The 55,934-nt window shown below is 58.3% G+C and carries 57 protein-coding genes and 1 pseudogene (2 of these 58 running past the window's edge); 31 read left to right on the forward strand and 27 right to left on the reverse strand.

Annotated features, from left to right (window positions below; all coding sequences use genetic code 11):
- The 7 genes from KQ940_RS00305 to ccoN all read right to left on the reverse strand — a co-directional run.
- Positions 1-222 carry the 5' portion of a heavy metal translocating P-type ATPase gene (locus KQ940_RS00305; RefSeq protein WP_217410675.1) on the reverse strand. It extends 2,229 nt beyond the left edge of the window, so 222 of the gene's 2,451 nt are visible here — the first part of the coding sequence; the start codon lies at positions 220-222; the stop codon falls past the left edge of the window.
- A 13-nt stretch (positions 223-235) separates the two neighbouring features.
- The gene (locus KQ940_RS00310; protein ID WP_217410676.1) at positions 236-742 is read right to left on the reverse strand and encodes a FixH family protein; all 507 of its coding nucleotides are present in this window, start codon (positions 740-742) and stop codon (positions 236-238) included.
- 76 nt (positions 743-818) lie between these two features.
- The gene (gene ccoG, locus KQ940_RS00315) at positions 819-2,240 is read right to left on the reverse strand and encodes a cytochrome c oxidase accessory protein CcoG (RefSeq protein ID WP_217410678.1); all 1,422 of its coding nucleotides are present in this window, start codon (positions 2,238-2,240) and stop codon (positions 819-821) included.
- Positions 2,241-2,505: 265 nt separating this feature from the next.
- A complete protein-coding gene (gene ccoP, locus KQ940_RS00320) occupies positions 2,506-3,399 on the reverse strand; it encodes a cytochrome-c oxidase, cbb3-type subunit III (protein ID WP_217410680.1) in 894 nt (297 codons plus the stop codon).
- Positions 3,396-3,590, reverse strand: coding sequence for a cbb3-type cytochrome oxidase subunit 3 (locus tag KQ940_RS00325; RefSeq protein WP_217410681.1), 195 nt, complete (start codon positions 3,588-3,590; stop codon positions 3,396-3,398). The genes ccoP and KQ940_RS00325 overlap by 4 nt, the downstream gene beginning before the upstream one ends.
- A 7-nt stretch (positions 3,591-3,597) precedes the next feature.
- Positions 3,598-4,218, reverse strand: coding sequence for a cytochrome-c oxidase, cbb3-type subunit II (gene ccoO, locus KQ940_RS00330; protein WP_217410682.1), 621 nt, complete (start codon positions 4,216-4,218; stop codon positions 3,598-3,600).
- A 22-nt stretch (positions 4,219-4,240) separates the two neighbouring features.
- On the reverse strand, positions 4,241-5,671 hold the full coding sequence (gene ccoN, locus KQ940_RS00335) for a cytochrome-c oxidase, cbb3-type subunit I (RefSeq protein ID WP_217410683.1): 1,431 nt from the start codon (positions 5,669-5,671) through the stop codon (positions 4,241-4,243).
- Positions 5,672-6,109: 438 nt separating this feature from the next.
- Here ccoN and rlmM point away from each other — a divergent pair, with 438 nt between their 5' ends.
- Entirely contained in the window at positions 6,110-7,183 is a 1,074-nt protein-coding gene (rlmM, locus tag KQ940_RS00340; RefSeq protein WP_217410684.1) for a 23S rRNA (cytidine(2498)-2'-O)-methyltransferase RlmM, read from the forward strand.
- A gap of 9 nt (positions 7,184-7,192) precedes the next feature.
- Here rlmM and KQ940_RS00345 read toward each other — a convergent pair whose 3' ends face one another.
- On the reverse strand, positions 7,193-7,474 hold the full coding sequence (locus KQ940_RS00345) for an antibiotic biosynthesis monooxygenase family protein (RefSeq protein ID WP_217410685.1): 282 nt from the start codon (positions 7,472-7,474) through the stop codon (positions 7,193-7,195).
- Positions 7,475-7,611: 137 nt separating this feature from the next.
- Between KQ940_RS00345 and tusA the strand changes: the two genes are divergently transcribed.
- The 3 genes from tusA to trxC all read left to right on the forward strand — a co-directional run bounded on the left by tusA (position 7,612) and on the right by trxC (position 8,981).
- Entirely contained in the window at positions 7,612-7,854 is a 243-nt protein-coding gene (tusA, locus tag KQ940_RS00350; RefSeq protein ID WP_217410686.1) for a sulfurtransferase TusA, read from the forward strand.
- Between the two features lie 2 nt (positions 7,855-7,856).
- Positions 7,857-8,459, forward strand: a complete 603-nt coding sequence (locus KQ940_RS00355; RefSeq protein ID WP_217410687.1) for a ProQ/FINO family protein — start codon at positions 7,857-7,859, stop codon at positions 8,457-8,459.
- A gap of 87 nt (positions 8,460-8,546) precedes the next feature.
- Positions 8,547-8,981 (forward strand): thioredoxin TrxC, encoded by a 435-nt coding sequence (gene trxC, locus KQ940_RS00360; protein WP_217410689.1) that lies wholly within the window; start codon positions 8,547-8,549, stop codon positions 8,979-8,981.
- Between the two features lie 11 nt (positions 8,982-8,992).
- On the opposite strand, the gene KQ940_RS00365 is transcribed toward trxC, so the two are convergent.
- From KQ940_RS00365 to KQ940_RS00395, 7 genes are all read right to left on the reverse strand, one after another.
- On the reverse strand, positions 8,993-10,939 hold the full coding sequence (locus KQ940_RS00365) for a bifunctional diguanylate cyclase/phosphodiesterase (RefSeq protein ID WP_217410690.1): 1,947 nt from the start codon (positions 10,937-10,939) through the stop codon (positions 8,993-8,995).
- Positions 10,940-10,956: 17 nt separating this feature from the next.
- Positions 10,957-11,640, reverse strand: a complete 684-nt coding sequence (locus KQ940_RS00370) for a transglutaminase-like cysteine peptidase (protein WP_246589571.1) — start codon at positions 11,638-11,640, stop codon at positions 10,957-10,959.
- A gap of 100 nt (positions 11,641-11,740) precedes the next feature.
- Positions 11,741-12,733, reverse strand: coding sequence for a DUF3080 family protein (locus KQ940_RS00375; RefSeq protein WP_217410692.1), 993 nt, complete (start codon positions 12,731-12,733; stop codon positions 11,741-11,743).
- Positions 12,734-12,749: 16 nt separating this feature from the next.
- Positions 12,750-14,102, reverse strand: coding sequence for an MATE family efflux transporter (locus tag KQ940_RS00380; protein WP_217410693.1), 1,353 nt, complete (start codon positions 14,100-14,102; stop codon positions 12,750-12,752).
- Between the two features lie 135 nt (positions 14,103-14,237).
- A complete protein-coding gene (locus KQ940_RS00385) occupies positions 14,238-15,989 on the reverse strand; it encodes a PHA/PHB synthase family protein (RefSeq protein WP_217410694.1) in 1,752 nt (583 codons plus the stop codon).
- Positions 15,990-16,114: 125 nt separating this feature from the next.
- Positions 16,115-17,626 carry a methyl-accepting chemotaxis protein gene (locus KQ940_RS00390; protein ID WP_343222589.1) on the reverse strand — a complete coding sequence of 504 codons (1,512 nt, stop codon included), beginning with the start codon at positions 17,624-17,626 and terminating at the stop codon, positions 16,115-16,117.
- Between the two features lie 36 nt (positions 17,627-17,662).
- Positions 17,663-18,220, reverse strand: a complete 558-nt coding sequence (locus tag KQ940_RS00395) for a PAS domain-containing protein (RefSeq protein WP_343222590.1) — start codon at positions 18,218-18,220, stop codon at positions 17,663-17,665.
- Between the two features lie 125 nt (positions 18,221-18,345).
- Between KQ940_RS00395 and KQ940_RS00400 the strand changes: the two genes are divergently transcribed.
- Positions 18,346-18,579 (forward strand): glutaredoxin family protein, encoded by a 234-nt coding sequence (locus KQ940_RS00400; RefSeq protein WP_246589572.1) that lies wholly within the window; start codon positions 18,346-18,348, stop codon positions 18,577-18,579.
- A 12-nt stretch (positions 18,580-18,591) separates the two neighbouring features.
- Here the strand turns inward: KQ940_RS00400 and KQ940_RS00405 are convergent, their stop codons facing one another.
- Complete coding sequence (locus KQ940_RS00405; protein ID WP_217410698.1) at positions 18,592-20,412, reverse strand: transglycosylase SLT domain-containing protein; 1,821 nt, start codon at positions 20,410-20,412, stop codon at positions 18,592-18,594.
- Positions 20,413-20,706: 294 nt separating this feature from the next.
- Between KQ940_RS00405 and KQ940_RS00410 the strand changes: the two genes are divergently transcribed.
- Entirely contained in the window at positions 20,707-22,596 is a 1,890-nt protein-coding gene (locus KQ940_RS00410) for an ATP-binding cassette domain-containing protein (protein WP_217410701.1), read from the forward strand.
- Positions 22,597-22,615: 19 nt separating this feature from the next.
- Here the strand turns inward: KQ940_RS00410 and KQ940_RS00415 are convergent, their stop codons facing one another.
- On the reverse strand, positions 22,616-23,059 hold the full coding sequence (locus KQ940_RS00415) for a universal stress protein (protein WP_217410703.1): 444 nt from the start codon (positions 23,057-23,059) through the stop codon (positions 22,616-22,618).
- Between the two features lie 77 nt (positions 23,060-23,136).
- Here KQ940_RS00415 and KQ940_RS00420 point away from each other — a divergent pair, with 77 nt between their 5' ends.
- Both KQ940_RS00420 and KQ940_RS00425 read left to right on the forward strand, forming a co-directional pair.
- A complete protein-coding gene (locus KQ940_RS00420) occupies positions 23,137-23,640 on the forward strand; it encodes a hypothetical protein (RefSeq protein WP_217410704.1) in 504 nt (167 codons plus the stop codon).
- Between the two features lie 9 nt (positions 23,641-23,649).
- Entirely contained in the window at positions 23,650-23,871 is a 222-nt protein-coding gene (locus KQ940_RS00425) for a DUF1653 domain-containing protein (protein ID WP_217410705.1), read from the forward strand.
- A gap of 10 nt (positions 23,872-23,881) precedes the next feature.
- Here KQ940_RS00425 and KQ940_RS00430 read toward each other — a convergent pair whose 3' ends face one another.
- Positions 23,882-24,592: a DNA topoisomerase I gene (locus KQ940_RS00430; RefSeq protein WP_217410706.1), complete on the reverse strand. Its 711-nt coding sequence runs from the start codon at positions 24,590-24,592 to the stop codon at positions 23,882-23,884.
- 200 nt (positions 24,593-24,792) lie between these two features.
- On the opposite strand from KQ940_RS00430, the gene topA reads away from it, so the two are divergent.
- Entirely contained in the window at positions 24,793-27,429 is a 2,637-nt protein-coding gene (gene topA / locus KQ940_RS00435) for a type I DNA topoisomerase (protein WP_217410707.1), read from the forward strand.
- Between the two features lie 18 nt (positions 27,430-27,447).
- Positions 27,448-27,975 carry a DUF6586 family protein gene (locus tag KQ940_RS00440; RefSeq protein ID WP_217410708.1) on the forward strand — a complete coding sequence of 176 codons (528 nt, stop codon included), beginning with the start codon at positions 27,448-27,450 and terminating at the stop codon, positions 27,973-27,975.
- An 8-nt stretch (positions 27,976-27,983) separates the two neighbouring features.
- Here the strand turns inward: KQ940_RS00440 and KQ940_RS00445 are convergent, their stop codons facing one another.
- The gene (locus KQ940_RS00445; protein ID WP_217410709.1) at positions 27,984-28,388 is read right to left on the reverse strand and encodes a SulA-like leucine-rich domain-containing protein; all 405 of its coding nucleotides are present in this window, start codon (positions 28,386-28,388) and stop codon (positions 27,984-27,986) included.
- Positions 28,389-28,403: 15 nt separating this feature from the next.
- Positions 28,404-29,021, reverse strand: a complete 618-nt coding sequence (lexA, locus tag KQ940_RS00450) for a transcriptional repressor LexA (protein WP_425515608.1) — start codon at positions 29,019-29,021, stop codon at positions 28,404-28,406.
- Positions 29,022-29,142: 121 nt separating this feature from the next.
- Here lexA and dinG point away from each other — a divergent pair, with 121 nt between their 5' ends.
- From dinG to KQ940_RS00475, 5 genes and pseudogenes are all read left to right on the forward strand, one after another.
- Positions 29,143-31,260, forward strand: coding sequence for an ATP-dependent DNA helicase DinG (gene dinG, locus KQ940_RS00455; protein ID WP_217410711.1), 2,118 nt, complete (start codon positions 29,143-29,145; stop codon positions 31,258-31,260).
- Between the two features lie 25 nt (positions 31,261-31,285).
- Positions 31,286-32,596: pseudogene (gene rhlB, locus KQ940_RS00460) on the forward strand (ATP-dependent RNA helicase RhlB); the annotation flags it as partial.
- A 359-nt stretch (positions 32,597-32,955) separates the two neighbouring features.
- Positions 32,956-33,165, forward strand: a complete 210-nt coding sequence (locus tag KQ940_RS00465; protein ID WP_217410712.1) for a hypothetical protein — start codon at positions 32,956-32,958, stop codon at positions 33,163-33,165.
- Positions 33,166-33,188: 23 nt separating this feature from the next.
- The gene (locus tag KQ940_RS00470; RefSeq protein WP_217410713.1) at positions 33,189-34,211 is read left to right on the forward strand and encodes an NAD(P)H-dependent glycerol-3-phosphate dehydrogenase; all 1,023 of its coding nucleotides are present in this window, start codon (positions 33,189-33,191) and stop codon (positions 34,209-34,211) included.
- 3 nt (positions 34,212-34,214) lie between these two features.
- Positions 34,215-34,694, forward strand: a complete 480-nt coding sequence (locus KQ940_RS00475; protein ID WP_217410714.1) for a SixA phosphatase family protein — start codon at positions 34,215-34,217, stop codon at positions 34,692-34,694.
- Here KQ940_RS00475 and KQ940_RS00480 read toward each other — a convergent pair.
- Positions 34,633-36,435 (reverse strand): PglL family O-oligosaccharyltransferase, encoded by a 1,803-nt coding sequence (locus KQ940_RS00480; RefSeq protein WP_217410715.1) that lies wholly within the window; start codon positions 36,433-36,435, stop codon positions 34,633-34,635. The two genes, KQ940_RS00475 and KQ940_RS00480, sit on opposite strands and share 62 nt — an antisense overlap.
- A 79-nt stretch (positions 36,436-36,514) precedes the next feature.
- On the opposite strand from KQ940_RS00480, the gene KQ940_RS00485 reads away from it, so the two are divergent.
- The 3 genes from KQ940_RS00485 to KQ940_RS00495 are packed head-to-tail and all read left to right on the forward strand — an operon-like array spanning position 36,515 to position 39,146.
- Complete coding sequence (locus KQ940_RS00485; RefSeq protein ID WP_217410716.1) at positions 36,515-37,402, forward strand: alpha/beta fold hydrolase; 888 nt, start codon at positions 36,515-36,517, stop codon at positions 37,400-37,402.
- The gene (locus tag KQ940_RS00490) at positions 37,399-38,250 is read left to right on the forward strand and encodes a DUF4892 domain-containing protein (RefSeq protein WP_217410717.1); all 852 of its coding nucleotides are present in this window, start codon (positions 37,399-37,401) and stop codon (positions 38,248-38,250) included. The genes KQ940_RS00485 and KQ940_RS00490 overlap by 4 nt, the downstream gene beginning before the upstream one ends.
- A gap of 2 nt (positions 38,251-38,252) precedes the next feature.
- The gene (locus KQ940_RS00495; protein WP_217410718.1) at positions 38,253-39,146 is read left to right on the forward strand and encodes a patatin-like phospholipase family protein; all 894 of its coding nucleotides are present in this window, start codon (positions 38,253-38,255) and stop codon (positions 39,144-39,146) included.
- On the opposite strand, the gene folE is transcribed toward KQ940_RS00495, so the two are convergent.
- On the reverse strand, positions 39,132-39,671 hold the full coding sequence (gene folE, locus KQ940_RS00500) for a GTP cyclohydrolase I FolE (protein ID WP_217410719.1): 540 nt from the start codon (positions 39,669-39,671) through the stop codon (positions 39,132-39,134). The genes KQ940_RS00495 and folE overlap by 15 nt on opposite strands.
- Positions 39,672-39,756: 85 nt before the next feature.
- Positions 39,757-40,314 carry a Smr/MutS family protein gene (locus KQ940_RS00505; RefSeq protein WP_217410720.1) on the reverse strand — a complete coding sequence of 186 codons (558 nt, stop codon included), beginning with the start codon at positions 40,312-40,314 and terminating at the stop codon, positions 39,757-39,759.
- A gap of 63 nt (positions 40,315-40,377) precedes the next feature.
- Here KQ940_RS00505 and prmB point away from each other — a divergent pair, with 63 nt between their 5' ends.
- The 7 genes from prmB to phaR all read left to right on the forward strand — a co-directional run bounded on the left by prmB (position 40,378) and on the right by phaR (position 45,862).
- Entirely contained in the window at positions 40,378-41,298 is a 921-nt protein-coding gene (prmB, locus tag KQ940_RS00510) for a 50S ribosomal protein L3 N(5)-glutamine methyltransferase (protein WP_217410721.1), read from the forward strand.
- Positions 41,299-41,337: 39 nt separating this feature from the next.
- A complete protein-coding gene (aroC, locus tag KQ940_RS00515) occupies positions 41,338-42,429 on the forward strand; it encodes a chorismate synthase (protein WP_217410722.1) in 1,092 nt (363 codons plus the stop codon).
- A gap of 39 nt (positions 42,430-42,468) precedes the next feature.
- The gene (speD, locus tag KQ940_RS00520; RefSeq protein WP_217410723.1) at positions 42,469-42,954 is read left to right on the forward strand and encodes an adenosylmethionine decarboxylase; all 486 of its coding nucleotides are present in this window, start codon (positions 42,469-42,471) and stop codon (positions 42,952-42,954) included.
- Positions 42,932-43,789, forward strand: coding sequence for a polyamine aminopropyltransferase (gene speE / locus KQ940_RS00525; RefSeq protein WP_217410725.1), 858 nt, complete (start codon positions 42,932-42,934; stop codon positions 43,787-43,789). Before speD ends, speE begins: the two co-directional genes overlap by 23 nt.
- Positions 43,790-43,804: 15 nt before the next feature.
- Positions 43,805-44,983: an MFS transporter gene (locus tag KQ940_RS00530; protein ID WP_217410726.1), complete on the forward strand. Its 1,179-nt coding sequence runs from the start codon at positions 43,805-43,807 to the stop codon at positions 44,981-44,983.
- Positions 44,984-45,069: 86 nt separating this feature from the next.
- On the forward strand, positions 45,070-45,324 hold the full coding sequence (locus tag KQ940_RS00535; protein ID WP_217410727.1) for a DUF6489 family protein: 255 nt from the start codon (positions 45,070-45,072) through the stop codon (positions 45,322-45,324).
- Positions 45,325-45,364: 40 nt separating this feature from the next.
- On the forward strand, positions 45,365-45,862 hold the full coding sequence (gene phaR, locus KQ940_RS00540; protein ID WP_343222591.1) for a polyhydroxyalkanoate synthesis repressor PhaR: 498 nt from the start codon (positions 45,365-45,367) through the stop codon (positions 45,860-45,862).
- Between the two features lie 3 nt (positions 45,863-45,865).
- Here the strand turns inward: phaR and phaC are convergent, their stop codons facing one another.
- The 3 genes from phaC to KQ940_RS00555 form a co-directional block, all read right to left on the reverse strand.
- On the reverse strand, positions 45,866-46,930 hold the full coding sequence (phaC, locus tag KQ940_RS00545; protein ID WP_217410728.1) for a class III poly(R)-hydroxyalkanoic acid synthase subunit PhaC: 1,065 nt from the start codon (positions 46,928-46,930) through the stop codon (positions 45,866-45,868).
- The gene (locus KQ940_RS00550) at positions 46,927-47,886 is read right to left on the reverse strand and encodes a poly(R)-hydroxyalkanoic acid synthase subunit PhaE (RefSeq protein WP_217410729.1); all 960 of its coding nucleotides are present in this window, start codon (positions 47,884-47,886) and stop codon (positions 46,927-46,929) included. Before KQ940_RS00550 ends, phaC begins: the two co-directional genes overlap by 4 nt.
- Positions 47,887-47,977: 91 nt before the next feature.
- Entirely contained in the window at positions 47,978-48,838 is an 861-nt protein-coding gene (locus KQ940_RS00555) for a LysR family transcriptional regulator (protein WP_217410731.1), read from the reverse strand.
- 145 nt (positions 48,839-48,983) lie between these two features.
- Here KQ940_RS00555 and KQ940_RS00560 point away from each other — a divergent pair, with 145 nt between their 5' ends.
- The gene (locus KQ940_RS00560) at positions 48,984-49,586 is read left to right on the forward strand and encodes a glutathione S-transferase family protein (RefSeq protein WP_217410733.1); all 603 of its coding nucleotides are present in this window, start codon (positions 48,984-48,986) and stop codon (positions 49,584-49,586) included.
- Here KQ940_RS00560 and KQ940_RS00565 read toward each other — a convergent pair.
- Entirely contained in the window at positions 49,573-50,481 is a 909-nt protein-coding gene (locus tag KQ940_RS00565) for a LysR family transcriptional regulator (RefSeq protein ID WP_343222592.1), read from the reverse strand. The genes KQ940_RS00560 and KQ940_RS00565 overlap by 14 nt on opposite strands.
- Positions 50,482-50,613: 132 nt before the next feature.
- Here KQ940_RS00565 and leuC point away from each other — a divergent pair, with 132 nt between their 5' ends.
- The 5 genes from leuC to KQ940_RS23035 all read left to right on the forward strand — a co-directional run.
- On the forward strand, positions 50,614-52,035 hold the full coding sequence (gene leuC / locus KQ940_RS00570; protein ID WP_217410734.1) for a 3-isopropylmalate dehydratase large subunit: 1,422 nt from the start codon (positions 50,614-50,616) through the stop codon (positions 52,033-52,035).
- A gap of 13 nt (positions 52,036-52,048) precedes the next feature.
- Positions 52,049-52,699 (forward strand): 3-isopropylmalate dehydratase small subunit, encoded by a 651-nt coding sequence (leuD, locus tag KQ940_RS00575; protein ID WP_217410736.1) that lies wholly within the window; start codon positions 52,049-52,051, stop codon positions 52,697-52,699.
- 25 nt (positions 52,700-52,724) lie between these two features.
- Positions 52,725-53,807, forward strand: a complete 1,083-nt coding sequence (gene leuB, locus KQ940_RS00580) for a 3-isopropylmalate dehydrogenase (RefSeq protein WP_217410737.1) — start codon at positions 52,725-52,727, stop codon at positions 53,805-53,807.
- Between the two features lie 133 nt (positions 53,808-53,940).
- Positions 53,941-55,056 (forward strand): aspartate-semialdehyde dehydrogenase, encoded by a 1,116-nt coding sequence (asd, locus tag KQ940_RS00585; protein ID WP_217410738.1) that lies wholly within the window; start codon positions 53,941-53,943, stop codon positions 55,054-55,056.
- Between the two features lie 90 nt (positions 55,057-55,146).
- A protein-coding gene (locus KQ940_RS23035) for an Asd/ArgC dimerization domain-containing protein (protein ID WP_217410739.1) crosses the window boundary here: on the forward strand, positions 55,147-55,934 show its 5' portion. It continues 214 nt past the right edge of the window; the window shows 788 of its 1,002 coding nt (coding positions 1-788); its start codon is at positions 55,147-55,149; its stop codon lies off the right edge, out of view.

A 55,934-nucleotide genomic window follows, 5' to 3' on the forward strand; every position in this document is an offset into this window, starting at 1 on the left:
GTCGTTCCGCACGCGCTCGTTTTTCGCATTCTGGTTATCCCGGTGCCGGTAGAAGTTATCGAGGCCGCCATCGACAATCGTCTGCGCCACCGCCAGACAGCCGGGGCAGCACATCTGGCGCTCCTTGCCATCTATCCGGGTGACGAAATGGCTACCGGCCGGCACCACCAGGCCACAGTGATAACACAGTGCTTGCGAGTCTGTTTCGACACGGGAGTTCATTCAGCCAAGGCTCTCAGGAGGCGTTGCCAAGATCGAAGCTGTTCTGTTCGTATGGAGGATCGATCTCGGCGCGCAGTTGCCACTCCTTGTTTATTGGTTCGAGGATGACATAGCGCTTGCCGACAAGCTCAGACTGAAGGTTGCTGCCATAGAGCCCTTGGCCATCGACGGAGCGCAAATGCAGAATCTGATCATATTTCTGGTGTGAGGGGTGGATCAGACTCAACTGCAGCTGTTGCGGCAATGTACCCGAGCCTTGGAGCTGTAGACGGATGTCGCCGGTTACCGAGTCGATCATCAGTCGACCATGTATACCGAGTTGAGCGGCCATCTCTTCACGGGTGTGGTCGATGTTAAAGCCACGCGCCACCTTGTAGTAGTCCTCCTTGACCACCCCATCACTGGTAGTGACCGCGAGATATATGAAGACCGGGGCGTAGATCATCACTGCGATGATCGGCGCGAGTACAAACCAGAGCCAAGTCTGCTTGTACCAGGGGGATTGGCTTTGTTCGCTCATGGGATACCTCGAAATAAAGCGGCCGGGACTGACCCGGCCGCCATTCTAAACTAATTCGTTCTGGACTTGGACAGTACTATCGTGCCGGAGTGGGCCCGATAAAGCGGTTGTCCTCGGTAATGCGGATAGAGGGGTTCTCCAGCGCTTCGACGGTGAAACTGATGTCGTAGTTCGGCAGTTCGATCTCCGCCGGATCCATATGTACTCGGACCGGATAATCAAGCAGCTCTCCCGCCGCAATGCTGACTACACTCTCGCTCTCAAGGGTCAGCCCTTCCGGACCGGAAAGCGTAATCCGGTACTGGTGCCCCACCTGTTCCTTGTTCGCCAGCTTGAGGGTGTATACGTTCTCGATCATGCCGTTTGCGGTCGTCGTGTACAGCTGGCCGCGGTCGCGGATGATGTCGACCTCTAACGGGATACGGCTGTACAGCGTATAGGCGAACGCCACGAACATCGCGATAAGGGCTATGAAGTAGCCGATCAGGCGTGGGCGGAACAGGTGGGTTTTCTTACCGCTTAGCGAGTGTTCGGTGGTATAGCGAATCAAACCGTGAGGGTAGTTCATGCGATCCATGATGTCGTCGCAAGCGTCGACGCAGGCGCCGCACGCGACGCATTCATACTGAAGCCCGTCGCGGATATCGATCCCGACGGGACAGACGTGCACGCAGTTGCCGCAGTCGATGCAGTCGCCCAGCCCTTCTGCCTTGTAGTCTGCCCCCTTTTTGCGACTGCCGCGCTGCTCACCGCGCTTCTCGTCATAGGAGATGACCAGCGTATCCTGATCGAACATGACGCTCTGGAAACGGGCGTAGGGGCACATGTAGATGCACACCTGCTCGCGAAGCCAGCCCGCATTGCCGTAGGTGGCGACTGTGAAGAATGCCAGCCACCAGGTTTCCCACGGACCGAGATCGAAGCTCAGAACGCTCGGAACCAGTTCGCGGATTGGCGAGAAATAGCCGACAAAGGCGATGGCGCTGGCCGCAGCGATCACCAGCCAGAGCAGATGCTTGGCGCCCTTGCGCAGCGCTTTGTCGCCGCTCATCGGGCCTTTGTCCAGCTTCATCCGCTTGTTGCGATCGCCTTCAGTCACGCGCTCGGCCCAGATGAACAGCCAGGTCCAGACGAACTGTGGGCAGGCGTAGCCGCACCAGAGGCGGCCGGCAAAAACGGTGACGAAGAATAGCGTGAAGGCGAGAATGATCAGCAGCCAGGAGAGCAGCATGAAGTCCTGGGGCCAGAAGGTGAGTCCGAAAACATGGAACTGTCGGTTGGGCAGGTCGAACAGCACGGCTTGGCGACCATCCCACTGCAGCCAAGAGATGCCGTAGAACATAATCAGCATCATGGCACCGGATATGATGCGCAGGTTCTTGAACAGCCCCTTGTAATATTTGACGTAGATATGCTCACGCTTGGCGTAGAGGTCGAAACTTTCCTTGTCGCCAGCACCTTTTTTGGGGGTTAAATCTTTTACTGGAATCTGATTCATGCCTTACCACCGCAGGTGAATGAACAATAGACCTGATAACCATAGGTCTATTAGGTGTTGCGAATATTACAGTGCTCGCAGGGGGGATTGCCAGCGGGTGAGTATCCCCGACCGCCATCAATTACGACAGGATTCAGTCGCGACTGATCGGATTCAAGCATCAGGGTGATGATATCGCGTTGCAGCAGGGGTTGCACATGACAGGGGGCAACAAAAAAGGCGGCAAGATTACCTCTTGCCGCCTTTTTACGTTGCGAGATCGAGATTACTTCTGTGACAGGCTGTACACGTAAGCAGCGATCAGGTGGATCTTCTCGTCAGAGAGGAGTTCCTTGTGCGCAGGCATAACGCCGGCACGACCGTTGCGGATGCTGTGGGCAACCTGCTCGAAGCTGCCGCCGTAGAGCCAGGTGTTGTCGGTCAGGTTCGGTGCGCCCAGTGCCTGGGTGCCCTTGCCTTCGGCTCCGTGGCAGGCTGCGCAGAGTGCCTGGAACTGACTCTGACCGCGAGCGACCGCATCACCGTCCAGGTTTTCGCCAGCACCGCTCAGGGACAGCACGTAGCTGGTTACGTCGCGTACACCATCTTCACCCAGTACCTGGCCCCAGGCCGGCATGCCGCCATTTCGGCCGTTGGCAATGGTGGCCTTAAGGGTGGCGGGGTCGCCACCGTAGAGCCAGTCATTGTCGGTCAGGTTGGGGAACCCGTAGGCGCCGGTACCGGCTGAGCCGTGGCAGAGCGAGCAGTTGTTGGCGAACATGCGCTGGCCCATTTTCAGGCCAGTTTCTTCGTTCTGCAACTGTTCGATCGACAGGGCAGCGAACTGCTCGAACATCGGACGGTACTGCTCTTCGGCGTGTGCCATCTCCTCTTCCCACTGGCCGTGTGAACTCCAGCCAAGCAAGCCCTGGAAGTTGCCCAGACCGGGGTAGAGGGCCAGGTAACCCAAGCCGAAGATAACGGTGCCCAAGAACATCTGGAACCACCATTTCGGCAGCGGGTTGTCATACTCTTCGATACCGTCGAACTCGTGTCCTACGGTCTCTTCGGTTTGCTCTTGATGTGGCTGGCTTTTCCGGGTTGCAAACAGCAACCAAGTGCAGCCAATAATTACGGCCAGGGTAATGACTGATACCCATGCGCTCCAGAAAGCACTCATTTGTCGTTTCTCCCGTTATTGGCGTCGCTATCCTGCGTATTGGGCTTATCCTGCTCCTCATCAGCGAAGGGAGCCTGAGCGGCCTCGTCATACTTTTTGCTGTTTTTCGGGTTCGCCACCCAGATAAACAGGGCGACGAACGTGATCAGCATGATGACCGGCAGGTAGGGGCCATAAACTTCGTAACTCACTGAATAGTTACCGCTTGTTGGTGTAGACGCTATGCAGCTTGCCGAGCGACTGCAGGTAAGCGACAAGAGCATCGATCTCGGTCTTGCCGGCTACCGCTTCGCGAGCAGTGGCCACATCTTCGTCGGTGTACGGGACACCCAGCTTGCGCAGTGCTTCCATCTTGGCCTCGGTATCCTGACCGGTCAGCTTGTTCTTGAACAGCCAGGGGTAGGAGGGCATCTTGGATTCCGGTACCACATCGCGCGGGTTATTCAGGTGCGCTTTGTGCCAGTCATCGGAGTAGCGACCGCCAACGCGGGCCAGATCCGGGCCGGTGCGCTTGGAACCCCAGAGGAACGGATGCTCCCACACGTGCTCGTCGGCAGTGGAGTAGTGTCCGTAACGTTCGGTTTCAGCGCGGAAGGGGCGGATCATCTGAGTGTGGCAGACGTGGCAACCTTCCTTGATGTAGATGTCGCGGCCCTCGAGTTCCAGAGCGGTGTACGTGCGCAGACCTTCGATCGGCTGAGTCGTAGAGCTCTGGAAGAACAGGGGAACGATTTCGGCCAGGCCACCGCCGCTGATCACGATGATGATCAGCAGGATCATGAGGCCGATGTTCTTTTCAATCGTTTCGTGTTTGATCATTGCTATCTGCTCCTCGTCTCAATCAAGCAGTCTGGGCTGACGGCTCAGCTGCTTTAACAGAGCTGCCGGCACGGACTGTCTGCCAGACGTTGTATGCCATCAGCAGCATACCGGTCAGGAAGAACGCACCGCCCAACCAGCGGACGAAGTAACCCGGGTGGCTGGCTTCGAGAGCTTCCACGAAGCTGTAGGTCAGGGTGCCGTCCTGGTTGACCGCGCGCCACATCAGGCCCTGCAGGATACCGTTGACCCACATAGAGCAGATGTACAGCACGGTACCGATGGTGGCGAGCCAGAAGTGGGTGTTGATCAGCGCAGTGGAGTACATCTGAGCCTTGCCGAACAGGCGCGGGATCATGTGGTAGATCGCACCGATGGAGATCATGGCAACCCAGCCCAGAGCGCCGGCATGTACGTGACCCACGGTCCAGTCGGTGTTGTGGGACAGTGCGTTGACGGTCTTGATCGACATCATCGGGCCTTCGAAGGTGGACATGCCGTAGAAGGACAGGGACACCACCAGGAAGCGCAGGATCGGATCGGTACGCAGCTTATGCCAGGCGCCGGACAGGGTCATCATGCCGTTGATCATACCACCCCAGGAAGGAGCCAGCAGAATCAGGGACATGACCATGCCGACAGACTGAGTCCAGTCCGGCAGAGCGGAGTAGTGCAGATGGTGACCGCCGGCCCACATGTAGGTCGCGATCAGCGCCCAGAAGTGAACGATAGAGAGGCGGTAGGAGTAGATCGGGCGCTCGGCCTGCTTCGGTACGAAGTAGTACATCATGCCCAGGAAGCCCGCGGTCAGGAAGAAGCCTACAGCGTTATGGCCGTACCACCACTGCACCATGGCGTCGACGGTGCCGGGGTACAGAGAGTAGGACTTCAGGAAGCTGACCGGGATCGCCATGCTGTTGACGATATGGAGCACGGCAACAGTGATGATGAACGCCATGTAGAACCAGTTGCCCACATAGATGTGGGAGGTCTTGCGCAGCTTCACGGTGCCGAGGAACACGACGGCGTACGCCACCCACACAGCAGTGATCAGCAGGTCGATCGGCCACTCCAGCTCGGCGTACTCCTTGGCGGAGGTGATACCCAGGGGCAGAGTGATTGCCGCCGCCAGGATCACGGCCTGCCAACCCCAGAAGGTGAACGAAGCCAGGGCGTCGGAGAACAGACGGGTCTGACTGGTGCGCTGCACGACGTAGTACGATGTCGCGAACAGGGCACAACCACCGAACGCGAAGATAACCGCGTTGGTGTGTAACGGACGGATACGTCCGTAGCTCAACCAGGGAAGGTCGAAGTTAAGTGCTGGCCAGACCAGCTGGGCCGCGATAAGGACGCCAACGCCCATACCGACAATACCCCAGACTACCGCCATGATGGCGAACTGGCGCACGACTTTATAATTGTAAGTCGGGTGTTCAGTTGCAGTGCTCATGTCAGGCTCTCATCAACAAGCTAGGAATAGTAAGAAGAGTTCCGCCGGCAATTATCTGGTAATACCCCATCTATTTCAACGCGATGTTGCACTGCGGTGTGGCGCTTTGTCGCACCGGGAACAGTGTGCAATTTTAAATCTAAAATATCCGATTAAATTGATTTGTTTCTTATTAACGTATTGAATGTAAAGGCTTAATCGGCATTTATTTTTCGGCCATCTCCGGCGTGTGATGAGGTGATTGAAAGAAATACGACTAATAATCATGCCTCGGTATGAAAACAAAGAATGTTTTGCTTGATATGGATCAATCCGGCAATTTTGGCGGCTCTAGGTCTTTGGTATTAGGTTTCAGGGTCATAGGTGTTGAGCATTATTGGCTGGCTGCTATAGTGCGCCGTTCAAAATCCAGTCACGCCCATATTCGAGACCTGTCCTATGTCACAGCCAAGTTCCCTTCTGCTTCTCTGTCGTGCCGGTTTCGAGGGTGAGTGTGCTGCCGAGATCTCCGAGTTCGCCGTTGCCTCGGGTTTTTATGGTTATCCCACACTTGAGCGCAATGCCGGGTATGTCGTGTTCCATGTGCAGGCTCCGGCGACGGCGCTGCAACTGATCGAAACTGTGCGCTTTCGCCGTCTGATTTTTACCCGGCAGTGGTTTGCGTGTGGTGCGATGCTTGAGGGGCTCGATCCCCGTGATCGTGTGGCACCGGTAGCGCAAAGTGCCGCCGGGCTTCCTAAATGCACCGAATTGGTGATTGAAACCGCCGATACCACCGACGGGCGTGAGCTGCAGGGTTTTGGACGCAAGTTTGCTGCTGCGGTGGCGCCTAAGCTGCGCCAGAGCGGTCTGTTGGGTAAACGCGGGCAGAGGGCGGACTGGCGCCTGCACCTGTTCGTGCTCAGTGGGCGGGATATGTGGTTGGGCGTGGCGCCGGTACGCAACAGTGCTCCCGAACCGGGTGGCATCATACGTCTGAAGTTCCCGGCTTCGGCGCCAAGTCGGTCGACACTGAAGCTGGAGGAGGCCTGGCACTGGTTTATACCCAAGGGGCAGTGGGAGCAGCGGTTGGCGCCGGGGATGAGGGCGGTAGACCTGGGCGCGGCGCCGGGCGGTTGGACCTGGCAGCTGGTTCAGCGCGGGATGTTCGTTACCTCGGTCGACAATGGACCGATGAATGCCGATTTGATGGAGACTGGGCAGGTAGAGCATCTCCGGGAGGACGCCTTTGTATATCGGCCGTCGAAACCGGTGGACTGGATGGTCTGCGATGTGGTTGAAAAGCCGGCGCGCACTACCGCGATGGTGATCGAATGGGCGCTGCAAGGCTGGGCTCAAGACATGATCTTTAATCTGAAGCTGCCGATGAAGCAGCGCTATGCCGAAACCCGTGCCTGTCTGGATCGTATAGAAGAGGCGTTGCGAGACGCAGGCTTGCGCTACCGTTTGCAGGCGAAACAGCTCTATCACGATCGTGAAGAGGTAACTTGCTGGTTGTCCCTTGAAAGCTGATGTCGAGGGCTAGTGCTCGAAGATGGTAACGCGCTCCTCTGTCTTGAACAGCGGTTCCAGTGCTTCCATCATCTCCTTGCGTTCGTCGCTGCCGTGCCAGCGCTGCCAGTCACTGATCGTGCGAAACGTGGCCATGACCAGGCGATGATTGGGATCATCGACATTTCGCAGCACCTCTCCGGAGATAAAACCGTGGGCGTGCATCGCTTTCTGCAGCAGCTCGCGAGACAGGCGGTCGTAGTATACCTCCAGGTCCTCGGCGATGTGGCGTTCTATCATTACCCTGATCATCCGTTATTCCCTCCATCATGATCACTACTTCATACAGCATAATTCAGGGTGGCAGGGCTGCAAACCGAAGCGTCAGGCGGTTTCTCTACATCGGGTTATTTGCGACAATAGCGGCCTTCATTTCATGGGATCAGTTCATGGTAGATATTGAAGCAGACCAGACTCTCGATGCATGTGGCCTTTTCTGCCCTGAGCCGGTGATGATGTTGCACAATCGGATACGTGAGCTGGTCGAGGGCGAGGTTCTGTGTATCAGGGCGACCGATCCGTCGACTCAGCGCGATATTCCCAAGTTCTGCCACTTCCTCGGTCATGAGCTGCTGGGGCAGGAGGCGGAAGGGAGCGTGTTCGTATATTACATCCGTAAAGGGGCATCCTGAGGTTGACGGATATCAGAAAGTTACGCGAGCAGACGCAGGTGCTGCTTGAAGAGTGTGAAAATCGTCTTGCAACCCTGGAGGTAGATCGCCCCCAGGCCGGTAAATCGACAAATGAGAGTATCGTAGTGAATCAGACCGAAAAAACGCCGGAAGCGAAAAACCGTAACCGGGCTAAGAACCGTGCCGCTAACCAGGCTGCGCTTGCACAATTGTGTGAGACCTATCCCGACGTGTTCAGTCGAGATAATGTGCGCCCGCTTAAGGTGGGGATTCAGGAGGATCTGATCGCTGATGAGAAGTTGGCGCGCAATAGAGTCAAGCGCGCGCTGGCCAGCTATGTGCGCAGCCCACAATACTTGCGTAGCCTACAGGTCGGTGCTGACCGTATCGGGCTTGACGGGGCCGCCTCCGGGCAGGTCAGCGAAGAGGAAGCGGTACATGCGCAGGAAAAGCTGAAAGCGATCAAGGATCAGCGCCGTGAACGCGAAAAGACCGAGCGCAAAGAGGGACGTGCAGAGCAGCGCAAACAGGCGGTCAAGGCCAAGGAGCAGCGCATCAACAAGAAGCTCGATCTGCTGCTGCAACTCAATAACCGTACCCGCTGAGCGGGCTTGAGTTGGCGTTTCCTACCCCCATCTAGGTAATCTGAGCTACACCCTAGATGTGTATTGTCTATCCTGATGGGGGCCTTTATGACTTCAGTCGTTACACTCAGTTGTCCATCCTGTCTCGTAACCAACAGGGTCGCGCGTGATCGCCTGGGTGCCACACCAAAGTGCGGCCGATGTGGCCAGCTCCTGTTTCAGGGCGTGCCATTGGTGCTCGATCAGGCTGGTTTCGAGCGCGTGCTGGCCAATACCGAACTCCCGCTGGTGGTCGATTTTTGGGCGCAGTGGTGCGGGCCGTGCAGGATGATGGCGCCGGTGTTCGAGCGCGCCGCTGCTGCGCTGGAACCCGATTTCCGCCTCGTTAAAGTGGATACCGAGGCGGCTCCGGCTTTAGCTCAGCGTTATCAAATTCGCAGCATTCCCACACTGATACTGTTTGCCGGCGGTCGTGAGATGGCGCGTCACTCTGGGGCGATGGATCTGGGCTCGTTGGAGCGTTGGGTCAGATCGCAGCTCTGATATTGACGCTCCTAGCTCAACGTCTTGGGTTTGCCGTGCAGGTAACCCTGAGTACCGTCGATGCCGATATTGAGTAGCTGTTCCAGCTGGCTTTCGCGCTCCACATGTTCCGCGTAAGCCCGTATGTGAATGTTATGGGCTACGCCAATCAGGCTGCGTACGAAGAAGCGGTCCTCATCGTTTTTATCGATATCGCGAATCAAAGAACCATCGATCTTCAGATAGTCCGGCTGCAGGGTATATAGGTAACTGAAGCCTTGGGGGTGGATGCCGAAGTTGTCGACGCCGAAGCCTGTTCCCAGGGCTTTAAGCTGGCTGCGTAGCGCCTGGGTGCGTTCGATATTGTTGAGGATAACCGTTTCGTTGATTTCGAAACTGATCCGTTCCGGGTGAGGGAGCTGCATGAGTTGGCGGCCTAGCCAGGTCGGAAAATCCTCCGCCAGCAGACTGTCCTGGCCAAGGTTGATACTGATTGCGATCCCCTGTGGCTCGCGCTGAAGATAGGCAAGGGCGCGGCCGATTACCGCCCGATCCATGGCATCGAGCAGCCCCAGCTCTCTGACCACTCCGATAAAGCGAATTGCAGGACAGGGCTCATTGTCCTCGTCCAGTATGCGGACCAGTACCTCGCCGTGCAGCGGCTGAGAGTCGCCGCCGATCAGGCTCTGATACTGCAGGAATACCTGGCTATTACCGATCGCCGATGCCACATGTTGCTGCCAGGTTTTCGAACTGCTGTCGACACCATATGTCCCGGTATATTCGATGATTTCGCTGCCCTGATCCTCGGCGCGCTGGAGCGCCAGGCGGGCATGCGACAGGAGTTGGGCTGAGGTGCCCTGTTCGGTGCTGTGGCTGATGCCGATGGTGAACGCGGGCGACGGCGGTTGTTCTGCCTGGTACAGGGCGACGACATGGGTGGTGAGCCGGATCAGCAGTTGCTCCAGCGCAGGCTTCAATCGAACCAGCGGGTGGTGCTCAAGCAGGAGCATGAACTCGGCACCGGCGGTGCGCCCGACTACGCTGCGGTTGAACTGCTGACTCAGGGCTTCGAGTTCGCTGGCGACGGACTTTAACAGGTGGTTGGTATTATCTTCGCCACAGCAGCGGTTCAGCTCGGACAGCTCCCTGATGCGCAGGATTACCAGAGTGGCTGGGCCAAAATTGCGATCATAGTCGATTCGCTCCTGGAGTTGGGCCAGCGCAAAGCGTTGATTGGCAAGCCCGGTCAACGGGTCGCGATAGGCGATGGAGCGCAGCTCATCGATGTTGCGGCTCTGCTCGTCGAACATCTGCTTGACCTGTTTAACCATCGCGTTCATCGCTTGCACTACGCTGCGCAGCTCACGGGTTTTGGGCAGTACCGGTTGCTCGACATAGGATTTCTGCGCCAGTGACTGAGCCTGGTGTTCCACCAGTCGCAGCGGACGTAGCAGATAGTGCAGCAGCAAGCTGATCGCAATCGCGGCAAGCAGGGCCAGCGCCACAAAAAGGCCGAGCGCGCGCTGCGCTGCCTCCCAGAAGCGCTCATAGGCGTAACCGGCCCTGCTCTGTACATGGATGACCCCCACATGTCGCCAGTTGTGGGTTATCTCTCGCTCCATAGACGGAGGCTCGATATGTACCAGATTGATGAACCAGTTTGGGACCTGTTCGGAGATGTCGGATGGGGTTTCTTTGCTGAAAAGTGGCTCGCCTTCGGCGCTGGTAACCTCGATGCGCTGGTAGAAGCCGCTGTCGAAGATGGCGTTTACCGCGGTTTCGATGGCCGCCCTGTCCTTATCGGCCATAAAGGGTGCTATGTAGAGGCCAAGGTGGGTGGCGCTGTCCTGGGCATGGCTTTTAAGCTGGCTGAGCAGCATCGCCTTGCCGCTGTCCGACATGATGAAGAGCGTACCGGAAGCGAGACCGATCAAAACGGCCAGTACCGCGGCGATCAATTGGTTAACCAGTGACATAGATTCCTTCCGAGCCTTCAGTTGAGATTGACATTGTTGGCGTCCACCCGCGATTGGAGTTTAACCCAGGGTTTGAGGCGATCCGAGGTGCCGACCAACTGTGATCGCCGGCCCTTTTTGCTGAGCCAAAGATTATCACCGTTGAAAGTATACACATGGAGCAGGTCCGGCCGTTGATCGGCGGTTTTGATCTCGCCAATCAGGTTGTCCAACACCAGCGGTACCGACTCTGGCGTGGGGTAATAGGTCAGTACCATATGGGCCTGATTCAGCTCCAGGGCTTTTACGTAGGTCAGGCTCATCTTGTCGATACGGATGCCAAGCTCCTTCAGGGTGTAGTACTTGGCGATGGCGAAGTCTTCGCAGTCACCGCCGTTGGAGATCAGAAACTCCACCGGTGTGGCCCAGTAGTCCTCCTGTTTCCAGTGCTCGATGTCGTCCAGAAAGCGGACCTGATTAAAAAAGGCGTTGACCTGTTCAAGCTTGGTCTGTTCCGGGGCGTCGGCGAGATCGCGTATCAGCGCCTGCCAGGCAGTGAGCCGCCGGGCTGCCGGTTCGCCGTAAATCTGTCCGAATCGATCGATTTCGGCAGGCGACAGGCGTACGCCGTCTCCCGCCAGGCTGGTCAGCGCAAGCAGGATGATCAGCGCAGCCGCCAGGCCGACAACCCAACGCCGGCCTCTGCTTGCTAAGGATGGCAAAGGTAGATTGATCCTTTGGGGTTGCAGCATGAGCAATCCGTGATTGATAACGCGGCCATGATGGTGGAAAAGCGGATCGCTCTCAAGAGGTGTGGGTCGTTTAACTGCCGGGCATCATGCCGCATTGGCGCAACAGGCGTTGCCAGTTGCGAGTGTGCTCATCGCGCGCATTCAGATAACGCTGCCAGAGCCCCTCGGGAGCATTGGAGTCCAGTACCAAGCGGAAATAGCGCTGTGTGCCGGCAGGAACCGGCAGTCGACTCACAATCTGCTGCTGCATCTCCAGCCACTCCCGTCCCTGGCGATCGACCAGTGACATGTAGGGCTGCAGCTCACCCGCATAAAACGTCTGGAACACGTTGCGTATGATTCGGGCCTGGTTGTTGGGGCGGTTGTTGAAGCAGATCGGCCTTCGTATCAGGCGTCGCTCGAAAGCCTTGGACGTTTGCTCCAGGGTATGGGTCAGCAACACCAGGCTGGTGAGCCATTGGGCTCCGAACTCGGAGCGGTAGAGTGCCGCAAAATCCTGCTCGAGCGCAGGGGTGAACGCAGGGGTGTCCCAGTCATCGCGCCCGCTTAGCCCGGCTAGAACTTGAAAGTGGGCGAGTGCGGGTTTTATCGGTGCGAGCAGGGCGGTGCCGTGCAAGGGGAGCGGTGAGTCGGTCAGCGCGAATTGCTGCTCCATCTCGGCGCTGGCGTACAAGGCATTCCAGATCACGGCGCCCAGGGTTTGCTCCTTTTGCTGAACGATCTCGGTCAGTCGTTTTCTTAATCGCGCTGGTGCATCCTGCCCCATCGTCGCTATTTGGCGCCGGCAGAGTCTCAGGGCGGGGAGTATCTCAAGTTCGTAGATCAGGCGCTGGGAGTGGCCGGCTAGGCGGGATAGTGAGGTGTTGCGCTCAGCAATGGTGTGCAACAGGTTGCAGTGGCGGAAATCGAGAACGTCGATCAAGCCCTCACTGATGGTCTCGATCTCGATTAGCCGTTGTCGCTTGGGCGGCAGGGCGGGGCGGGCCGCCAGTGCGGCGTCGAATGCGGTATCGATCGGCTCTTCAATGGCGTTGCCGACCCGCTCGGTATACCGCTCCAGCATGGAGCGGGCGTCCGGTTCACTGCATGCGGTTATGACCAGGGACAGTAGGACAATGCAGAGTGGGTGTAGACGCATGGCTGATCCTGTAAAGACGTGTTGCGAGCAGTAGGGCGCCAAGACTGAGGCCGGCTAAAAGGCCCCACCAGTATCCGAAGACGCCGAGCCCGCGCAGTTCGGCCAGCCAATAGCCGCACGGAAGTCCGACCAGCCAGTACGATATGAAGACCACAATCAGCGTGGCGGTGGTGTCTTTAAATCCGCGTAGCGCCCCCGCCGCCGCGACCTGGATGGAATCGGCGATCTGAAACAGGGCGGCGATCCACATCAGCTGGACCGCAGTGTCGATGATAACGCTTACCTCAGTATAGGCTGAGGCGATCTGTCGGCCTGCACCGAGCAGCAGGCTGGCGTTTAGCAGTGCGAACAGCGTGGTGAGTGCGATACCGCACAGGATGCTGAATCGCGCAGCCAGGAGCTGGCCGCGGCCGATCAGCTGTCCGGTTCTGATGGTCAGTGCCAGGGAGAGGCTCAGCGGTATCATGAACATCATGCCGGTCACGCTGAAGGTGATCTGGTGCGCACTGATGGTCTCCTCGCCATATTTTGCCAGGAACAGCGCGATCAGGCTGAACATGCTTACCTCGATCAGCAGTGCCAAGCCGATGGGCAAGCCGAGGCGGACAAACTGTATCAGAGAGCGCAGCTCCGGCGGGCGCCATAGAAACGCGGTGCGAGCCTGTCGAAACAGCGGCTCACGTCGCATGTGATGTATCCCAAGCACAAGCATCAGCCACATCACCACACTGGTGGCGTAACCGCAGCCTACACCGCCGAGTGCAGGAAAGCCCAGTTTGCCGAAGATCAGCACATAGTTGAGTGGGATATTGCATAGCATGCCAACGATGGCGATGCGCATGATCGGACGCGTGCGGCCGAAGCCCTCGCTGAAGCTGCGCAGTACTTGGTAGAGCAGCAGAGCGGGTATGCCCCAGCTGATCGCGCCCAGGTAGTCGGAGGTTTTGGTGGCCAGCTGGAACAGTGATAGTAGAGGGGCGACATTATTCAGCAGCAACAGGGCGACAGTGGAAAGGATCAGGGACAGCGAGAGTGCCTGACGCAGCACTGCGGCCGATGCCGGCTCGTTGTCAGAACCCACATGATGCGCGACCAGAGGCGTTGTCGCCATCAGTACGCCGCACAGGGTCAGCGTCAGTGGAAGCCAGATGCCCGAACCCATGGCGATGGCTGCCAGGTCTGTGGGGCCCGCCTGAGATGCCATAAGCGTGTCGACGAAACCCATCGCATGTTCCGCCATTTGTGCGATCAGAATAGGCCAGAACAGGGTAAACAGCTGGCGGCTCTCTGCCATCATTGAACGTATCGAGCGCACTGGAGTAATCGTTTCTCAGGTTGGGGGCGGGCAAAGCTTAAGGCGGGAGGAGAGCGGTTACAAGATGTAAAACGGGGCGCCGTGGCGCCCCGTTTTGGGGTTGTGCACTCCGACTTAGTCTACACGGGCCCTGACATAGGAACCAGGCGCCGGCTCAATGGCCTTGTAGGTGTCATTGCCATAGCTCTTCGGTGCATCGATCTTCTTGCCGGCGCGGCGACGAACCCACTCCGCCCAGTTGGGCCACCAGGAACCCTCCTGACGCTCGGCGGTTTCCAGCCAATGATCGGCGCCTTTGCCCTGTTCTCCCTTGATCCAATAGTTGCGACGGTTCTTGGAGGCGGGGTTGATAACGCCGGCAACATGGCCGCTGGCGCCGAGCACGAACTCGACAGTGCTGCCGAAGGTTTCGGTCGCCTTGAACGTGCCTTTCCAGGGGGCGATGTGATCCTCGATGGTGGACAGGAAGTAGCAGGGGATCTTGATCTTGCCCAGATCGATGGACTCGCCGCAGATCTCCAGTGCATTCGGCTCGACCAGTTTGTTTTCGAGGTACATCTTGTTGATATAGAAGGTGTACATCGCGGCCGGCAGGTTGGTGGAGTCACTGTTCCAGTACAGGATGTCGAACGGTGGTGGCGTTTGCCCCTTAAGGTAGTTGTTGACCACGTAGGACCAGATGAGATCGTTGGAGCGCAGCATGTTGAATGAGGTCGCAAGTTCGCGTCCATTCAATATGCCCTGCGAATTGACCTTGCTCTCCAGCTGTTTGACCTGGTACTCGTCGATGAAGACGCAGAGGTCTCCCGGATTGGAAAAATCGGTCAGCGTGGTCAGGAAAGTCGCTGATCCGACAGTGGTATCCTTGCGGTTTGCCAGTACGGCCAGTGCGGTGGTCAGCAGGGTGCCGCCTACACACCAGGCCACGGCGTTGATCTTCTCGCTGCCACTGATCTCACGGGTGACCTCTATCGCCTTGATCACGCCGTCGGCCACGTAATCGTCCCAGCTGAGGTCGCGCTGATCGGCAGTGGGGTTGACCCAGGAGACGAGGAACACGTTCTGACCCTGCTCGACGCAATACTTGACGAACGAGTTGTGTGGCTGCAGATCGAGGATGTAAAACTTGTTGATGCTCGGCGGCACGATCAGTGTGGGACGCTCGTAAACCTGATCACCTTCCGGCTTGTAGTGGATCAGCTGGAACAGGTGATTCTGAAAAACGACGGCGCCTTCGGTGGTAGCGAGGTTGGTGCCGAGTTCGAAGGCGCTCTCATCTGTCATCGAGATGCGGCCTTTTTCTATGTCGCCCAGCAGGTTTTTCAGGCCGTCAACCAGACTCTGGCCCTTGGTCTCCATCGCCTGCTGCAACACTTCCGGGTTGGTGAGTGCAAAGTTGGTGGGCGACAGTGCATCCACGTACTGCTTGGTGTAAAACTCCAGCTTTGCCTGTTCCGATGGGGCCAGTTTGGCGTTGGCGGCCATATCGACCAGCATGCGGGAGGTGAGCAGGTAGGACTGCTTGATATAGTCGTAGATCGGGTTGTTCGACCACTCGTCGCTTTGGAAACGACGGTCGCTGCGGTCGGGTTGCACTACGGGTGAGGCGCTGCTGGTACCGCTCATCAGATTGCGCCACAGATTGAACTGGGCCTGCTGGTAATCGGCTATGGCGCGAATCCAGACCGTCGGGTCCTCCAGTGAGCGAGTTGCAAGTTCAGTCCATGACTGGGTGAACTGGCGGAAAATGTCGTCGCCGCCGCTGGCGGAAAACATCTCCAGCACCTTGTTGGTTTCGCGCGCAACGTAATTGATGAACTCTTGAGGATCAGTCGAAGAGTTTCCGCCTGATGTTGCTTTATCCATAGACTGCCGACTCCGTATGTTTCTGTATGAGCGGCCGGAAGTGTGGTGAATTTATCAGGGTTGCTTCCGACCAGCTTTCGAGCATAGACCCAGCCAGAAGGGAGGACAACCCTCATTTGGTAGAGTTATCTCGTCCCGTCCGACTGATGACGCTCATCTATCATCGCATCAATGTGTTGCAGTATCTTGTAACTTTCATCTTCGGCTCGGGCCATCAGTGACACGATCTCGCGGCGCAATTTGGCGTCGGCGCGCCAGTTTCGTTCGCGCAAGGCTATTGCGCCCTGTACCGAACTGTGGACCGCTTGGTGAGGTGCCTCCAGCAGGGCGTAGGCGCGGGTATTGGAGAACAGTTCAGCGCCCTGTCCTTTGTAATACCACTGCCCCAGGCGGCAGTCGGTATGGTTGCGAGCAACAGCCTGCTCCTCATCCGCCCAATTCTGGGCGTCATCGAACATCAGGTAGCCATACTGCTTGTAGATGACATGATCGGCTTTGGTCAGCGAGCCAAAGGCTCGATCCTTGGCGTGGCTAAGGTACAGCTTGGTCTGCTCGGCTGCATTGGCAATGGAGTCGAACTGCTCACGGAAGTTTTCAACCATGGCGCTGACTTCAGCCGCTTCCTGGCTGGAGTCGGTTGCGCGCTCCACCATCTCGTCGACACGCTGGTTAAATGTGCCGATGGTGTGGGTGACGTCGACGGCGGCGTCCTTGGTGCGTCGCGACAGTGCTTTAACTTCGTCGGCCACGACGGCGAAACCGCGCCCCTGTTCGCCGGCTCGTGCGGCTTCAATCGCCGCGTTGAGAGCGAGCAGGTTGGTCTGGTCGGCAATATCGGTGATGATCGATAGGGATTCGGCGACTTTCTTGCTGTCGCTGCCCAGTTTGTCGACCACTTCAACCACCGATTCGATCGTTTCATGTATCCTCTTCAGCGCCGCGACCATGCGCACGACAGAGGTTTGGCTGTCTCTGGCTTCCTGGCGGGAGCGGTCGGCGATACTCTCGGCCTGTTCCAGTTCATTGCTGATGCGAACCAGGTCCGCCTGGTTCTGTTTCAAGTTGCCGATAAGGTGTTTGGTGTTCAGGCTGTGCAGGTCCGAGTTGAGCTCGTTCCCTGCCACGAATTCGGCACCCTTGCGCATCAGCTCAAGCGAGGAGTTGATACGGATCAGCGACTCACGCAACTGCCCGGGCAGCCCTTTGTACAGGGCATGACGGTCGTAGCGGCCGTCGGACACATACCGAAAGCAGGTGTCCACCTCTTTGAAGTAGGTTTCGATCTTGTCCAGAAAATCGTTCAGTTCCCAAGCGACCAAGCCAACTTCGCCCAGTTTTTCCGTATGGCTGATGCGGCTGTCAAATCCGCCCTTGTTGGCTTTCTGGAGGGCCTGGTTGATGTTCTGCAGCGTGTTCAGAGGGCGCGATGCCGAGCGATACAGGTAGATCGACAGAATTGCGGTGGCGATGGCCGGAATGGCCGTCCAAGCTGCCAGTTGAAGATCGCCGCTTAACGCCACGATGATGGCTGGAGCAAGCGCGATGACAGGGAGCAGCAGGGTGGCCAGCTTGAGTCTGTTCTGCAGGAACAGGCTTCCCGAGCTGACGCCTGTCTTGGCGGTGGTCGATTGATGCACGATACACGTCCTCGTATGGGTTGCCGGCGCCGTATGTCAGGCGTTGTCCAGCGACCAGATCAACTCTTCATAGCTGCAGCGCTGCGCTTCACAAAACGCTTGCAGGTAAGCGATGGAGCGCTGCGGGCCCTCTTTCGGGCCTGCTGAACGCTCAATATCCATCATCTCCTTGTAGAGTGGCGTGATGGCTTGAATCGCAGCGAGTGTGGGTTTGCGTCTGACGGAGTAATAGCCGACTATTTCGCCCTCGGAGTTGAGGTCCGGGGTAACGTTTGCCATGACCCAGTAGTAGCTGCCATCCTTGCAAAGGTTTTTGACATAGGCAAAAAACTCTTTGCCCTGATCAAGAGTCTCCCATAGCAACTTGAACGCGCCGCGGGGCATGTCGGGATGACGTATGATGTTGTGTTGAACGCCGAGGAGCTCCGGTTCTGAGTAGCCCGATATCTTCATGAAGGTGCGGTTTACGTAAGTGATAATGCCGCGTTTGTCGGTCTTGCTCACGATGAATTCATCGTCGCTTAGACGGACTTCTGAATTGGTCGGTACTACTCGATTTTTCATCGCAACCTCGCGAGAGTGGGCAACGGTCACCGATTTTCGGTCATTTTAAAAACGCGCATAGTATCAGGGAATGATCCGCGCTTCGATATGATAATCCCGGTATGACGTACCGGGTGCTAATGAGGTTCGTAGGAAGAATGCTCTATCTAGAGTTGATGACGACAGAGGGGTGTCACTTGTGTGATCACGCCATCATGTTGCTGCAGGCAGTATTGCGGCCGGGAGATGCGGAGGTTGATCTGGTCGACATTGCCTTCGACGATCAGCTGCTCGAGCACTATGCCACCCGTATTCCGGTGTTGAGGGCGCCTGTGTCGGGCAAAGAGCTGGGGTGGCCGTTTGGAGAAAGTGAGCTGCGCCTCTATCTTGAGGATGTTGGCGCAGACTGACTGTTTGCCCGGTTAGAGTTTGGTGGCTTTGCTGGTATTTACCTGGTTGAATGCCAGCAGTTCCCGCTCGCTGTCACTGAGTAGTCTGGCCGGCCGGTCGGCCAGTCGATCATAGATCACGGCAAAGGAGAGCACGTTCTGCACGTAGTTGCGTGTTTCGTCGAACGGGATGGTCTCTATCCAGATGTCCAGCGGCAGATCGCCGCGATCCTTAAGCCAGGCGCGCACCCGGTGCGGACCGGCATTATAGGCGGCGGTTGCAAACACGCGGTTGTTGCCGAACTCCCGATACATCTCGCCTAGATAGGCGCTGCCCAAATTGATATTGGTTTTGGGGTCATAGAGCGCCTCAAGGCCACTGAGTGGCAGCGAGTGCTTCTTGGCCGTTTGTCTGGCGGTCGCCGGCATTAATTGCATCAGGCCGCGGGCACCCACGCGGGAGCGGGCTGCTTCCCAGAATGCGCTCTCCTGCCGTGCAATGGCCGTTGCCCAGGTAAGGTTGATACCGGCACGCTCGGAAGCGGCGGAAAACAGGCTGGGGTAGGGGTTAGGAAAGCGGATCTCCAGATCGTTCCACTGTTCGCTCTGGATGGCGCCACGTATTGCCTGGGTGTTCCAGCCCCAGCGTTTGACCAGGTGTGCGGCCAGATGCTGCTCCGCCGGTGTCATGTTCCGGGTAACCTGGTTCCACTCCGAACGGGCTTCGTATAAGTTGTCCAGCTGAAACAGTTCCCGCATCCGCCGGAACGCCGGTGTCGCTTCCATCTGCTTGAGTATCTTGGCGTCCAGGGCGATCGGTTCATGATTGAGAGCGAAGGGACTCTGGCTCAGTTCGGCGGCGAGGAAACCGTAAAAGGTGCGATCGCGACTCAGTGCCTGTAGTTGAGCTTGCACATCTTTCCCCTGCCGACGCTGGGCGATGCTGAGCCAGTATTGCCAGCGCTCGTGGTGAAGCTTATCGGGCGGGAGCTTGCCGATCAGTGCTTCTACCCGGGGCCAATCGAGCCGTCTAAGCGCCAGGCGAGCACGCCACTCGGTCAGTTCGGCCAGTGCGAATCCTGGGTCGAGCCGGTTTATCTGGGTTTCCGCATTCTCGTCGTAGCGTTTGGCCTTCAGTGTCCCCATCAGTATGGTCAGTCCCGCCTGCTCCTCAGGCGGGATGCGCAGACGATCGCGGTCGCGAACCCAGAGCTGGATCGCGGCGTCGAGATCGCTTTTGCGCAACCGGTTGACTGTCAGCATCAGCAGCCGTCTGTGGTCGGGATCCTTGGTGGTCACCAGCTTGGTGCTGGTGAGCAGAGATCCGGGCTCGCTATAGAGGGCTATGGCGTTGTCGATCCGTGCCTTGGTTGCCGGGGTCGACGCTTTTTTTGCGGCATATCGAGCCAGCGATATATTGCCCTCTTCCAGCGCTGCCAGTGCACGTGTGGCGATGAGTTGATCATTAAGTCCGCCGGCACTCATCCAGCGCTCGAATAGCGGATCGCAAGCATCTGGCTGGGAGTGTCCGGCAACCCAGAGGCGTGCCGCGACGGCATAAGCGCTTTGAGTGTTGCCGGCCGCCAGTTCGGATCGTCCCCAGTAGCACTCCTGCTCGGTGCTGGGTCGGTCCAGGGTCGGGTAAAGTTGACGGTAGGCTTGCCAGTCCTGGCGTTTTCCAAGCTCGGTGGTCAGAGCCCAGCGCAGCCTTCCCTCCACCGGGGTGTCGGCATACTCGTTGCTGAAGCGAAGGGCATCTTTAACCCTGAGGTTGCCGAGATTGGCGCGAAGCTGAGTGTAGAGAATGTAGGGTTTGAGCGGATAGTCTCCGAGCTTTTTTAAACCCTGGGTCACTGCTTTCGTGTCCCCTTTTTCCGCAGCAGCAAGGGTTTCCTGATATAGCTGCTGTTGGGGGGTTAAAGAGGCAGAAGCGGGGTAGCTGGCGATAAGGAGTGAAGTGGCAATAAGGTGTAGCATTGTCAGGCGCGGCATCGTTGTCTCCATCCCTCGATTGAACTGTGGCGCGAGCGGATAGTGTCAGTCTACCTATATCGGCAGAGATTATTAGATCCTTGAGTGTTTTTCATTTCGGACCGCGGTTTCAGGTACACTATCGGCCTTTAAACTGAACAGAGTGCATAGCTGTAAATGTCGTTGATCAAATTCGATGAACTCTGCGTGAGTTTCGGTACGCGCGCGCTGCTGGACCATGTCAATCTTCAACTCGACGCGGGAGAGCGTGTTGCGCTGGTGGGCTTGAATGGTGCCGGTAAGTCGACCCTGCTGAAGGTCGTATCGGGTCAGCAGCACGCCGACTCCGGTGTTTACTGGAAGGACCCGGCTATCCGTATCGCAGAGTTGTCGCAGATGCTGCCCGCTGCCGATGATCGTATGGTGCGCGATGTGGTCATGGCGGGATTGAGTGAGGTTGTCGCGCTACGGGAGCAGTACGAGGCGCTGATTCAGCAGCATGACGCCGGTTCCTTGGCCAAGCTCGAGCAACTGCAGCATGAGCTGGAGGCGAGAGAGGGCTGGCATCTGGAGCAGCGTGTGGAGACGGTGCTGGATCGATTGTCTCTGCCCGGTAACAAGCGGATGGCTGAGCTGTCAGGCGGCTGGCGCCGTCGTGCCGCGCTGGGCGCCGCGTTGGTGCAGAACCCGGATCTTCTGCTGCTCGACGAGCCGACCAACCACCTGGATATCGAAACGATCGAGTGGTTGGAGGAGCAGGTACTCGCCTTCCGCGGTGGTGTGCTGTTTATTTCGCATGACCGGGCGCTGGTCGACCGTTTGGCGACCCGAATCATCGAGCTGGATCGCGGCACGCTAACCTCCTTCCCGGGTAACTACAGTCGCTATCTGGAGCAGAAGGAGGCGTTGCTGCAGGAGGAGGCTCGGCACAATGCAGAGTTCGACAAGAAGTTGGCACAGGAGGAGCGCTGGATACGGCAGGGGATCAAGGCCCGGCGGACCCGTAACGAAGGCCGAGTCAGGGCACTGAAAAAGATGCGCGATGAGCGCTCTCAGCGGCGGGAGCGTCAGGGCGGAGCTCGCTTCAATCTCGAAGAGGCGGTCAAGTCGGGCAAGCTGGTTGTCGAGCTCGAGCACGTTTCTCAGAGTTACGAAGGGCGGCCGATTATTCGTGATCTTACCCTGGCGATCCAGCGTGGCGACCGCGTCGGATTGATCGGCCCCAACGGTGCGGGCAAGAGTACCCTGCTGAAAATCCTGCTCGGAGAGCTGCAGCCCGAGAGTGGCACGGTGCGGATGGGGACCAAGCTGGAGGTGGCGTATTTCGATCAGCTGCGCGGCCAGCTCGACCCGGAGCGTAGCATCATCGACAACGTATCGGGTGGTCGGGAAAGCATCGAGATCAACGGTCAGAATCGCCATATCATCAGCTACCTGCAGGATTTCCTGTTCAGTCCCGAGCGGGCGCGCACCCCGGTCAAGGCGCTCTCGGGGGGCGAGTGTAACCGTGTCCTGCTGGCGCGGCTGTTCAGTCAGCCGGCTAACCTGCTGGTGATGGACGAGCCGACCAACGACCTGGATATCGAGACGCTGGAGCTGCTGGAAGAGATCCTCCTGAACTACGAGGGTACGCTGCTGCTGGTCAGCCATGATCGCCGGTTCCTCGATAATGTGGTGACCAGCACCCTGGCGTTCGAGGGTGAGGGCCGTGTGGCTGAGTATGTCGGCGGATATCAGGACTGGTTGCGTCAGCGGCCCGTAGCCAAGGCTGCAGTAAAAGAAACGACCGCCTCTGAGCCCATCGTCGAGCAGAAAACTGATAAAGCAAAAGCCGCGCGTAAGCTCAGTTACAAGCTCCAGCGGGAGCTGGATGAGCTGCCGAAACTGATGGAGGAGGCAGAAAACGCTTTAGCCGCGTTGCAGGCAGAGACTTCCGCGCCTGACTTCTACAGCCAGGATCATGCGCAGGTGTCTGTTCGGCTGCAGGCGTTGCACGATCAGGAACAGCGGTTGGAGCAGCTGATGGAGCGATGGGTCGAGTTGGAGGAGATGCAGGCCGGAGGATGATCCGGCCTGCGATTGAGTATCACTCTTTGTCTTTGCGCACGCGCACCGCGAGTACGTCGCAGGGGGCGCCATGGAGTACGCCATTAGCCGTGGAGCCCAGCAGCAGCGCGAGGCCGTGTCGGCCGTGGCTGCCGACGATAATCAGGTCGGTTTCTTCATTGCTGGCGACGTGATGGATCTCCGTCTCGGTGTTGCCGGTGACGACAAACTTTTTGTCTACCGGATAACCCAGGCCTTCGGCGTAAGTGTTCAACTTGCTCCGGGCATGTTCATCAAGCTGCTCCTGAATCGTCGATAGATCCATCGGTACATCGCCACCATAGGCAAAGCTCAATGGTTCTACAACGTGGATCAGGCTCAGCTGGGCCTGGTTCGCACGGGCGAGATCCACCGCGCGTTCGGCGAGCTGGGAGGATTCGTCGGACAGATCGACTGCAAGCAGAATGCGAGTATAGCGGGCCATGGTTCGGGCTCCTTGTTGTGTTGAGTGTGGCGTCAGGGTGACGGCACATTCACTTGTTCTACCTTAAGGATAACACCATGAAATGGTTAATCATTATTTTCATTGTCATGTCACTGATCGGATCAGTGATGTGGGTCATGCCTACGCCTCGTCAGCGGTTCCAGGCTCAGCTTCGCTTGCGGGCTAAACCGCTGGGGTTTCACATCCAATTGGCCAGTCTGCAACTACCGCGTCAGACCGGCGAGGTGGAGGGGGATACGTTGAATGTTCCGGTATATCGGATGCAGCGCCTGAATCTGGATCGAGCCCAGAAAGCCTGCTGGAAAACCTGGAAGGTGTTTCGCGGTGAGACCCTTGCCAATGAGGGGTTGCAGGAGGGGTGGAGCTGGATCGACGGCGAACGCGCCTTGTCGGAAGTGGCACTGTCCAGGCTCAATCAGGTGCTCAAGCAGCTACCTCTTGATGTGATTGCGCTGGAATCCACCCCCACCCATGCCTCTGCGTTCTGGCAGGAGGGTAAGGGTGAAGACCTGGAGCGGATAGCCGAGCAGCTCAACATACTGATCGATGAGCGGGTGTAGGAGTTTTATATGGTTTCTGAAACTGATTTGGCGCCGGGTATTTACCGTCACTACAAGGGCAGGGACTACGAGGTGATCGGCACGGCACGGCACTCGGAAACTGAGGAGTGGATGGTGGTCTATCGGGCGCTTTATGGCGATTTTGGCCTGTGGGTCCGGCCGTTGGGTATGTTTGTCGAGTCTGTTGTGCTGGCCAGTGGCGAGCGCGTGCCGCGTTTCGCGCCGCTATAAAACCGGAAGCTCACTGGTTAAGGTAATTGTCGATGGAGTCGGCGAGTGCACCGGCGCCATAGTCCCGCTTGGGCTGCAGTTTATCGATCTCACTCTGCAATTGATTCAACAGCACCTGCTTCTGCTGTTGAGAGATGGTGGCACGCACCAGTATCGCCTTGGCGTGCTTGTAATGCGCAAGCGCGCCATGTTTTTCGCCGCTGGCAAGCAAACGCTGGGCCTGATTGACATGAGCCTCGGTCACCATCGATACGTTTAACCAATAGAGCTCCTGCTGATAGGCTTTGGCCAGCTGGGGTGTCAGCCGGCCCTTGCGGCCCATTTCGATCAGCAGCTTCTCGGCGAAGTTCAGATAGATCTGGGCGCGACGGACTGCACGGTCACTCTCCAGCCCGCCCTGGCGTCGCTTGACGCGATCCGTACTCTCTTTGTTGCGGGCAATTTCGGTCATCAGCTCGGAATCGGGAGCAAGTGCGCTGATCTCTTCGATCAGCGACATGGCGTGCTGGTTGAGCTTTTCTACGATGTCACTCCGACAGCCCACCTCCTTGAGGATGCTAAGTGCATTCAGCGTATGCTCGGATTGCTGCTTGAGCCACTTCAAGCGCTCGCTGCGGAATTTGTTTTGAGCCTCTCGAGTCGTGATAACGTAGTTGGCGGCAAGCGCGGCCATACCGACTAGCGCGATCAATACGACATACATCAGATTGTCTGACAGCATCAACTTTGGCACTCTGAATAAAAAAGAGGGTTGCTTGGTGAATTATAAAGCGACTCTATCGGCTTTGCGAAGCTGAGGCGCCGCCTCTATCGCCTTGAGTCTCTATGATTTAATGCGGGCCTCGCTTGACCCCCGGTAGCACAACACTTATATATGCACGCAGTTTCTGGGGATGGTACCAGCTGTTTAAGGATATCCTGATGGGAAAAACGCTCGTAATTGTGGAATCGCCGGCCAAGGCGAAAACGATCAACAAATATCTCGGTAGCCAGTATGTGGTGAAATCGAGCGTTGGTCATATTCGCGACTTGCCGACCAGCGGCAGCGCGGCGAAAAGCGACCCTAAGGAGCGTGCTAAGCAGGCTGCTTTAACCCGCAAGATGTCTGCGCAGGAGAAAGAGGAGTATAAAAAGCGCAAATCCCGCGAACAGCTGGTTGCTCGTATGGGGGTCGATCCGGAAAACGCCTGGGAGGCGCACTACGAGATCCTGCCGGGTAAGGAAAAAGTTGTCGAAGAGCTGAAGAAACTTGCCCGCTCCGCCGACGAAATCTATCTCGCAACCGATTTGGACCGCGAAGGGGAGGCGATTGCCTGGCATCTGCGCGAAGCCATCGGTGGTGACGATAGTCGCTATCGCCGTGTGGTGTTTAACGAAATCACCAAGAAGGCGATCAAGGATGCGTTTGAGGAGCCGGCGCAGCTGGATCTGAACAGGGTCAATGCGCAGCAGGCGCGCCGTTTTCTCGATCGCGTCGTGGGCTATATGCTGTCGCCTCTGCTGTGGGAGAAGGTGGCGCGCGGACTCTCGGCCGGTCGTGTGCAGTCGGTTGCCGTGCGTCTGGTGGTCGAGCGTGAACGGGAGATCAGGGCCTTCGTCCCGGAGGAGTACTGGGAGGTTCACGCCGATGTCAAAACGCCTGAGGCCGAAGCGCTCCGCTTGCAGGTGACCAAGCAGGCCGGTGCCAACTTCCGGCCGGTCAACCAGGCCCAGACCCAGATCGCGCTCGATGCGCTCAACGCGGCTCGCTTCACGGTGGTCAATCGAGAGGACAAGCCGACCAGCAGCAAACCATCCGCGCCGTTTATCACCTCGACACTGCAGCAGGCAGCCAGTACTCGCCTGGGATTTGGCGTCAAGAAAACGATGATGCTGGCCCAGCGCCTTTACGAAGCCGGCTATATCACCTACATGCGTACAGATTCTACCAATCTGAGCGCTGAGGCTGTGGCGGCCTGTCGTGAACATATCCAGTCTCGCTACGGGGATGAGTATCTGCCGGCCGACCCGGTACGCTACAGCTCTAAAGAGGGCGCGCAGGAAGCGCACGAAGCGATCCGCCCCTCCGATGTTGAGATGACCGCCGACCGGTTGGCCGGTATGGATACGGATGCTGTGCGTCTATACGACTTGATCAGGCGTCAGTTTATCGCCTGTCAGATGACCCCTGCTCGCTATTTAAGTACCCGCCTGCAGGTTAAGGCAGGGGAGTTCGAGCTGACGACCAAGGGGCGTATTCTCCAGTTTGACGGTTATACGCGGGTATTGGCGACGAAAGGCAAGAGCGATGAGGATCTGATCCTGCCGGATGTGCAGCAGGGCGATCAGCTCACACTTGGCGCGCTGGATCCCAAGCAGCACTTTACCAAGCCGGCGCCCCGTTACTCTGAAGCGAGCCTGGTCAAAGAGTTGGAGAAGCGCGGTATCGGACGCCCCTCTACCTATGCTTCGATCATCTCGACTATCCAGGATCGCGGCTATGTGGAGGTTCAGGGGCGCCGTTTTTATGCCAAAAAGATGGGTGACATCGTCACCGAGCGGCTCAACGAGAACTTCGCCGATCTGATGGACTACAGCTTCACTGCCCGGATGGAGGAGCAGTTGGATGAGATCGCGCAAGGCGATGTGGATTGGCGCGAGCTGCTTGATCGCTTCTACGCCGGCTTTGTCGATAAACTGGAGAGCGCGCAGTCACCGGAAGGCGGTATGCGTCCCAACAGTCCGACGCCAACCGATATCGATTGCCCGGAATGCGGTCGAAAGATGATGATCAGAACCGGCAGTACCGGCGTTTTCCTGGGCTGTTCCGGCTATAACCTGCCGCCTAAGGAGCGCTGCAAAGCCACCATCAACCTGATCCCCGGGGATGAGGTGGTCAGCGCCGAGGGGGATGATGAGGAGGAGTCGCGCATTCTGCGCAGCAAACATCGCTGCGATCTGTGCGGTGCTGCGATGGACTCCTACCTGGTTGACGCCGACCGTAAGCTTCACGTATGCGGTAACAATCCGGATTGTGCCGGTTACGAGATCGAGGCCGGAAGCTTCAAGATCAAGGGTTATGACGGTCCTGTTATCGAGTGCGACAAGTGCGGCTCGGAGATGCAGCTTAAAACCGGCCGCTTCGGCAAGTTCTTCGGCTGCACCAATGCGGAGTGCAAGAACACCCGCAAGCTGCTGAAAAGTGGTGAAGTGGCGCCGCCAAAGATCGATCCGATCGACATGCCCGAGCTCAAATGCGAGAAGGTTGACGACCACTATGTACTGCGTGATGGTGCCAGCGGTCTGTTTCTGGCCGCAAGTCAGTTCCCGAAAAACCGGGAGACAAGGGCGCCTTTGGTGTCGGAGCTGATTCTGCATAAAGATGAGCTTGATCCGAAATATCACTACCTGCTTGACGCGCCGCAGCACGATGGCGAGGGTAATCCGGCTATCATCCGCTATAGCCGCAAGACGAAAGAGCAGTATGTCATGTCGGAACAGGACGGCAAGGCGACTGGGTGGCGTGCCTATTGCGCCGGTGGTAAATGGCGTGAAGAGCATGCACGCAAAAAGAAGTGACAGTCTGACGAGGGCGGTATGAGCGAAATCTACGTAGCCAGGACCAATCAGAAGCTGGGTTTCGTGCGCCTGCATCTCGATGCATTGGTCCGGGCGCAAGACTCCACTGCCTGGAATAAGCATGGCATCATCGAGTCCTACAACGAATCGGTCCTCTTTCATCTGAAGGGGGCTGTTCACGCTTTCATCCGCGAGATCGGTGAGCGTTATCGGCTTGATGTTAGTGCCATTGACGGCGTTGCTGACCTGCAGGCGCAGTTTGAGTCGACGGGCCAGGAGTCACCCGAACTGAATGAGATGGAGCAGCTGGCTGCCAGTCCGGGCAGTTGGCTGGCAAGGTTGGAACGTGCGTATCTGGCGTGCTGGAGCGCTTCCGCCGAGCGCTCAAAGCCTGCAGATGCAAGGCAAAGCCTGTCGGAGATCCACATTGTGCAGGTCAATCCAGACCATGCTGAGGATGGAGTATTGTTGACGGAGTTTCAGCAGTGGTATTCGGAGCTGAATGCGCTGATCGATCGTCAGCGCAGCGCGATGCTGGAGTGGTAGCTGGCCGCTTAGCGGCTGCGTACCACGATTCCCTGTACGTCTCCAAGGCTTGCTGCCTGCTGTAAAAGGTTTATCTCACCCTCATCCAGATGGCTGTGCCAGGACACGACGGTGTGACAGGTGTCGGCGCTTAATGCCCGCTGTGCGAGATCCACTGTCGAGTGTTTGCTGTCCGGGCGCAGTATCCATATACGGTCAAGCGCTACACCGGCCGCGGAAAGAGCGGTGCGATCGATCTCGGTCGGTGCACCGACCAGTGCAAGCCAGCGCTGCTGGCGGCTGAGTTGGGCCAGCATGGGCAGCAGCAGGGGCGATAATGATATATCACCATTGTGCTGAATGATCTCGGTAACGCGGCCACCTGTGGGTGCTGATAAGCTAGTTGTCCCGTAGTCCAGTGCTGTCGCGTGCATGCTGACACCTCGTTGTTAAAGGTCTGCTCTCTGCCGAATGACGCCGACACCCAGCCCCTCAATCTGAAGCTCTTGCTCGGAGAGGTCGATCTCGATCGGGTCAAACTCCTCATTTTCGGCAATCAGGTACACCATGGATCCTTCACGGTGAAAACGTTTCACGGTGACGTCGTCACCAATTCTGGCTACAACTATCTGCCCCTCGCGCGCTTCCGGTGTTTGATGCACGGCTAACAGGTCGCCATCGAGGATGCCGATGTTCTTCATGCTCATGCCGCGAACGCGAAGCAGGTAATCTGCGCTTGGGTGAAAAAACTCAGCGCCGATGGTGCAGTAGTCATCGATGTGCTGCTGCGCCAATATCGGCTCGCCTGCTGCAACCTGTCCCACGATCGGTAGTCCGTGCTCGGACAGTTCGGGTTCAGGCAGGCGTATGCCACGCGAGGTTCCCGGAATAATCTCGATAGCCCCTTTACGCGCCAGGGCCTTTAGATGTTCTTCCGCCGCGTTTGCCGAGCGGAACCCGAGATCGCGTGCTATATCGGCCCTGGTAGGAGGGTAGCCGGTATCTTCAATATGCTGGCGGATGCAGTCTAGGACTTCGCTCTGGCGTTTGGTCAGTTTCATGGTCATATGTCTATTTATACAGTACATGTAGTTTTATACAGTATTTTGCCGGCGTCAAGCAATTATCTGTTTAAACATCCAGTCTCTTGTTATTATGCCCCGCAAATCAGGATCGGAAGGAACGCCCTTGCTCGACGCAACACTAAAACAGGAGATTCAGTCTGCCTACAGCCGGTTTTTGAGCAGTCGGGGATTGAAGGCGCGGGCCGCTCAGAAGCAGATGATCGCCGAGATTGCACGTACCCTGGGCGGAATCGGCGTGGGCGAGCAGGGCGAACGTTTAGGAGAGCGACACGTCAGTGTGGTCGAGGCGGGCACCGGTACCGGAAAAACCATTGCTTATCTGTTGGCAACGCTGCCGATCGCCAGGGCGCGCAAGAAGCGGATCGTGTTGTCGACTGCTACGGTGTCGCTGCAGGAGCAGCTGGTCAACAAAGACCTTCCCGAGGTGATTCAGCATGCGGGACTGGATGTTCGCTACCAGCTCGCCAAAGGGCGCGGGCGTTACCTCTGCATAAACAAGATGGAGCAGCATCTTGAGCGGCAGGGAGAACTCGGTCAGATGGCTCTGTACGAGGATGAATACGCCGAAGTGCTCGACGCCGATACGCTCGCAACCTACCGTGACCTGATGGATCGTTTCGTTTCCGGGGGATGGGACGGTGATCGCGATAATCTGGCGGACGCATTGGACGAGGGGCTCTGGCGGCCGCTGACCAGCGATCATATGCAGTGTAGCAACCGCCGCTGCCTCAATTTTTCTGCCTGTCCTTTCTACCGTGCCCGAGATCAGCTCGACAGTACCGAACTGGTCGTCGCCAACCACGATCTCGTACTTTCCGATCTGGCATTGGGCGGCGGCGCCATACTGCCGGATCCGAAGGATACAGTATACGTACTGGATGAGGGGCATCATCTACCGGACAAGGCTAGTGGTCATTTCGCCTTTTCGATGAGATTAGGCAGTAGTCAGAAGCTGTGTCAGTCCCTGCCCAAGAGGTTGCATGGCTTATTGGATGAAGCGGGGTCGGCGGTTGCGTTGCTGGATCCTGTTGAGCGTATCGCCAACCCTTTGCGGGAGATGGGCGAGATTCTGGCGCAACTGGAGCCGCAGATACAGGCACTGCTCGATGCTGAAGAGCGAGGGCCGCGGGTGCGTTTCTCACGTGGCCTTGTGCCGGAGGTGCTCAGGATTCTGTGTCGTGACCTTACCCATGCCAGCGAACGGGTTCAGCAGCATATGGAGCAGCTGGTGTCGGTGTTGCGTGAGGCGATGGAGGGCGATATTGCAGAGATCGAGCGTGGCCTGGCCGAGCGTTGGTACCCTCAGCTGGGAGTTCTCTGGGGCCGTGTGCAACAGATCAGTTGGTTGGCGCGGAGTTACGCGACACCCGACCCTGAAGGGCGGACGCCAACAGCACGCTGGCTGTCTCGCATAGAGCATGAGTTAGCGACGGACATCGAGCTTCGTAGTGCCCCGGTTTCCGCAGCCGACACCCTTCGCGATCATCTTTGGGATGTCTGCTTCGGCGCTGTGGTTACGTCGGCGACGCTGACCGCGCTAGGCCGCTTCGATCGTCTGTTGGATCAGTTGGGGTTGCCGGCGGATACCAGTTGCGTGAGGCTGCAAAGCCCATTCGATCACTACAATATGGGTACCCTTGAGGTGCCGGCCATGAGTTCGGATCCCGGCGACCAGCAAGCCCACACCGACGAGATTGCGGTGTATCTGGCCAAACAGCTGGAGGGTATTGGCGCCGCCCTTGTTCTGTTCAGTAGCTGGCGTCAAATGTTGTCTACCCTTGAACGCCAGCCTGAATCCATTAAGAATAGGATCCTTGCTCAGGGGGACCACAGCCGGCAAGAGATTCTGAGGATTCATCGCGAGCGTATCGACGCGGGTCAGCCGAGCGTTATTTTTGGCCTGGCGTCCTTTGCGGAAGGGGTGGATCTTCCCGGAGGCTACCTCACGGATGTGATAATCACCAAGCTGCCGTTCGGCGTCCCGGATGATCCGGTGGATGCCACTATGGCCGAATGGATCGAGCAACAGGGTGGAAATGCGTTTTCCGACTGGGCTGTGCCGGCGGCGTCGATGCGCCTTACGCAAGCGGTCGGCCGGTTGTTGAGAACGGAGCAGGACAGGGGGCGTGTGGTGTTGCTGGACCGCCGGGTAGTGACCCGCCGTTATGGCCGCCTGCTATTGGACTCCCTGCCGCCGTTTCGCCGCCAGATCGATAACTGACAGGTTTAATTAAGAAGGTAAGCACTTGAGTATTGAAGAGAAAGTGATAGCTAGCGCAGCCGAAAACAATGATGCCGGGGCAAAGCCGCGGCGGCGTCGCCGCTCCCGTAAGCCGCGCGAGTCGCGCGCGAACGAGTCCCGTCAATGGACGCCCGAGAGCTTCAAGGTGGCGCCGCTGGACGGCAAGAAGCGGTTCCATGATTTCAATCTTCCTGATGTGCTGATGCATGCCATCGCCGATCTGGGGTTCGAGTACTGCACACCGATCCAGGCGGAAACCATCGAACCGGCGCTTGCCGGCAAAGATATGATCGGCAAGGCCCAAACCGGTACAGGTAAGACGGCAGCCTTTCTGATCGGCATTATTACCGACCTGCTCGACTATCCGCTTGAGGCTCGACGTAAGCTGGCCGAGCCCCGCGCTTTGATTATTGCGCCGACCCGTGAGCTTGCCCTGCAGATCGCCTCCGATGCGGAAGGGTTGTGCAAATACACCGACCTTAGCGTTGTGTCACTGGTGGGCGGGATGGACTACGACCGCCAGCGTAAGGATCTTGCGCGAGGTCCGGTCGATATACTGGTTGCTACACCGGGTCGATTGATCGATTTTGTCCGCGGTAAAGAGGTCGATCTTTACAACGTGGAAGTGCTGGTTCTGGATGAGGCGGACCGGATGTTGAGCATGGGCTTCATCCCCGATGTGCGTACCATCATTCGCCATACTCCGCGCAAGGGGCCGGAGCGTCAGACGCTGCTCTACAGTGCGACCTTTACCGAAGAGATCATGCGTCTGGCGCAGCAGTGGACCGTCGACCCGGTCAGGATCGAAATCGAATCCGAACGCAAGACCACCGACAGTGTGTCGCAGAAGGTTTTTCTGGTTTCCAGTCATGAAAAATACCGTCTGCTGATTAACTACCTGCGGGTTCACGGCATCGAGCGCGCAATCGTATTCTGCAATCGACGTCATGAGACACGATCATTGGCAGAGAAGCTGCGTAGGGATGGTTTAAGTGCAGCGCTGATGTCAGGTGAGATTCCGCAGAACAAGCGATTGAAGACGTTGGAAGATTTTCGTAGCGGCAAGATACAGGTGCTGGTCGCCACCGACGTGGCGGGGCGTGGCATTCATATCGACGGCGTTACCCACGTTATCAACTATCAGCTACCGGACGATGCGGACGATTACGTGCACCGCATAGGGCGTACCGGGCGTGCTGGCGCTACAGGTACGTCGATCTGCTTCGCCTGTGAGGATGACTCATTCATGATCCCGCAGATCGAAGAGGAGACCGGCGTAAAGCTTGAATGCATCCATCCCGAGGCGGAGTTGTTGGTTGATCCGGTTGCTACGGCTGGCAAGCGTTCAGATAAAGATGGGGAATCCGCTGAGCAGGAAGGTTCCGCTGATGCCGAGCAGGCCGTAGCCGCTGCTGAACAGTCGATCGATGCTGTACAGGACTCGATCGAGTCGGATGCGGTTGAGCCGGATGTTGCCGAGCCGGAGCGGCCGTCCGCCCAAGAAAACGAGATTCAACAGGAAAGCGTGCCGGAGATCGCTCCGGAGAGTGCAGCTGAGTCTGACGTTGACGAACCGGAACCTGAGCAGCCGCTCGAGCAGGTTTCGGAACCCTCTGGCGAGCAGTCTCCGGATGAGGCTGAGCAACCGAAACAGGATCGATAGAGGGCTGAGGTTTGGATCGTCATCGTACGGGGCGAATCAGTAACCTGTTGGCGATCATCGCCAGTGCGTTTTTTGCTGCCGTTGGGCTTGCAGGGTACGGGCGCACGGAAGATCCCCGTCAGTTGTTGCTGTTTCTGGGGTTGGCGGTGATTGCCTTCGGAGTGGTCAAACTGGCCTTTTACGGCATAAATCGATTGCTCGATAGTATCGACGAGCGCTGAATTTCGTTCAGCCGGAGGAGTATATGAGCGGTTCTGCTGCAGTGGCAGTACTCGGTGGCGGTAATTTTGGCACTGTGATCGCCAATATGATCGCCGAAAAGGGGCGCGAAGTGCGTCTATGGATGCGTGACGCCGAGTCTGCCGAGCAGATTAATGCGCTGCACGAAAATAAGCGCTATCTGCCCGGGGTAAGTCTGTCTGAAGGTTTGGTTGCCACTTCCGATATGGCTCAGGCGCTTAAGGATGTAGAGATCGTTTTCGTATCCGTGCCCTCCGGTGCGGTGCGTGAGGTTGCGCGGCAGGCTCGTCCCTGGATAAGGCCTGGACAGATCCTGGTCAGTACGACCAAGGGGATAGAGGCTGGCACCTTTTGCCTGATGAGCGAGGTGATATCTCAGGAGCTTCCCGATGCGCGGGTCGGCGTCCTCAGCGGTCCCAATCTGGCCAAGGAGGTGGCGCAACGGGAGCTGACCGGCACGGTGATCGCGTCGGGTGACGAGGCGTTGCGTGACAGCATTCAGGCACTGCTTCACAGCGCCTATTTCCGCGTCTACGCCAGTAGCGATACCTATGGTGTAGAGCTTGGCGGCACGTTGAAAAACATCTATGCAATAGCGGCCGGTATGAGCGCGGCTTTCGGTATGGGGGAAAATACCAAGAGTATGCTGTTGACCCGCAGCTTGGCAGAGATGAGTCGTTTCGCCGTCAGCATGGGGGCAAACCCCCTTACCTTTCTTGGCTTGGCCGGAGTGGGTGACCTGATCGTGACCTGTATGTCGCCGCTCAGTCGTAATTACCGTGTTGGTTATGCGCTGGGTCAGGGGAAAACCTTGCAGGAAGCGGTTGATGCACTGGGCGAGGTTGCGGAAGGGGTCAATACCCTGCGTCAGGTGCGCAACAAGGCTGCCGAGAAAGAGGTTTATATGCCGCTGGTGGATGGTCTCTATCAGGTGGTCTTTGAGGGCGCGCCGGTGCAGGAGGTTGCCAAGCGCATGATGCTCAACCAGCAGGCCAGCGATGTCGAGTTCGTACTGCCGCGGAGCTGAGCCGTGCGTGTGATGTTGATGCGCCACTGCGAAGCGGTGGCGGGCCGGGATGACGACCCGGAACGGCCTTTGACTCAGGCCGCGTTGGTTCGCCTGCAGGAGCGCGCTGATGCGCTTGGTGAGCCTCTGGGGCGGGTGTCTTGCCTGATATCCAGTCCCTGGCGTAGATGCCGTGAAACAGCAGAAGCGTTGTGCCCCTTCCTCTCTTGTACCGTGCGGCAGGAGTTTAGCGATCGACTCTTGCCGCTGACGGACCCCCATCAGGCGCTGTCACTGCTTGAGCGCTACTTCGCCGACGGCGAGGCGGGAGATGCAGCGTTGTTGGTGGTTGGGCATCTGCCGCTTCTCGGGTGGCTGATCGGGTTGCTGTGCGAAGGCGAAAGCGGCGCCAGGTTCAGCCCCGCCCCGGGTGAGATCGCGGTTATCGAGCTTGACTGGCCGGCAGCTGGGATGGGCTCGCTTCGTTGCTGGTATCGGCTGTAAGCTTGCCGCTCACCACCGCTTCCTCAAGCTTCTCCAACTGTTTGTCGTCCGGATAGATCGCCCTGACATGGGCCAGGGTCTCGATCGCTTTCTGTCTTTCGCCGAGCTGCAGGTAGGCGCGAGCCATGTCGGTGTATAGCTGTTTGTCCGGACTCTGTTGTGTGTAGCGTTGCGCCCAGTCAATAAACTCTTGCGTGTGCTCCTTGGTATTCTGATGTAGCTCCCGGTACAGCACGGATCGCATCCAGAAATACTCTCCCATCTCCCTGAAGTAGAAGTCGTTCAGGGCTGGTGCCAGGTGTTTGGGCTGGGTGCCTTTGCTGCGCATGTACTGAACGATGCCGGCACTGGCCAGCAGTGCGTGAGCAAGGAACATTATCAGTAAGGGGGTTGCCACTAGCGTCGTGACGCGTACCCCGCTTTGTGCAGGGTGGCTGAGTTTTAAGTCCCTCTCTCGTTTGCCGCTCTGGAAGCAGAGAAACAGCAGTATCAGCAGCATGATCCAGTGGACATTGGAGATGTAGAAAGGAAGTTCGACCTGGGTGTGCAGTGCTATCGGCGCCAACAGTGCAGCCATGGCGCCGCCGCGTTGCCAGCCCATCTGTATCAGCTGCCAAACGACGGCCACAGCGGCTGCCGCAATCGACACCAGCGCCAATAGGCCGCCCTCGATCATCCAGAACAGCAACTCGTTGTGCGGATGGCTGAAGCGTTTGTCATCCAGTTTGTAGTTCGGAACCTGCTGGTAGTAGGCTGGGCGATTTTCCTGGAAGACATGCTGGAAACTGCCTATCCCATGCCCGATGAGAGGAGACTGCAGAAAGGTTTGCCAGGCCAGGCGATAGATATGGGGGCGGGCGTCGCCGCTGACGCCTTCATTGGCGGTCAGTCGCTCAAATTTCGTGATGGCGTTGACGGTGCCTGTATCACTGGTGTTCAACCCGATGCCCGCCCCTCCGGCGATGGCCGCGATCAACAGTGCGCTGGTCAGCTTGCGTCTGAACAGCACTCGGTGCCTGGATAGCACGAGCAGCGTAAGCGCAATCAGCAGGCCCAGGTAACCGACTCGCGAACCGATAGTGACGATGTTTGCGCTTGCGAGCAGCAGTGTCATCAAAACCAGGCCCTTGAACGGCCAGCGCAGGCGTAAAAAGGCGGGCGTAGTCGCTTGATACAGCGCCAGTGCGATACCTGTCGCCATCATCGAGGCGTGCAGGTTGGGTTGCTGGTAGATGCCGGCCGGTACCTTTCCCGCTACCCAGGGCATAAGGCCCTTGAACGGATTGTTGGGAAGGATTTGGCTGAGACCGATCAGCCCCTGGATCATGATTCCGGCCAACACCAGATAGATGGCGGTATCGACCTGGCGCCGGGTCAGACGGAACTGGAATAGCGAAAACCAGAACAGAATGCCGCCCAGGATTACGCCGAGGCGGATCAGCCACTCCGTTGGGCGCTCGATCCCGGTTAGAAATCCACCCAACACCAGGCCTGCAGGAAAGAGCATGAGCAGACCGATATGCCGTGGACAGACAAAAGATTCATGTTTGAGCATGGAGATCAGGCCGGCTGCCAGGGTGATCAGGCTCGCCGCCCAAATGCTGGCGTTGTAGGGCAGCATCAGCCCCTCTCCGCCAAGGTTGGGTTGGTAATAAAAGGGGGCGATCAGTACCAGGAGTGTGAAGGTGAGAAAAAAGACTCTCTGCTCCCGCGTCAGTGCGGTGCGCTCCAGTAGTGGCATCGGTGGCTCCTTGCTTCAGTCTGTGTCGGATCCTAACGAATCGGTTATGCTTGGGGAAGGAAAACCGTTAAGGATATGTATGCATATCAAAGAGCTCAGTATCGATATCGGCGGTCGGCACCTTGCGGCGATCGATTTCGGTGGATCTGTGGAGCGTACAGTGCTCGCCGTGCATGGTTGGCTGGATAATGCCGCAAGCTTCATGGAGCTTGCGCCTCGGTTGGAAGGCTGTCGCATAATCGCCGTCGACCTCGCCGGGCATGGGCGGTCCGCTTGGCGCGATCAGAGCAGTTGGTACGCCATCTGGGATTACGTGTTTGATCTGCGAATGGCGATTGAGGCGCTGGGGTTGCAACAGGTCCACCTGTTGGGGCATTCGCTCGGCGCAGCGGTAACCTCCGTTCTCGCCGGGGCATCGCCTGAACGGGTTGCTAGCCTCGTGATGATCGAGGGGTTGGGTCCGCTGACCATCGATTCGGACGAGACTCCTGAACAGCTGTATGAGGCGTTGGAGTGGCATGCCAGCGCGCAGTCGACTCCGGTCGTATATCGAGATCCGGAACGCATGGTTGCCGCGAGAATGCGCGGGCGATTCCCCGTTGGTCCTGTTGCTGCGAATCATCTCGTCTCCCGTGCGGTACGACCGGTGGAGGGAGGGTATGGCTGGACTCACGACCCGCGCTTGCTGGCGCCTTCGCTATTGCGTTTTAGTGAGGATCAGGTGCAAGCACTGTTTCGCCGCATAGGTGTGCCGGTGCTGGTTTGCCTTGCTGAAGGCGGGATCTCGACAGATAAAACGCGCAAGCGACTAGGCCTGCTTGAGCATTTGCGGCTGATCGAGTTTGCCGGTGGTCACCACCCGCATCTGGAGCCGGAGACGGTGGACCGGGTCGCGGATGCGGTAAATCTGTTTTATTGCGACTTGCATAAAGGGGTATCCGTCAGAACGGAGGCGCTCGCCCGATGACCAGGAATGTTTTCATTTCGATACTATTGGCTATCACTCTGTTCGAAAGTGGTGTGGCTCAGGCTGAACTGCCGGACTTCCTGCAGCCCTTTCCACGCAGTCGTCAGATTCAGGACGTTACCATCGAGGCTCAGGAGTACAGGGTGATGCTGGGTGGTGTGGTCAAGATCAATCGTCTGATCCGGACCGATCGCGAGCTTCGATTGAGCGGCAAGCTGGTGAGGATGACCTGGCAGCTGCCGGTCGGTCATTCGCCCGAGGACGGCTTTCGTTATCTTCGGGGTCAGTTGCAGGATGCGGGTACTGAGATGTTGTTCGAGTGCAGCGGACGGCAGTGCGGGGCCAGTACCATCTGGGCCAACGATCTGTTCGATACGGCAAGACTGTATGGTGTCGACGAGAGTCAGTTCTATCTGGCGGCGCGAAAGGGCTCCAACTATCTGGTGATATATGCCGTGCGGCGGGGTAATGGCCGCGTTTTCCTGCATCTCGATTGGTTGGTGGATACCTCCACCGGCAGTCAGGGGTGGGCGCAGGTGCTTGAGCAGCAGGGCTATGCCGAGTTACCCGATTGGCCCGAGTCGCCGGAAAATGCAGTGCGTACTATGGCTGCGTTGCTGAAGGATCGTCCGGACAAGCATTTGGTATTGGTGCTGCATCAGGCAGGGCGTGATATCGAGTTGAGCCTTAGCCAGTCACGCGAGCTGGCGCTGCGGCTGCGTGACCTGGTGCTGGCGGAAGGCATTGAACCCGATCGAATTGATGCCTACGGTGCGGGCGCGCTGTCGCCGGGTGTGTTGGGCGGGCGCAGGCAGTTGGCTGTGGTGATACTGACTGATCAGGAGTAGTTATGACGACGGTATCTCTGGTGTTGGGGACAGGGGGAGCGCGTGGTTATGCGCATATCGGTGTAATCGAAGAGCTGGAGGCTAGAGGGTATCAGGTGACCTGTATTGCCGGTTGCTCCATGGGGGCGCTGGTCGGTGGGCTTTATGCAGCCGGTGGCATGGCTAAATACAGGGCTTGGGTTGAAACCTTGCGCTGGATCGATGTCGTACGCCTGCTGGATCTGAATTTCAGAAACACCCTGTTCAACGGCGACAAGGTGTTTGCGAAATTGCGGGAGTTGATTGGCGACCCCAGTATCGAGACACTCCCCGTGTCCTACACAGCGGTCGCAACCGATCTGTCCAGCAATAAGGAGATCTGGTTTCAGCGCGGCAGTCTGCTGCAGGCGATGCGCGCATCGATAGCGATACCCGGCATCGTATCGCCCGTGATCAGCGGGGACCGTGTGCTGGTAGATGGCGGGGTGCTAAACCCATTACCGATCGTTGCCACGGTTGCCGCTCATGCCGATCTGATCATCGCGGTTGATGTCAACGCGTCGCGGGAGTCGGTGGCTATGCATCTGGACCCCGAGGACCTCGCGGGGGAGGAGGCCAAGTCTCCGGCCCGTGCAGGGCGCTTCGCCGTACTGCTCAACTCAATGGAGGTGATGCAGGGGGCGCTGACCCGTTACAAAATTGCCGGTTACAGCCCGGACCTGGTGATCAGGGTGCCCAAGGAGGCGGGTGGTTTTCATGAGTTTCATCGCGCAACGGCGCTGATCGATATTGGGCGGAGAATGGCCTGCCGCCAACTCGATCTGTTTGAAGAGCTGGCTGAAGTGAGCCCCGATCCGGAGAGAGGTGCCGGAGTGCGGGGCCCGGAAGTCGTGGAGGAGGACTTAGCTGACCAGTGACAGAAACTCGGCGCGGGTGGCCGGGTTGGATCTGAAGGTACCCAGCATCATCGAGGTTTTCATCTCGGCGTTCTGTTTCTCCACCCCGCGCATCATCATGCACATATGCTGAGCCTCGATCACCACGCCGACCCCCAGTGCGCCTGTGACCTGCTGGATCGCTTCTGCGATCTCCTTGGTCATGTTTTCCTGGATCTGCAGGCGTCGGGCGAACATGTCGACGATGCGGGCTATCTTGGAAAGGCCGACCACGCGTCCATCCGGAATGTAGGCGACATGGGCCTTGCCGATGAAGGGCAGTAGATGGTGCTCGCACATCGAATAGAGCTCGATATTTTTGACCAGCACCATCTCGCTGTTGTCGGACGGAAAGAGGGCGCCGTTGACCACCTCTTCCAGCGACTGCTGGTAGCCGCGGGTCATAAACTGCATCGCCTTGGCGGCACGTTTTGGTGTGTCCTTCAAACCCTCGCGTTGCAGATCTTCACCGAGTGATTCGATGATTTTTGCGTAGGATTCTTCCATCTGTGGCTCCATCAGAGAGATACCTGTCCCGAACGGGTCGAAAAAAGCGCTTAAGGTACGTTATCGTGCCTGTCAGGTAAAGCGATCAACGTGTCGGCTTCTGTTTAAGTAGCACATAAACCGCACCAGTGCCTCCATCGGTCGGTTGTGCCGAACAAAATGCCAGCACCGGACTGAGTTGGCGTAGCCAGTCATTGACGTGGGATTTCATCAGCGCCGGTTGTCCTGGCTGGGAGTATGACTTGCCGTGTATGACCAGTGCACAGCGCAGTCCGCGCGCTTCGCAGTCGCGTATAAATCGTGACAGCTCCTCGCGCGCCTGGTCGAGCGTGTAGCCATGCAGATCCAGACCTGCCTGCCAGGGTATATGGCCGCGGCGCAGTTTCTTCATCTGACGGATCTGTACGCCGGGGCTGACGAACAGCAGATCCTGTTCGGACTCGATGATCTCTACCGCCGTCGTAGACAGTCCGTCGACGAAGGTTTCATTCTCCTGCTCGGCGGCCTGGCGTCGGTATTGCTGTGACTCCGAGGGGGTGGGCACACCCTTGCGCTTTAGCGCCGCACGATCACTCTGTAACGGACTGACGTCGGAGACTGCACGCTGAAAGTCGGATTGATCGGATTGCGGTTCATCAGTCATGGCGTTTGAGGTACGTTTTCTTTAACATGTGCGGCCTGTAAAACCCCCATTATCGGACCTGCGATGAATCTGGATCAAGCATCTCTGCTCGACGAATTGGAAACGCTGCGCGACTTCGTGCGTTTCAGTCTGAGCGCATTTCATGAGCGTGGCCTCTATTTTGGTCACGGTACGGACAACGCTTGGGATGAGGCGGTACAGCTGGTGCTAAATGCGGTACATCTGCCCTGGGATACCCGCCCGGAGGTGCTCGACGCCCGGCTGACCCGCAGTGAAAAGCGTCGCGTGCTGGAGTATCTTCGTCAGCGCGTCGAGGAGCGTAAGCCTCTGCCTTACATCACCGGCGAGGCCTGGTTCATGGGGCTGGCATTCAATGTGGACGAGCGGGTATTGATCCCCCGGTCACCCATCGCCGAGCTGATTGAAGACGGCTATGAACCCTGGTTGCGGGAGGGGGCGGTTGAGCGTGTGCTGGACCTGTGTACCGGCAGCGGCTGCATCGGTATTGCAACGGCGCTGGTGTTCCCTGAAGCGACCGTCGACCTGGTCGATATCTCGGAAGATGCTTTGGCGGTTGCGGCGAGCAACATCAAGCGCCACCAGTTGGCAGAGCGTGTACAGGTGGTTCATAGCGATCTGTTTGATGCGCTGGATCCCGCACAGCCCTATGACCTGATCGTCAGCAATCCGCCCTATGTGGATGCTGATGATCTCGCCAGCATGCCCGATGAGTACCAGCATGAGCCGGATCTGGCGCTGGGTTCGGGAGATGATGGTTTGGATATCACCCGGTGCATACTGCGCGAGGCGGGGCGCTACCTGAGCGATGACGGGCTGCTCGTGGTCGAGGTCGGTAACTCCGAAGTGCATCTGATGGAGCAGTACCCTGACCTGCCGCTGATCTGGATAGAGCTCGAGCGGGGCGGCAACGGCGTATTTTGTATTACGGCGCAGGAGCTGCGTCAGTACTCCGATAGAATTTGATGGTGTCCCGACGGGGCACGGCGAGACAGGATAGAACCTATGTCCGGAAATAGCATTGGCAAACTCTTTACCCTGACCACCTTCGGTGAGAGTCATGGCCCAGCGCTCGGTTGTATCATCGATGGTTGCCCTCCGGGTATCGAGATCAGTGAAGCAGAACTGCAGGTCGAGCTGGATCGACGCAAGCCGGGTACTTCACGCCACACCACGCAGCGACGCGAAGCCGACGAAGTACGCATACTTTCGGGCGTGTTCGAAGGTCGTACCACCGGTACCCCAATAGGTATGCTGATTGAGAATACCGATCAGCGCTCCAAAGACTACAGTGACATCAAAGACACTTTCCGTCCGGCTCATGCCGACTACACCTACAGCCAGAAGTACGGCATTCGCGATTATCGTGGCGGTGGGCGGTCATCCGCGCGCGAAACGGCAATGCGGGTGGCTGCCGGCGCCTTGGCCAAGAAGGTGTTGGCGAAGTACGGTGTCCAGGTGCGCGGTTATCTGGCCCAGCTTGGACCCGTGGCGATCGATCCCAGCCGATTCGACTGGGATCAGGTCAACCGGAACCCGTTCTTTTCGCCCGATGCCGACGTGGTCGCCGAGATGGAAGAGTACATGGATGCCCTGCGCAAGGAGGGCAACTCTATCGGTGCGCGGATCAACGTGGTTGCCTCCGGCGTGCCGGTCGGGCTCGGTGAGCCGATCTTTGATCGTCTCGACGCGGAGCTCGCCCATGCCCTGATGAGTATCAACGCGGTAAAAGGGGTTGAGATCGGTGACGGCTTTGACGTGGTCGAACAGAAGGGCACCGAGCATCGGGACGAGATGACGCCCGAGGGGTTTCTGTCCAATCATGCCGGCGGCATTCTTGGCGGCATCTCCAGTGGACAGGAGATCCTGGCCAGCATTGCGCTGAAGCCGACCTCCAGTCTGCGTCTGCCCGGGCGCAGCATCAATAGCCAGGGTGAGGCGATAGAGGTTGTAACCAAAGGGCGGCACGATCCCTGTGTGGGCATCCGCGCGACACCGATCGCCGAAGCGATGGTGGCTATCGTGCTGCTGGACCACCTGCTGCGCAATCGTGCACAGAATGGGGATGTGGAGCGCACGACACCGGTGCTGAGCTAACAGGCAAGAGTGCTTGCCGTTAATCCCGGAGCAACGAGTATGGATGATCTGACAGACAAGCAGGATCAGACGCTGTCCGCTGGCGAAGGGGATTGGCCCGCCTATGCTCATGGAAACAGGGAGACGCGCAAGGACTATTTTATTGAGCGTGCAGGCTATCGTTTCGCTGGTACCCACCTGATCATCGATCTGCTGGGCGCGTCCAATCTGGATGATCTGGAAAGAATGGAGCATGCGCTGCGTGACTCTGTACGCGCTGCCGGTGCTACGCTGCTGCATCTCCACCTGCATCATTTCACTCCGAATGGCGGCATATCCGGTGTGGCTGTACTCGCCGAATCGCACATCAGTGTGCATACCTGGCCGGAGCGTGAGTTCGCCGCCTTTGATGTGTTTATGTGCGGTAAAGCCCGGCCGGAGCAGACCATAGCGGTACTCGAAAGCGCCTTTGAGCCCAGCGAAACCCGGGTTCAGGAGATACTGCGAGGACGGATAGCGATAGATGACGACGACCACCTTCGTTGAGACGCTTCACGGCGGGTACGGGCAGAGTTTCTCGGTCGATGAGCTGCTGTTTGAGCATCGTTCCGAACATCAGGAACTGCTGATATTTCGTAACGCGACCTTTGGCCGGGTGCTGGCGCTGGATGGCATAGTGCAGACCACAGAGCGCGACGAGTTCATCTACCACGAAATGCTCACCCACGTACCGCTGCTGGCGCATGGTCAGGCCAAGCGTGTCCTGATCATCGGCGGGGGGGATGGCGGCATGCTGCGTGAAGTGCTCAAGCATTCCTCTGTCGAAGCGGTGACCCAGGTCGAGATCGATCAGGCAGTGATCGATATGTGTCGGCGCTATCTGCCCGGCCATTCTGCGGGCGCCTTCGATGACCCGCGGGTCAGTATCGTGATCGCGGATGGTGTCGAATATGTGCGCGACTGTCATGAACGGTACGATCTGATCATCTCGGATTGCACCGATCCGGTGGGGCCTGGAGAAGTGCTGTTCACCAGCGAGTTCTATGTCGGCTGTAAGCGCTGCCTGAATCCGGGGGGCGTGTTCGTGGCGCAGAACGGCGTCGCCTTTCTGCAGCTGGACGAGGTACGCAATACTCAACGGCGGCTGTCGCCCCTGTTCACCGATCAAACCTTCTATTGTGCGGCTGTGCCGACCTACGCGGGCGGTGTGATGACTTTCGCCTGGGCCAGCGATAATCCCGCGCTGCGCCAAGTTGCAGGGGCTGAGCTGGAGCGGCGCTACCTGGCCGCCGCTATCCGTACCCGCTACTACAATCCGCAGATCCATACTGGCAGCTTTGCCTTGCCGCAGTATATTCTCGACGCCTTATCGGGGAACTGAGCGGGTGGAGGGTTGATGCGCTCGGAAGCGGCAATACCCCGTATCCGGTTATCCGGGTTTTATCTGTTCTACTTCGCCTTTCTGGGTGCTCTGGTGCCTTACTGGAGCCTCTACCTGCAATCCTTCGGATTCGGGCCGGAGTTGATCGGCATTCTGATGGGCATGTTGCACGCGACACGCATCATCGCACCCTCGTTGTGGGGCTGGCTGGCCGATCGTAGCGGTCACAGGATGCTGATCGTGCGGCTGGGTTCGCTTGCCGCCTGGATCGTCTTCGCACTCATCTTCTGGGCTGAACAGGCGCTCTATATCGGCCTGGTAACACTGGCGTTCAGCTTCTTCTGGAACGCGATTCTGCCTCAATTCGAAGTCGTAACTCTGCGCTACCTGGGTGAGGATAAGCACGATTACAGCCGGATCAGGGTTTGGGGATCGATAGGCTTCATCGCTTCGGTTGCCGGTACAGGGTACCTGATGGATCTGGTATCGATTCGGATGCTGCCCTGGATTCTGCTTGGGTTGCTGATGCTGATCTGGCTGAACACCCTGATCGTTCGTCAGGGACAGGGGCGGGAGGATGGGTCCGAGGCGGCGAATGGTCAGGCGTTTATGCCGCTGCTTAAACGGCCTCAGGTGCTCGCCTTCTTTGCCGTCTGCTTCCTGATCCAGTTCGGACACGGGCCTTACTACAGCTTTTTCAGCCCCATGCTGGAGCAGTTGGCGTACAGTCGCGGCGTCATCGGCGCGCTCTGGTCGCTCGGTGTGTTGGCAGAGGTCGTACTGTTCTTCTATATGCGCAGGGTTCTGCTGCGCTGGTCGTTGCGCACGATCATCCTGGTCAGCCTCTGGTTGAGCGTGTTGCGTTGGGTGCTTACCGCCTTGCTGCCCGACTATATCCTTCCGCTTATGCTGGCTCAGTTACTTCACGCGGCCAGTTTCGGCAGCTTGCATATCGCGGGAATCGCGCTGGTGCAGCATTATTTTCCTCCTTTTGCACAGGGGCGGGGACAGGCACTGTTTTCCAGCCTGGGCTTTGGCGCGGGAGGTCTGCTGGGGTCCGTTGCTGCGGGCTGGATATGGCAGCAGGGGGGTGGGATGCCCGCTTTTCTGGTTTCCGCGCTTGCGTGTCTTGTCGCTATAGTGTTGACATCGGTCTGGATTTATCCGGAAAAGGTGCAGCAAAATAGCGCTTGACGCTGTATCGTGCCGGGGGTCTTATACTATTATTCAAATAGTTAGCCGGGCGGCCGTTGAGCTCGTCGAAAGTTAGCGGGGCTGGTATGAAATTTACGATCAATATCGACATGACGCCTGAGGAGTTGCGCAGGGCGCTGGGGCTGCCCGATGTTGCTGCGCTGCAGGATGAGATGATCAGTCGTATTCGTGAGCAGATGGATGCGGGTGCGGAGGGTTACGATCCGCTGACGCTGCTCAAGCCATACATGAGCCAGGGGATAGGCTCCATGGAGGCATTCCAGAAAATGTTATTCAGCATGATGAGTCAGTACGGTCGCAGCGAGGACCGTAAGGACTGATCCAGTTCGAGGTAGAAGCGAGACAATGAAGGAGACAGACGTGCGCATATTAAGGAAGTACACCAACCGCCGGCTGTATGATACTTCTCGCAGCTGTTACGTGACGCTGGAGGATGTCAAACAGCTTGTCCTCAATGGTGAACAGTTCCAGGTTCAGGACTCAAAAACCGGCAACGACCTGACCCGCAATATCCTGCTGCAGATCATCAGTGAGCAGGAGGCGGAGGGTCATGGCACGCTGTTGACCAACCAGGTGTTGCAGCAATTGATCCGTTTCTACGGTGACAGCATGCAGGGGATGATGAGCCAGTATCTCGAGCAGAGTATTGCCGCTTTTCTCGAGCATCAGGACCGTATTCGCGAACAGATGCAAACCATGATCGGTGCCGCGAATCCGCTGACCATGATGAACCGCATCGCCGACCAGAATATGGCGGTGTGGAACATGTTCTCCCCCCGCAGTGAGGGCACCAAGGATGAGTCCAAGCAGGAATCTAAGCCGGAGAGCGGTGACGAGGGGAAACACAAAAAAGGCTAAAGGCTAATCGCGCGCCTGCAGCCAGCGCGCGATGCTTTCCGGTACCTGCTTCAGTGCCCGGCTGCTGACGAATACGCCGATATGGCCTGCGTTAACACATATTTCGTTATAGTCCTGACTGGAGGTGGCAGTTTCCAGTGCCCGGGATGAGGAGGGTGGAACCAGGTGGTCGTGAGCGCCTATGATGTTCAAGATCGGCTGGTTAATCGTTTTTAAATCAATCTGTTTGGAGCCGATTTTCACTTCGCCCTTGAGTAACAGATTGCGTTGAAAAAATTGCTGGATGAAGCTGCGGAAGGCTTCGCCTGCCTGATCCGGCCCATCATTGATCCACTGCTCCATGCGTAGGAAGTTGAGTGCCTTGTCACGGTCGCTCAACTGCGCCGGCAACCCTAGGTTTTTTTGTACGCCCAGTCGCATCGGCATTAACGAGTTGTAGGTATCGTTAAGCACCTCGCCCGGAATATTGCCGTAGGTGGCCACGGCCAGATCGGCATCCACTTTCATGGCCAGGTGGCTCAGAATGAAGTCGTCGGTGTGAAAGTCGACCGGCGTAACCATGGTGATCAGGTTGCGCACCCGCTCAGGGTGCAAAGCCGTGTAACAGAGGCTGAAGGTGCCTCCCTGGCAGATGCCGAGCAGGTTTACCTTGTCGCTGGCGGCATGCTCGATGCAGGCGTTCACGCAGCCATCCAGGTACTCCTCGATGTAATCGTCCAGATCGAGATAGCGGTCCCCTTCATCCGGGTAGCCCCAATCGATCAGGTAAACGGGTATGCCCTGATCCAGCAGTGAGGCGATTAGGGAACGATCGGGCTGAAGGTCGGCGATGTAGGGGCGGTTGACCAGGGCGTAGCAGATCAGCAGGGGGAGCCGGTTCTGCGTTTGGTTGCGCGGCGTGTAGTGATATAGCCGAGTTTTGTCGTTGCGGTATATCTCGGAGCGAGGGGTTGTGCCCACATCGACGCCTTCAATCGTCTTCAGCGTCTCATAGCTCTGCTGAAGACGCTGATTGAACAGCACCAGCTCCTGCCGAATTGTTTCCGGATCCAGCTGTAATCCCTTCATGCCTTGTTTTCGCTTTTTGTCTTGGTCGGCGCCCTACGGTTTGCTTTGCCTGAGGGAGCGCTGCGGCGCTTGAGCTGTGCGATCTCCTCACGTAGAGAGCTCAGTGCCGCGACTTCGCGGCGAAGCTGCTTCAGCTCACGCCGCTGGTCGTTGAGGCGCTGGTAGATCAGTTCCATCTGTGTATTGCTGGGTATGCCGAGTTGCTGCAGTTGAGTGTTGCGCAGCTCCTGCAGGAAGTGGCGCAAGGACATGACGGCGTTGCTGATACGGCCGTGAGCGTCTCGGTATCCCGGTGTGGCTATCCGTTCGGCGTAGCTGCCTTCATAGGCTTCCACCCAGAGATCGTGTAGCTGGCCAAGCGAGGCGATTGCCGGGTCTGACGCCTCAATCTGTTCGAGAAAGCGGGATGTCGCGCCGGTGTTGATCTCGGCGTAATGGGCGGAATAGTCGCGCAGGGCTTGCTCGTAGTCGATCAGCAGGTCGATACCCTCTTTCATCTGGCGTTGCATGCTGTGCTGCAGACCCAGTAGCGAGGGGGTATTGAGCAAGCTCTTCATACCGTGGATGAAGGGGTTGTCGAGCAACAGATCGTCCTGGAAACTGTGAGTACGAAACAGGGCGCCCAGTTGCTCCGGTAACTGCCATCGCTTCAGTATCCACTCCTGGGTCAGGTGCCTCAGGTGGTTGTGGAACTGGTTTACCAGTCCGCTCATTTCGCTGTGCGAGCCGTTCTGCTCCAACTGGCTGATCAACTGTTGGCCAAAGCGGGTGAACTCAAGCGATTGCTGGGTGAGCAGAGCCAGCAGCTCCGCCTGCTGTGGCGGTAGCTGGTCGTCGGGCATCCGCTCTTGCAGCAACTGCCACCAGGGCTCGGAAGAGGCACTATCAGAGCCTTCGGTGCTGCGCTCAAGCTGCGTCATCCACTGCTGCATCATTTTCAGCAGGTCATCGGCCACAAGCTTCTCCGTGTGCAGAAATCTAATGACGCGATCTTACCGTGCCGCGGTAGGCGAATGCCAGCGTGGAGCCGGGGAGAGTGCGGTACCCTTACCTGCGGCTCTCGATTCGAGTGGCCACCTGTCGCGCCAACTCGCCTGCCCAATTGGCTGAAAGCAGAGGGTGCCCGGTCACCGAGCTGACCAGTACGATATCGATGGCCGGCAGCGGCGGCAGGTCGAGTGCGGTGTCGACCTCCACCAGGTCGGTCGGTAGCGAGGCGGAGGCCGCCGCGGTGATCGCCTGGCCCTGGCGTACCAGTGCCATCAACGCACCGGCATTGGAACTGAGTGCCTTGATTCGGTAGGTGCGATGCGCCTTGTTGAGTCCGTCGAGCGCCGAGCTGTGAAATTTGCAATCCGCCTCATACAACACCAGCGGGAGGCCGGTGTGTTGCAGCGGGTCAAACTGTGGATGTTGAATCCAGATCCCGCGATCATGCATCAACAGGTGGCCTTCGTCATTGTCGACTGCTCGGGTCAGAATCGCCAGGTCCAACGCGCCATCATCGAGCAGCGGCCTCAATTTGCTTGTGGGGGCGCAGGTCAACTGCAGTTGCAGATCGGGATGCCGCGCCTGAATCGCCTCGGCCACCAGCGGGAGCAGGTGCTGAGCATAGTCGTCCGGGCTGCCGATACGCAGCGGCGGCAGGGCGCTGTCCGTTCTGAGTTGATTCAGTGCCTCGTCGTGCAGGGCCAGCAAGCGCCGGGCGTAGCTGACCAACTGCTTGCCCTCGTGGGTCAGCTCCAGGCTGCGCCCCTCCTTGAAGAAAAGAGTGCAGCCGGACTGTTCCTCGAGTCGTTTCATCTGCATGCTGAGCGCGGCTTGGGTTCGATGTGTCCGGCGGGCGGCGCGGGTCAGGCTGCCGGTGTCGACGACAGCGATATAGGCGCGCAACAGGTCGATGTCCATCTGGTTCCTCTATCCATCAGCGTTGCTTATGGCTGATCTCAATATTATTCGATTGTTGCCGGGAGGGAGACAAGGGAAACTGCCGTTCGGTGTTCGAAGGAGCGCCTGGCCGGCCGGCCTTTCACTTTACTGATTGGAGACGACAATGATCCTGCACGACTATCTCCCCTCCGGCAACGGCTATAAGGTGCGCCTGTTGCTGAACCTGTTGCAGCGGCCTTATGAGTATCGCCACTACGATATTGTTCAGGGCGAGACCCGGACCCCCGGCTTTCTCGCTATGAACCCGGCAGGCAAGATTCCGGTGCTTGAACTGGACGACGGGCGCCATCTGAGCGAGTCCAACGCCATTCTTTACTACCTGGCTCAGGGCACCGAGTACTGGCCGGAATCGCATTGGGATCAGGCTCAGGTGCTGAGGTGGATGAGTTTCGAGCAGTACAGCCATGAACCCAATATCGCCACGCCGCGTTTCTGGCTAGGCCATCTGGGGCTGAATGAAGAGCGCAAGGCTCAGCTGGCCGGCAAGCAGGCCCAGGGGCGCGCAGCACTGGCGGTCATGGATGATCACCTGTCGCGGCATAACTGGTTTGCTGCCGAGCGCTACACCATCGCAGATATTGCGCTCTATGCCTACACCCATGTGGCGGACGAGGGCGGGTTCGATCTGGCGGACTATCCCCATATCGGCCGGTGGCTGGACAGGATCGCATCCCGGCCGAATCACAGCCTGATTACGGCCGAGTAGAGCCTTCCGCACCCTTTGCATGCTCGCGCAGCAGCTTGACCAGTTCCCGGGCCGCGTTGGACAGGGTGCGATCGCGATGATAGATCAGACCGAGCGGGCGCAGTATGGGTTCGCGGGCGATCGGCAATCGCGTCAATCCCGCATCGATCATGGTCTCCGGCAGCAGACTCCAGCCCAGGCCGATGCGCACCATCATGCGGATGGTGTCCAGGTAGTTGGTGCTCATCCCCAGGTTGGGTACCAGCCTCAGTTGGGAAAGCTGTTCGCGGACCAACTGGTGAGTGAATGTGTCGGGTGCAGGCAGCAGGGCCGGATAGCGGTTAAGTTGGCTCAGGCTCGGCGCCTGCTCCGAGGCCAGGGGGTGATCGTCGGCGACGACATACTGCAGTGAATCCACCCATAGGGTTTCGCCGAGTATGCGCGGGTCGGCTTTGGGGGCGAGTGTGATCAGCGCCAGCTCCAGATCGCCTTTGAGCACGCGGTCATAGGCCACCTCCGACTCGTCGAAGCGTAGATCCAGCTCGACCTGGGGAAAGGCGCGAGCATAGGCACGCAACACCGGCGGCAGTCTGTGCAGGCTGATATGGTGGCTGGCGGCCAGCGACAGGCGACCGCTGACGCTGCCGGACAGATTCTGCAACGAACGGGCCGCGTCCTCGAACGCATGCAGAATCTGGCGCGCCTGGGGCAGCAGTGTGCGGCCGGCCTCGGTCAGACTGACCTGGCGTCCGATGCGGTCGAACAGCCGGCAGTCGAGCTGTGTTTCGAGCTGGGCGACCCGTTTGCTGATCGCGGACTGAGTCAGGAACAACTGATCGGCTGCCAGCGAGAAGGAGCCGGTTTCCGCTACGCGTACGAAGGCCGTTAGGCCAGCGCTATCCATTTGTGGCTGCATCTTGGGTTCGTTGTGTCTATCTATTCTGTTTTGGAATCTATTTTAGAAAAATAATGAATTTGTCTATTTCAGGCAACTGCACTAGCATCAGTTTCACTCCAAATCGGTTAACACAAACACGGGGATACGCTGATGGCCGGTAAAACCCTCTATGACAAGCTCTGGGACGCTCATCTGGTGCGCCAGAACGAAGACGGCAGTGCGCTGATCTATATCGATCGCCAGATTCTGCATGAAGTGACCTCGCCGCAGGCGTTCGAAGGGCTGCGTCTGGCTGGTCGTAAACCCTGGCGTATCGACGCCAACCTGGCGACACCCGACCACAACGTGCCGACCACCGAGCGCTCCGGTGGCGTCGACCAGATCGTCGACCCGGTGTCGCGCATTCAGGTCAAGACGCTGGATGCCAACTGCGATGATTTCGGTATCGTCGAGTTCAAGATGAACGACAGCCGCCAGGGCATAGTACATGTGGTCGGCCCCGAGCAGGGGATGACGCTGCCCGGTTCTACCGTGGTCTGTGGTGACTCGCACACCTCGACCCATGGCGCCTTCGGTGCGCTGGCGCACGGTATCGGCACCTCCGAGGTGGAGCATGTGCTCGCTACCCAGTGTCTGATCGCCAAGAAGATGAAGAACATGCTGGTGCGCGTCGACGGTGAGCTGGGCGCGGGCGTGACCGCCAAGGACGTGGTGCTGCACATTATCGGTGTGATCGGCACCGCCGGCGGCACCGGCTGCGCCATCGAGTTCGGTGGCTCGGCGATTCGCAGTCTCTCCGTCGAAGGACGGATGACGATCTGCAACATGGCGATCGAGGCGGGCGCCCGTGTCGGTCTGGTCGCGGTGGATGACAAGACTATCGACTATTTCCGTGGTCGCCCCTTCGCGCCGCAGGGCGATTCGTTCGAACAGGCGGCTGCAGCCTGGAAGGATCTGGTCTCCGATGAGGATGCGGTGTTCGATCGCGTGGTCGAGATCCGCGCCGAGGAGATCAAGCCTCAGGTGACCTGGGGCACCTCGCCGGAGATGGTGGTGGCGGTCGACGGCACCGTACCCAACCCGGAACGGGCGGGGGATCAGGTCAAGGCCGACGGTATTCGTCGTGCGCTGAAATATATGGGGCTCGAGGCGGACCAGAAGATCACTGACATTCGACTGGATCGGGTGTTTATCGGCTCCTGCACCAACTCGCGAATCGAGGATCTGCGTGCCGCCGCCGAGGTGGTCAAGGGGCGCAAGGTCGCCGCAACGTTGAAGCAGGCGCTGGTGGTGCCGGGCTCCGGTCTGGTCAAGGCGCAGGCGGAAGCGGAAGGTCTGGACGAGATCTTTATCGAAGCAGGGCTTGAGTGGCGCGAGCCGGGCTGCTCCATGTGTCTGGCGATGAACCCGGACAAGCTGGGGCCGGGCGAGCACTGCGCGTCGACCTCGAATCGCAACTTCGAGGGGCGTCAGGGCTTCGGTGGGCGTACCCACCTGGTCAGCCCGGCGATGGCGGCAGCGGCGGCGATCGCTGGCCACTTTGTCGATGTCCGCGAGATGATGAACCAGTAAGGAGTCGCGAGAGATGAAAAAATTTACCCAGTACACCGGTATCGCGGCACCGCTGGATCGTGCCAACGTCGATACCGACATGATCATCCCGAAACAGTTTTTGAAATCGATCAAGCGTGCCGGGTTCGGCCCCAATCTGTTCGATGAATTGCGCTACCTGGATGAGGGACAACCGGACCAGGATTGTGCCGGTCGGCCGCTGAACCCCGACTTCGTGCTTAACCAGCCGCGCTATGCCGGTGCCGGCGTGCTGCTGGCGCGGGAGAACTTCGGTTGTGGCTCCAGCCGTGAGCACGCGCCCTGGGCGCTGGACGATTACGGTTTCCGTGCCGTCATCGCGCCGAGCTTCGCCGATATTTTCTACAACAACTGCTTCAAGAACGGCCTGCTGCCGATCATCCTGAGTGAGGCGCAGGTCGATCAGCTGTTCAAGGAGGTGGAAGCGAACGAGGGTTACCAACTGACCGTGGATCTGGAGCGCCAGGTGGTTGTGACGCCGTCGGGCGAGGAGTTCGCGTTCGAGGTCGACGCCTTCCGCAAGCACTGCCTGCTCAACGGACTGGACGATATCGGGCTGACGCTGCAGCATGCCGACGAGATCAAAGCCTACGAGGCACGCCGTCGCCAGGAAGCGCCCTGGTTGTTTGATGCCATCCATAACTGATTGATACAGGATTCAGGACACTACAATGAGCAAGAAAGTACTGCTGCTGCCGGGTGACGGCATCGGCCCGGAGATCGTGGCGGAAACACGCAAAGTGCTGGAGGTCGTCAGCGAGAAGTTTTCACTGGGTCTCGAGTTGAGCGAGGCGCTGGTGGGCGGTTCGGCTATCGACGCTACCGGCAAGCCGCTGCCGGAGGAGACGCTGGAGGCGGCAAAGGCGGCCGATGCGATCCTGCTGGGCGCCGTCGGTGGCCCGAAGTGGGACACCAACCCCGATTTCCAGATCCGTCCGGAGAAGGGGCTGCTGGGCCTGCGCACGGAGCTTGAGCTGTTCGGCAACCTGCGTCCGGCGATCCTCTATCCGCAGCTGGCGCACGCCTCCACGCTGAAGGAGGAGGTGGTGTCGGGTCTGGATATCCTGATCGTGCGTGAGTTGACCGGCGGCATCTACTTCGGCAAGCCGCGCGGCATCCGTGAAAAAGAGGGCGGTATCCGCGAGGGTTACAACACCTACGTCTACGACGAGAACGAGATCCGCCGTATCGGCCGTGTCGCGTTCGAGGCGGCTCGTGCCCGCAACAAGAAGCTGTGCTCGGTCGACAAGGCCAACGTGCTGGAAGTGACGGTGCTCTGGCGCGAGATCATGGAGGAGCTCAAGGCGGAGTATCCGGATGTCGAACTGAGCCACATGTACGTCGACAACGCGGCGATGCAGCTGGTGCGCGCGCCCAAGCAGTTCGACGTTATCGTCACCGGCAACATGTTCGGCGATATCCTCTCCGACGCGGCCGCCATGCTGACCGGTTCCATCGGTATGCTGCCCTCCGCGTCGCTGGACAAGAACGGCAAGGGTATGTACGAACCCTGCCACGGTTCGGCGCCCGATATTGCCGGTCAGGGCAAGGCCAACCCGTTGGCAACCATCCTCTCAGCCGCTATGATGTTACGTTACTCGCTTGATCAGGGCGAAGCGGCCGATGCAATCGAAGCGGCCGTCAGCAAGGTACTGGATCAGGGGCTGAGAACGCCCGATATCCTCTCTGAAGGTATGCGTCAGGTCGGCACATCCGAAATGGGTGATGCTGTGGTCGCAGCACTGAGCAGCTAAGCTGACATACCCTATAGGTTAAAGCCCGGCAGGTTCCAGGCGGGATGGGCGCAAGCCCGTCCCGTTGCCGTATCTGTCGGCACCCTGTTTAGAGCGGGCAGGTTAAAAGAAATCCATATTATTGGGGGCACGAATGAAGCGTGTAGGTTTTGTAGGCTGGCGAGGAATGGTCGGATCGGTCCTGATGCAGCGTATGCTGGAGGAGAAGGACTTTGATCACATTGACGAGCCGGTATTTTTCACCACTTCTCAGGTTGGCGCAGCCGGACCGGAGATCGGCAAGGCGATTCCGGCACTGAAGGACGCTCGCGATATCGACGAGCTGAAACAGATGGACGCGATTATCTCCTGCCAGGGTGGTGACTACACGACCGAGGTGTTCGGCAAGCTGCGTGCCGCCGGCTGGGACGGCTACTGGATCGATGCCGCCTCCACCCTGCGTATGGCCGACGACAGCATCATCGTGCTCGATCCGGTCAACCTGGATGTGATCAAGAACGGCCTGAGCAAGGGCGTCAAGAACTACATCGGCGGCAACTGCACAGTCTCGCTGATGCTGATGGGCCTCGGTGGTCTGTTCAAGGCGGGTCTGGTGGAGTGGATCAGCTCCATGACTTACCAGGCCGCATCCGGTGCCGGTGCGCAGAACATGCGCGAACTGATCAAGCAGATGGGGCAGATTCACGCCGGATCCGACGCGCTGCTGGCCAATCCGTCATCCGCTATTCTGGATATCGATCGTCAGGTGGCCGAGACCATGCGCTCCGGTGAATTCGCTACCGCCAACTTCGGTGTGCCGCTGGCCGGCTCCCTGATCCCCTGGATCGACAAGGCGGTCGAGGATGGTCAGAGCAAGGAGGAGTGGAAGGGCTTCGTCGAGACCAACAAGATCCTCGGGCTGTCCGACTCCCCGGTGCCGATCGATGGCACCTGCGTACGGATCGGCGCCATGCGCTGCCATAGCCAGGCGTTCACCGTCAAACTGACCAAGGACGCACCGCTGGACGAGATCGAGGCGATGATCGCCGAGGCGAACGATTGGGTCAGCGTGGTACCGAACGAGCGTGAGATCACCATGCGCGATCTGTCGCCGGCCAAGGTGACCGGCACCCTGGGCATCCCGGTCGGTCGTCTGCGCAAAATGAAGATGGGTCCCGACTACCTGAATGCGTTCAGTGTCGGCGACCAGTTGCTCTGGGGCGCGGCCGAACCGTTGCGTCGCATGCTGCGGATCCTGCTTGAAGGCTGATCCAAGGCGCGAACCGATAACCAGCCCGGCCCGGTCGATGATGACTGGCCGGGCTGTTTTGTTTGTAACCACTGACGGAACACGTAGATAGTGAACGTAGCGATAGTTGGACCCAGTACCCTGACCGGTGAAAATCTGTTTGAACTCCTTGACGGCCATGCGCTTGAAGTTGAACGTCTGCGGCTGTACGACCGCGAGGATGAGGCCGGGCGCTCCCTGATGTTCCGGGGCAGTGCCGTTCGGGTCAGACCGATCGAAACCACTGATATCGAGTCGGACCTGGATGTTGTCTTTCTGTGCGACCCGGATCTGGATCCGGCGCAGCTGGCGCGAATCAAGGGCAGCGGCGCGCTGCTGATCGACCTGTTCCCGGCACGGCAGAGCGAGGCCGTGCTGATCGTTCCGGAGGTGAATGGCGATAAGCTTGCCGATATTCGGCGTGGCGATGTGCTGGGGTGTCCCGATGCCGCCAGCATCGCCGCCGCGATGGCGCTGGCGCCGCTGCAGGCTGACTATCAGGTGTTGCGCCTGAATGCAGTCGCAATGCAGTCTGCTGCATCTCTGGGGCACCAGGGGGTTGAAGCCCTGGCGGCCGAAACGGCGCGACTGCTCAATGGGCGTGATGCGGAAGCGACACTCTTTTCGACACAGTACGCGTTTAATTTGATGCCTCAGGTCGGAGTTCTCGATAGCGAAGGGTTCTCCGAAGTGGAGCGTCGGTTTGCAACCGAGGTCCGGGCGTTGCTCGATGACGATCAGATTGAGATCGTCGTCAATGTTTTGCAGCTGCCGATCTTTTATGGTGTCGCTGTGACGCTGCAGGCTGAAACAGCCCATCCGGTGGATCTCGAGCATGCTGCCTCGCTGTTGGGCAAGGC

This window comes from Marinobacterium ramblicola (assembly GCF_019084545.1).
GTDB classification, from domain to species: Bacteria; Pseudomonadota; Gammaproteobacteria; order Pseudomonadales; family Balneatricaceae; genus Marinobacterium_D; species Marinobacterium_D ramblicola.

What these genes read in the sequence shown, in the direction of transcription:
- KQ940_RS00310 (WP_217410676.1), bottom strand. Translation starts at nt 742, where the DNA reads ATGAGCGAACAAAGCCAATCCCCCTGGTACAAGCAGACTTGGCTCTGG.
- ccoG (WP_217410678.1), bottom strand. Translation starts at nt 2,240, where the DNA reads ATGAATCAGATTCCAGTAAAAGATTTAACCCCCAAAAAAGGTGCTGGC.
- ccoP (WP_217410680.1), bottom strand. Translation starts at nt 3,399, where the DNA reads ATGAGTGCTTTCTGGAGCGCATGGGTATCAGTCATTACCCTGGCCGTA.
- ccoO (WP_217410682.1), bottom strand. Translation starts at nt 4,218, where the DNA reads ATGATCAAACACGAAACGATTGAAAAGAACATCGGCCTCATGATCCTG.
- ccoN (WP_217410683.1), bottom strand. Translation starts at nt 5,671, where the DNA reads ATGAGCACTGCAACTGAACACCCGACTTACAATTATAAAGTCGTGCGC.
- rlmM (WP_217410684.1), top strand. Translation starts at nt 6,110, where the DNA reads ATGTCACAGCCAAGTTCCCTTCTGCTTCTCTGTCGTGCCGGTTTCGAG.
- KQ940_RS00345 (WP_217410685.1), bottom strand. Translation starts at nt 7,474, where the DNA reads ATGATCAGGGTAATGATAGAACGCCACATCGCCGAGGACCTGGAGGTA.
- tusA (WP_217410686.1), top strand. Translation starts at nt 7,612, where the DNA reads ATGGTAGATATTGAAGCAGACCAGACTCTCGATGCATGTGGCCTTTTC.
- trxC (WP_217410689.1), top strand. Translation starts at nt 8,547, where the DNA reads ATGACTTCAGTCGTTACACTCAGTTGTCCATCCTGTCTCGTAACCAAC.
- KQ940_RS00365 (WP_217410690.1), bottom strand. Translation starts at nt 10,939, where the DNA reads ATGTCACTGGTTAACCAATTGATCGCCGCGGTACTGGCCGTTTTGATC.
- KQ940_RS00375 (WP_217410692.1), bottom strand. Translation starts at nt 12,733, where the DNA reads ATGCTGGAGCGGTATACCGAGCGGGTCGGCAACGCCATTGAAGAGCCG.
- KQ940_RS00380 (WP_217410693.1), bottom strand. Translation starts at nt 14,102, where the DNA reads ATGGCAGAGAGCCGCCAGCTGTTTACCCTGTTCTGGCCTATTCTGATC.
- KQ940_RS00385 (WP_217410694.1), bottom strand. Translation starts at nt 15,989, where the DNA reads ATGGATAAAGCAACATCAGGCGGAAACTCTTCGACTGATCCTCAAGAG.
- KQ940_RS00400 (WP_246589572.1), top strand. Translation starts at nt 18,346, where the DNA reads ATGACGACAGAGGGGTGTCACTTGTGTGATCACGCCATCATGTTGCTG.
- KQ940_RS00410 (WP_217410701.1), top strand. Translation starts at nt 20,707, where the DNA reads ATGTCGTTGATCAAATTCGATGAACTCTGCGTGAGTTTCGGTACGCGC.
- KQ940_RS00415 (WP_217410703.1), bottom strand. Translation starts at nt 23,059, where the DNA reads ATGGCCCGCTATACTCGCATTCTGCTTGCAGTCGATCTGTCCGACGAA.
- KQ940_RS00420 (WP_217410704.1), top strand. Translation starts at nt 23,137, where the DNA reads ATGAAATGGTTAATCATTATTTTCATTGTCATGTCACTGATCGGATCA.
- KQ940_RS00425 (WP_217410705.1), top strand. Translation starts at nt 23,650, where the DNA reads ATGGTTTCTGAAACTGATTTGGCGCCGGGTATTTACCGTCACTACAAG.
- KQ940_RS00430 (WP_217410706.1), bottom strand. Translation starts at nt 24,592, where the DNA reads ATGCTGTCAGACAATCTGATGTATGTCGTATTGATCGCGCTAGTCGGT.
- topA (WP_217410707.1), top strand. Translation starts at nt 24,793, where the DNA reads ATGGGAAAAACGCTCGTAATTGTGGAATCGCCGGCCAAGGCGAAAACG.
- KQ940_RS00440 (WP_217410708.1), top strand. Translation starts at nt 27,448, where the DNA reads ATGAGCGAAATCTACGTAGCCAGGACCAATCAGAAGCTGGGTTTCGTG.
- KQ940_RS00445 (WP_217410709.1), bottom strand. Translation starts at nt 28,388, where the DNA reads ATGCACGCGACAGCACTGGACTACGGGACAACTAGCTTATCAGCACCC.
- lexA (WP_425515608.1), bottom strand. Translation starts at nt 29,021, where the DNA reads ATGACCATGAAACTGACCAAACGCCAGAGCGAAGTCCTAGACTGCATC.
- KQ940_RS00470 (WP_217410713.1), top strand. Translation starts at nt 33,189, where the DNA reads ATGAGCGGTTCTGCTGCAGTGGCAGTACTCGGTGGCGGTAATTTTGGC.
- KQ940_RS00480 (WP_217410715.1), bottom strand. Translation starts at nt 36,435, where the DNA reads ATGCCACTACTGGAGCGCACCGCACTGACGCGGGAGCAGAGAGTCTTT.
- KQ940_RS00485 (WP_217410716.1), top strand. Translation starts at nt 36,515, where the DNA reads ATGCATATCAAAGAGCTCAGTATCGATATCGGCGGTCGGCACCTTGCG.
- KQ940_RS00490 (WP_217410717.1), top strand. Translation starts at nt 37,399, where the DNA reads ATGACCAGGAATGTTTTCATTTCGATACTATTGGCTATCACTCTGTTC.
- KQ940_RS00495 (WP_217410718.1), top strand. Translation starts at nt 38,253, where the DNA reads ATGACGACGGTATCTCTGGTGTTGGGGACAGGGGGAGCGCGTGGTTAT.
- folE (WP_217410719.1), bottom strand. Translation starts at nt 39,671, where the DNA reads ATGGAAGAATCCTACGCAAAAATCATCGAATCACTCGGTGAAGATCTG.
- KQ940_RS00505 (WP_217410720.1), bottom strand. Translation starts at nt 40,314, where the DNA reads ATGACTGATGAACCGCAATCCGATCAATCCGACTTTCAGCGTGCAGTC.
- prmB (WP_217410721.1), top strand. Translation starts at nt 40,378, where the DNA reads ATGAATCTGGATCAAGCATCTCTGCTCGACGAATTGGAAACGCTGCGC.
- aroC (WP_217410722.1), top strand. Translation starts at nt 41,338, where the DNA reads ATGTCCGGAAATAGCATTGGCAAACTCTTTACCCTGACCACCTTCGGT.
- speD (WP_217410723.1), top strand. Translation starts at nt 42,469, where the DNA reads ATGGATGATCTGACAGACAAGCAGGATCAGACGCTGTCCGCTGGCGAA.
- speE (WP_217410725.1), top strand. Translation starts at nt 42,932, where the DNA reads ATGACGACGACCACCTTCGTTGAGACGCTTCACGGCGGGTACGGGCAG.
- KQ940_RS00530 (WP_217410726.1), top strand. Translation starts at nt 43,805, where the DNA reads ATGCGCTCGGAAGCGGCAATACCCCGTATCCGGTTATCCGGGTTTTAT.
- KQ940_RS00535 (WP_217410727.1), top strand. Translation starts at nt 45,070, where the DNA reads ATGAAATTTACGATCAATATCGACATGACGCCTGAGGAGTTGCGCAGG.
- phaC (WP_217410728.1), bottom strand. Translation starts at nt 46,930, where the DNA reads ATGAAGGGATTACAGCTGGATCCGGAAACAATTCGGCAGGAGCTGGTG.
- KQ940_RS00555 (WP_217410731.1), bottom strand. Translation starts at nt 48,838, where the DNA reads ATGGACATCGACCTGTTGCGCGCCTATATCGCTGTCGTCGACACCGGC.
- KQ940_RS00560 (WP_217410733.1), top strand. Translation starts at nt 48,984, where the DNA reads ATGATCCTGCACGACTATCTCCCCTCCGGCAACGGCTATAAGGTGCGC.
- KQ940_RS00565 (WP_343222592.1), bottom strand. Translation starts at nt 50,481, where the DNA reads ATGCAGCCACAAATGGATAGCGCTGGCCTAACGGCCTTCGTACGCGTA.
- leuC (WP_217410734.1), top strand. Translation starts at nt 50,614, where the DNA reads ATGGCCGGTAAAACCCTCTATGACAAGCTCTGGGACGCTCATCTGGTG.
- leuD (WP_217410736.1), top strand. Translation starts at nt 52,049, where the DNA reads ATGAAAAAATTTACCCAGTACACCGGTATCGCGGCACCGCTGGATCGT.
- leuB (WP_217410737.1), top strand. Translation starts at nt 52,725, where the DNA reads ATGAGCAAGAAAGTACTGCTGCTGCCGGGTGACGGCATCGGCCCGGAG.
- asd (WP_217410738.1), top strand. Translation starts at nt 53,941, where the DNA reads ATGAAGCGTGTAGGTTTTGTAGGCTGGCGAGGAATGGTCGGATCGGTC.